Origin of the sequence: uncultured Anaerococcus sp., assembly GCF_963512375.1 — a bacterium.
Classification (GTDB): domain Bacteria; phylum Bacillota; class Clostridia; order Tissierellales; family Peptoniphilaceae; genus Anaerococcus.
Map to the genome: position 1 here is coordinate 1 of NZ_CAUPMI010000001.1, position 56,784 is coordinate 56,784.

At 33.2% G+C, this 56,784-nt stretch carries 65 protein-coding genes, 1 tRNA gene, 1 other RNA gene and 2 riboswitches; of the genes, 11 read left to right on the forward strand and 56 right to left on the reverse strand.

What is annotated here, in order from left to right; genetic code table 11:
* Positions 1-298 precede the first annotated feature (298 nt).
* From RRB46_RS00005 to RRB46_RS00070, 14 genes are all read right to left on the reverse strand, one after another.
* Positions 299-673, reverse strand: coding sequence for a hypothetical protein (locus tag RRB46_RS00005; RefSeq protein ID WP_311537037.1), 375 nt, complete (start codon positions 671-673; stop codon positions 299-301).
* Entirely contained in the window at positions 648-1,055 is a 408-nt protein-coding gene (locus tag RRB46_RS00010; protein ID WP_311537038.1) for a RusA family crossover junction endodeoxyribonuclease, read from the reverse strand. Before RRB46_RS00010 ends, RRB46_RS00005 begins: the two co-directional genes overlap by 26 nt.
* A complete protein-coding gene (locus RRB46_RS00015; protein ID WP_311537039.1) occupies positions 1,055-1,252 on the reverse strand; it encodes a hypothetical protein in 198 nt (65 codons plus the stop codon). Before RRB46_RS00015 ends, RRB46_RS00010 begins: the two co-directional genes overlap by 1 nt.
* On the reverse strand, positions 1,249-1,470 hold the full coding sequence (locus RRB46_RS00020; protein ID WP_311537040.1) for a hypothetical protein: 222 nt from the start codon (positions 1,468-1,470) through the stop codon (positions 1,249-1,251). The genes RRB46_RS00015 and RRB46_RS00020 overlap by 4 nt, the downstream gene beginning before the upstream one ends.
* A complete protein-coding gene (locus tag RRB46_RS00025; RefSeq protein ID WP_311537041.1) occupies positions 1,451-1,912 on the reverse strand; it encodes a single-stranded DNA-binding protein in 462 nt (153 codons plus the stop codon). Before RRB46_RS00025 ends, RRB46_RS00020 begins: the two co-directional genes overlap by 20 nt.
* Complete coding sequence (locus RRB46_RS00030; RefSeq protein WP_311537042.1) at positions 1,905-2,690, reverse strand: phage replisome organizer N-terminal domain-containing protein; 786 nt, start codon at positions 2,688-2,690, stop codon at positions 1,905-1,907. The genes RRB46_RS00025 and RRB46_RS00030 overlap by 8 nt, the downstream gene beginning before the upstream one ends.
* The gene (locus tag RRB46_RS00035) at positions 2,691-3,605 is read right to left on the reverse strand and encodes a recombinase RecT (protein ID WP_311537043.1); all 915 of its coding nucleotides are present in this window, start codon (positions 3,603-3,605) and stop codon (positions 2,691-2,693) included.
* Between the two features lie 9 nt (positions 3,606-3,614).
* The gene (locus RRB46_RS00040) at positions 3,615-3,854 is read right to left on the reverse strand and encodes a hypothetical protein (RefSeq protein ID WP_265213777.1); all 240 of its coding nucleotides are present in this window, start codon (positions 3,852-3,854) and stop codon (positions 3,615-3,617) included.
* Positions 3,847-4,782 carry a lambda-exonuclease family protein gene (locus RRB46_RS00045; RefSeq protein ID WP_311537044.1) on the reverse strand — a complete coding sequence of 312 codons (936 nt, stop codon included), beginning with the start codon at positions 4,780-4,782 and terminating at the stop codon, positions 3,847-3,849. Before RRB46_RS00045 ends, RRB46_RS00040 begins: the two co-directional genes overlap by 8 nt.
* Positions 4,779-5,042, reverse strand: coding sequence for a hypothetical protein (locus RRB46_RS00050; protein ID WP_311537045.1), 264 nt, complete (start codon positions 5,040-5,042; stop codon positions 4,779-4,781). Before RRB46_RS00050 ends, RRB46_RS00045 begins: the two co-directional genes overlap by 4 nt.
* Complete coding sequence (locus RRB46_RS00055; protein WP_311537046.1) at positions 5,039-5,224, reverse strand: hypothetical protein; 186 nt, start codon at positions 5,222-5,224, stop codon at positions 5,039-5,041. Before RRB46_RS00055 ends, RRB46_RS00050 begins: the two co-directional genes overlap by 4 nt.
* Positions 5,225-5,304: 80 nt before the next feature.
* On the reverse strand, positions 5,305-5,565 hold the full coding sequence (locus RRB46_RS00060; RefSeq protein ID WP_265213784.1) for a hypothetical protein: 261 nt from the start codon (positions 5,563-5,565) through the stop codon (positions 5,305-5,307).
* Positions 5,566-5,766 carry a DNA-binding protein gene (locus RRB46_RS00065; RefSeq protein ID WP_311537047.1) on the reverse strand — a complete coding sequence of 67 codons (201 nt, stop codon included), beginning with the start codon at positions 5,764-5,766 and terminating at the stop codon, positions 5,566-5,568.
* Positions 5,767-5,775: 9 nt separating this feature from the next.
* The gene (locus RRB46_RS00070; protein WP_311537048.1) at positions 5,776-6,555 is read right to left on the reverse strand and encodes a phage antirepressor KilAC domain-containing protein; all 780 of its coding nucleotides are present in this window, start codon (positions 6,553-6,555) and stop codon (positions 5,776-5,778) included.
* Positions 6,556-6,601: 46 nt separating this feature from the next.
* On the opposite strand from RRB46_RS00070, the gene RRB46_RS00075 reads away from it, so the two are divergent.
* Positions 6,602-7,402 carry a TIGR02391 family protein gene (locus RRB46_RS00075; RefSeq protein ID WP_311537049.1) on the forward strand — a complete coding sequence of 267 codons (801 nt, stop codon included), beginning with the start codon at positions 6,602-6,604 and terminating at the stop codon, positions 7,400-7,402.
* Here RRB46_RS00075 and RRB46_RS00080 read toward each other — a convergent pair.
* Positions 7,383-7,649, reverse strand: coding sequence for a hypothetical protein (locus tag RRB46_RS00080; RefSeq protein WP_311537050.1), 267 nt, complete (start codon positions 7,647-7,649; stop codon positions 7,383-7,385). The two genes, RRB46_RS00075 and RRB46_RS00080, sit on opposite strands and share 20 nt — an antisense overlap.
* A gap of 145 nt (positions 7,650-7,794) precedes the next feature.
* Positions 7,795-8,010, reverse strand: coding sequence for a helix-turn-helix transcriptional regulator (locus RRB46_RS00085; protein ID WP_265213790.1), 216 nt, complete (start codon positions 8,008-8,010; stop codon positions 7,795-7,797).
* A 172-nt stretch (positions 8,011-8,182) separates the two neighbouring features.
* Here RRB46_RS00085 and RRB46_RS00090 point away from each other — a divergent pair, with 172 nt between their 5' ends.
* The 3 genes from RRB46_RS00090 (at position 8,183) to RRB46_RS00100 (ending at position 10,545) form a co-directional block, all read left to right on the forward strand.
* On the forward strand, positions 8,183-8,788 hold the full coding sequence (locus RRB46_RS00090; RefSeq protein WP_311537051.1) for an XRE family transcriptional regulator: 606 nt from the start codon (positions 8,183-8,185) through the stop codon (positions 8,786-8,788).
* 42 nt (positions 8,789-8,830) lie between these two features.
* Complete coding sequence (locus tag RRB46_RS00095; RefSeq protein ID WP_311537052.1) at positions 8,831-9,358, forward strand: hypothetical protein; 528 nt, start codon at positions 8,831-8,833, stop codon at positions 9,356-9,358.
* Between the two features lie 95 nt (positions 9,359-9,453).
* Entirely contained in the window at positions 9,454-10,545 is a 1,092-nt protein-coding gene (locus tag RRB46_RS00100; protein WP_311537053.1) for a tyrosine-type recombinase/integrase, read from the forward strand.
* A gap of 203 nt (positions 10,546-10,748) precedes the next feature.
* Here the strand turns inward: RRB46_RS00100 and RRB46_RS00105 are convergent, their stop codons facing one another.
* From RRB46_RS00105 to dnaX, 4 genes are read right to left on the reverse strand one after another with little or no spacing between them, the layout of a single operon-like run.
* Positions 10,749-11,735, reverse strand: a complete 987-nt coding sequence (locus tag RRB46_RS00105) for a hypothetical protein (protein WP_311537054.1) — start codon at positions 11,733-11,735, stop codon at positions 10,749-10,751.
* Positions 11,728-12,333 (reverse strand): recombination mediator RecR, encoded by a 606-nt coding sequence (gene recR / locus RRB46_RS00110; protein ID WP_311537055.1) that lies wholly within the window; start codon positions 12,331-12,333, stop codon positions 11,728-11,730. Before recR ends, RRB46_RS00105 begins: the two co-directional genes overlap by 8 nt.
* The gene (locus RRB46_RS00115; RefSeq protein WP_311537056.1) at positions 12,333-12,668 is read right to left on the reverse strand and encodes a YbaB/EbfC family nucleoid-associated protein; all 336 of its coding nucleotides are present in this window, start codon (positions 12,666-12,668) and stop codon (positions 12,333-12,335) included. Before RRB46_RS00115 ends, recR begins: the two co-directional genes overlap by 1 nt.
* Positions 12,669-12,678: 10 nt before the next feature.
* Positions 12,679-14,316, reverse strand: coding sequence for a DNA polymerase III subunit gamma/tau (gene dnaX, locus RRB46_RS00120; protein ID WP_311537057.1), 1,638 nt, complete (start codon positions 14,314-14,316; stop codon positions 12,679-12,681).
* Between the two features lie 105 nt (positions 14,317-14,421).
* Between dnaX and RRB46_RS00125 the strand changes: the two genes are divergently transcribed.
* The 3 genes from RRB46_RS00125 to cbpB all read left to right on the forward strand — a co-directional run bounded on the left by RRB46_RS00125 (position 14,422) and on the right by cbpB (position 15,368).
* A tRNA-Ser gene (locus RRB46_RS00125) sits at positions 14,422-14,512 on the forward strand.
* Positions 14,512-14,778, forward strand: an RNA gene (gene ffs, locus RRB46_RS00130) — signal recognition particle sRNA large type. The genes RRB46_RS00125 and ffs overlap by 1 nt, the downstream gene beginning before the upstream one ends.
* 122 nt (positions 14,779-14,900) lie before the next feature.
* Complete coding sequence (gene cbpB / locus RRB46_RS00135) at positions 14,901-15,368, forward strand: cyclic-di-AMP-binding protein CbpB (protein WP_296126344.1); 468 nt, start codon at positions 14,901-14,903, stop codon at positions 15,366-15,368.
* Between the two features lie 52 nt (positions 15,369-15,420).
* Here cbpB and RRB46_RS00140 read toward each other — a convergent pair whose 3' ends face one another.
* The 24 genes from RRB46_RS00140 to RRB46_RS00255 form a co-directional block, all read right to left on the reverse strand.
* A complete protein-coding gene (locus tag RRB46_RS00140) occupies positions 15,421-17,082 on the reverse strand; it encodes a GlgB N-terminal domain-containing protein (RefSeq protein ID WP_311537058.1) in 1,662 nt (553 codons plus the stop codon).
* Between the two features lie 20 nt (positions 17,083-17,102).
* On the reverse strand, positions 17,103-17,813 hold the full coding sequence (locus tag RRB46_RS00145) for a glucosaminidase domain-containing protein (protein ID WP_297689558.1): 711 nt from the start codon (positions 17,811-17,813) through the stop codon (positions 17,103-17,105).
* Between the two features lie 60 nt (positions 17,814-17,873).
* Positions 17,874-18,446 (reverse strand): orotate phosphoribosyltransferase, encoded by a 573-nt coding sequence (gene pyrE, locus RRB46_RS00150; protein ID WP_311537059.1) that lies wholly within the window; start codon positions 18,444-18,446, stop codon positions 17,874-17,876.
* A 9-nt stretch (positions 18,447-18,455) separates the two neighbouring features.
* Positions 18,456-19,355 (reverse strand): dihydroorotate dehydrogenase, encoded by a 900-nt coding sequence (locus RRB46_RS00155; protein WP_296126118.1) that lies wholly within the window; start codon positions 19,353-19,355, stop codon positions 18,456-18,458.
* The gene (locus tag RRB46_RS00160; RefSeq protein ID WP_311537060.1) at positions 19,352-20,071 is read right to left on the reverse strand and encodes a dihydroorotate dehydrogenase electron transfer subunit; all 720 of its coding nucleotides are present in this window, start codon (positions 20,069-20,071) and stop codon (positions 19,352-19,354) included. The genes RRB46_RS00155 and RRB46_RS00160 overlap by 4 nt, the downstream gene beginning before the upstream one ends.
* Positions 20,058-20,921 carry an orotidine-5'-phosphate decarboxylase gene (gene pyrF, locus RRB46_RS00165; RefSeq protein WP_311537061.1) on the reverse strand — a complete coding sequence of 288 codons (864 nt, stop codon included), beginning with the start codon at positions 20,919-20,921 and terminating at the stop codon, positions 20,058-20,060. The genes RRB46_RS00160 and pyrF overlap by 14 nt, the downstream gene beginning before the upstream one ends.
* Positions 20,908-22,098, reverse strand: coding sequence for a dihydroorotase (locus RRB46_RS00170; protein ID WP_311537062.1), 1,191 nt, complete (start codon positions 22,096-22,098; stop codon positions 20,908-20,910). Before RRB46_RS00170 ends, pyrF begins: the two co-directional genes overlap by 14 nt.
* Position 22,099: 1 nt before the next feature.
* A complete protein-coding gene (locus tag RRB46_RS00175) occupies positions 22,100-22,528 on the reverse strand; it encodes an aspartate carbamoyltransferase regulatory subunit (RefSeq protein ID WP_106460110.1) in 429 nt (142 codons plus the stop codon).
* A complete protein-coding gene (gene pyrB, locus RRB46_RS00180) occupies positions 22,521-23,447 on the reverse strand; it encodes an aspartate carbamoyltransferase (RefSeq protein ID WP_311537063.1) in 927 nt (308 codons plus the stop codon). The genes RRB46_RS00175 and pyrB overlap by 8 nt, the downstream gene beginning before the upstream one ends.
* A 54-nt stretch (positions 23,448-23,501) precedes the next feature.
* The gene (locus tag RRB46_RS00185; RefSeq protein WP_297689567.1) at positions 23,502-24,029 is read right to left on the reverse strand and encodes a class IV adenylate cyclase; all 528 of its coding nucleotides are present in this window, start codon (positions 24,027-24,029) and stop codon (positions 23,502-23,504) included.
* Positions 24,029-24,709, reverse strand: coding sequence for a metallophosphoesterase (locus tag RRB46_RS00190; protein ID WP_297689569.1), 681 nt, complete (start codon positions 24,707-24,709; stop codon positions 24,029-24,031). The genes RRB46_RS00185 and RRB46_RS00190 overlap by 1 nt, the downstream gene beginning before the upstream one ends.
* Positions 24,706-26,562: an AAA family ATPase gene (locus tag RRB46_RS00195; RefSeq protein ID WP_311537064.1), complete on the reverse strand. Its 1,857-nt coding sequence runs from the start codon at positions 26,560-26,562 to the stop codon at positions 24,706-24,708. The genes RRB46_RS00190 and RRB46_RS00195 overlap by 4 nt, the downstream gene beginning before the upstream one ends.
* A complete protein-coding gene (locus RRB46_RS00200; RefSeq protein WP_311537065.1) occupies positions 26,555-27,565 on the reverse strand; it encodes a DNA repair exonuclease in 1,011 nt (336 codons plus the stop codon). Before RRB46_RS00200 ends, RRB46_RS00195 begins: the two co-directional genes overlap by 8 nt.
* Positions 27,562-28,131 carry a histidine phosphatase family protein gene (locus RRB46_RS00205; protein ID WP_297689575.1) on the reverse strand — a complete coding sequence of 190 codons (570 nt, stop codon included), beginning with the start codon at positions 28,129-28,131 and terminating at the stop codon, positions 27,562-27,564. Before RRB46_RS00205 ends, RRB46_RS00200 begins: the two co-directional genes overlap by 4 nt.
* Before the next feature lie 75 nt (positions 28,132-28,206).
* A complete protein-coding gene (locus tag RRB46_RS00210; protein ID WP_311537066.1) occupies positions 28,207-31,509 on the reverse strand; it encodes an FtsX-like permease family protein in 3,303 nt (1,100 codons plus the stop codon).
* A 1-nt stretch (position 31,510) separates the two neighbouring features.
* Positions 31,511-32,212: an ABC transporter ATP-binding protein gene (locus tag RRB46_RS00215; RefSeq protein ID WP_311537067.1), complete on the reverse strand. Its 702-nt coding sequence runs from the start codon at positions 32,210-32,212 to the stop codon at positions 31,511-31,513.
* Positions 32,213-32,285: 73 nt separating this feature from the next.
* A complete protein-coding gene (gene thyX, locus RRB46_RS00220) occupies positions 32,286-33,059 on the reverse strand; it encodes an FAD-dependent thymidylate synthase (RefSeq protein ID WP_311537068.1) in 774 nt (257 codons plus the stop codon).
* A 56-nt stretch (positions 33,060-33,115) separates the two neighbouring features.
* Positions 33,116-34,312: a cation:proton antiporter gene (locus RRB46_RS00225; protein WP_311537069.1), complete on the reverse strand. Its 1,197-nt coding sequence runs from the start codon at positions 34,310-34,312 to the stop codon at positions 33,116-33,118.
* Between the two features lie 43 nt (positions 34,313-34,355).
* Positions 34,356-34,435: riboswitch (Fluoride riboswitch) on the reverse strand.
* A 32-nt stretch (positions 34,436-34,467) separates the two neighbouring features.
* Entirely contained in the window at positions 34,468-35,100 is a 633-nt protein-coding gene (locus RRB46_RS00230) for a hypothetical protein (RefSeq protein WP_311537070.1), read from the reverse strand.
* Between the two features lie 243 nt (positions 35,101-35,343).
* Positions 35,344-35,985 (reverse strand): hypothetical protein, encoded by a 642-nt coding sequence (locus tag RRB46_RS00235; RefSeq protein WP_311537071.1) that lies wholly within the window; start codon positions 35,983-35,985, stop codon positions 35,344-35,346.
* Positions 35,986-36,040: 55 nt separating this feature from the next.
* Complete coding sequence (locus RRB46_RS00240; RefSeq protein ID WP_311537072.1) at positions 36,041-36,937, reverse strand: NERD domain-containing protein; 897 nt, start codon at positions 36,935-36,937, stop codon at positions 36,041-36,043.
* Between the two features lie 18 nt (positions 36,938-36,955).
* Positions 36,956-37,216 carry a DUF2700 domain-containing protein gene (locus RRB46_RS00245; RefSeq protein WP_311537073.1) on the reverse strand — a complete coding sequence of 87 codons (261 nt, stop codon included), beginning with the start codon at positions 37,214-37,216 and terminating at the stop codon, positions 36,956-36,958.
* Positions 37,217-37,218: 2 nt separating this feature from the next.
* Positions 37,219-38,589 carry a 23S rRNA (uracil(1939)-C(5))-methyltransferase RlmD gene (gene rlmD / locus RRB46_RS00250; protein WP_311537074.1) on the reverse strand — a complete coding sequence of 457 codons (1,371 nt, stop codon included), beginning with the start codon at positions 38,587-38,589 and terminating at the stop codon, positions 37,219-37,221.
* Positions 38,570-40,912, reverse strand: a complete 2,343-nt coding sequence (locus RRB46_RS00255; protein WP_311537075.1) for an ATP-dependent DNA helicase — start codon at positions 40,910-40,912, stop codon at positions 38,570-38,572. Before RRB46_RS00255 ends, rlmD begins: the two co-directional genes overlap by 20 nt.
* Before the next feature lie 56 nt (positions 40,913-40,968).
* Between RRB46_RS00255 and RRB46_RS00260 the strand changes: the two genes are divergently transcribed.
* Complete coding sequence (locus tag RRB46_RS00260; protein ID WP_311537076.1) at positions 40,969-41,724, forward strand: nitroreductase family protein; 756 nt, start codon at positions 40,969-40,971, stop codon at positions 41,722-41,724.
* A 34-nt stretch (positions 41,725-41,758) separates the two neighbouring features.
* Positions 41,759-41,848, forward strand: a riboswitch (THF riboswitch).
* Positions 41,849-41,869: 21 nt separating this feature from the next.
* Positions 41,870-42,385, forward strand: coding sequence for a folate family ECF transporter S component (locus RRB46_RS00265; RefSeq protein WP_297689596.1), 516 nt, complete (start codon positions 41,870-41,872; stop codon positions 42,383-42,385).
* Positions 42,386-42,441: 56 nt separating this feature from the next.
* On the opposite strand, the gene RRB46_RS00270 is transcribed toward RRB46_RS00265, so the two are convergent.
* The 12 genes from RRB46_RS00270 to RRB46_RS00325 form a co-directional block, all read right to left on the reverse strand.
* The gene (locus RRB46_RS00270; protein WP_311537077.1) at positions 42,442-42,867 is read right to left on the reverse strand and encodes a MaoC family dehydratase; all 426 of its coding nucleotides are present in this window, start codon (positions 42,865-42,867) and stop codon (positions 42,442-42,444) included.
* Between the two features lie 8 nt (positions 42,868-42,875).
* The gene (gene phaC / locus RRB46_RS00275) at positions 42,876-43,949 is read right to left on the reverse strand and encodes a class III poly(R)-hydroxyalkanoic acid synthase subunit PhaC (RefSeq protein WP_311537078.1); all 1,074 of its coding nucleotides are present in this window, start codon (positions 43,947-43,949) and stop codon (positions 42,876-42,878) included.
* Between the two features lie 24 nt (positions 43,950-43,973).
* On the reverse strand, positions 43,974-45,152 hold the full coding sequence (locus tag RRB46_RS00280) for a poly(R)-hydroxyalkanoic acid synthase subunit PhaE (RefSeq protein WP_311537079.1): 1,179 nt from the start codon (positions 45,150-45,152) through the stop codon (positions 43,974-43,976).
* Between the two features lie 151 nt (positions 45,153-45,303).
* Positions 45,304-45,810 carry a nucleoside 2-deoxyribosyltransferase gene (locus RRB46_RS00285; RefSeq protein WP_311537080.1) on the reverse strand — a complete coding sequence of 169 codons (507 nt, stop codon included), beginning with the start codon at positions 45,808-45,810 and terminating at the stop codon, positions 45,304-45,306.
* A 9-nt stretch (positions 45,811-45,819) separates the two neighbouring features.
* Complete coding sequence (locus tag RRB46_RS00290; protein ID WP_311537081.1) at positions 45,820-46,644, reverse strand: TPM domain-containing protein; 825 nt, start codon at positions 46,642-46,644, stop codon at positions 45,820-45,822.
* A 9-nt stretch (positions 46,645-46,653) separates the two neighbouring features.
* Positions 46,654-47,241 carry a LemA family protein gene (locus tag RRB46_RS00295; protein ID WP_297689608.1) on the reverse strand — a complete coding sequence of 196 codons (588 nt, stop codon included), beginning with the start codon at positions 47,239-47,241 and terminating at the stop codon, positions 46,654-46,656.
* Between the two features lie 24 nt (positions 47,242-47,265).
* A complete protein-coding gene (gene nrdG / locus RRB46_RS00300) occupies positions 47,266-47,766 on the reverse strand; it encodes an anaerobic ribonucleoside-triphosphate reductase activating protein (RefSeq protein WP_297689610.1) in 501 nt (166 codons plus the stop codon).
* Positions 47,763-49,883, reverse strand: a complete 2,121-nt coding sequence (nrdD, locus tag RRB46_RS00305) for an anaerobic ribonucleoside-triphosphate reductase (protein ID WP_311537082.1) — start codon at positions 49,881-49,883, stop codon at positions 47,763-47,765. The genes nrdG and nrdD overlap by 4 nt, the downstream gene beginning before the upstream one ends.
* Positions 49,884-50,072: 189 nt before the next feature.
* Positions 50,073-52,658, reverse strand: a complete 2,586-nt coding sequence (gene clpB, locus RRB46_RS00310) for an ATP-dependent chaperone ClpB (protein ID WP_311537083.1) — start codon at positions 52,656-52,658, stop codon at positions 50,073-50,075.
* Position 52,659: 1 nt separating this feature from the next.
* Positions 52,660-53,583, reverse strand: coding sequence for a J domain-containing protein (locus RRB46_RS00315; RefSeq protein WP_311537084.1), 924 nt, complete (start codon positions 53,581-53,583; stop codon positions 52,660-52,662).
* Between the two features lie 152 nt (positions 53,584-53,735).
* Positions 53,736-54,254 (reverse strand): adenine phosphoribosyltransferase, encoded by a 519-nt coding sequence (locus RRB46_RS00320; protein WP_106460545.1) that lies wholly within the window; start codon positions 54,252-54,254, stop codon positions 53,736-53,738.
* A 39-nt stretch (positions 54,255-54,293) separates the two neighbouring features.
* Complete coding sequence (locus RRB46_RS00325) at positions 54,294-55,163, reverse strand: LCP family protein (protein WP_311537085.1); 870 nt, start codon at positions 55,161-55,163, stop codon at positions 54,294-54,296.
* 87 nt (positions 55,164-55,250) lie between these two features.
* Here RRB46_RS00325 and RRB46_RS00330 point away from each other — a divergent pair, with 87 nt between their 5' ends.
* Positions 55,251-56,591, forward strand: coding sequence for an aminotransferase class I/II-fold pyridoxal phosphate-dependent enzyme (locus RRB46_RS00330; RefSeq protein WP_311537086.1), 1,341 nt, complete (start codon positions 55,251-55,253; stop codon positions 56,589-56,591).
* A 43-nt stretch (positions 56,592-56,634) separates the two neighbouring features.
* On the forward strand, positions 56,635-56,784 hold the full coding sequence (gene scfA / locus RRB46_RS00335) for a six-cysteine ranthipeptide SCIFF (protein ID WP_106460548.1): 150 nt from the start codon (positions 56,635-56,637) through the stop codon (positions 56,782-56,784).

Here is a 56,784-nt window from a genome sequence, read left to right on the forward strand (position 1 = left end):
TTGGGATAATGTCCCCCTCAACCATATTTATCTGGCACTCATACTCAATATCCTTGCCCTTGTCATAAGCGAAAACATCTAGCTCATCATCAGGATCAAAATATTCTAATTCTTTAAGTAAATCTTTAATCTTCATCTACTCAACTCCTACTCCGTTCTACTCAACTCTTACTCAACTTTTAAGTTGGTTACTCAACTCTTACAAAATCCCTATATTTCAACATTTCAGTTAAAACCTTATAAGTCTACTCAACTTTTCTTCGTTTTTCTCAATTTTTCTCGGTTTTACTCAACTCTTTCATCCTATATTTCCTTTCCAATCCCTTTTGTTAATCTCAATAAGCTGGTCCACAAGTCTTTTACACTCACTCAGGGTATACTCCTCATCCTCCACATCTGGACTATCTCCATAATGATTACAATCAAAACCTAATAAAAATCCGTCAATTCCGTCAAGTTCACCTGAAAAAGTCAATCCGCCATGCACATCAATATCATTTTCTACATCATCATAATCCGCACCATAAAAAGGATGGTCTTCAGGTATAACCGCATATCCGCAATACCAAGTATTGCTCCCACTTGTATCTGGAAAAAATGGATAAATGCTATATTCATACAATTTCTTTACAACAATTGTATATCCCCTATAATCTTCTTTTTTTACAATCATTTGTTTCATCTCCAATCCTTTCAATCTCAATCTCAACCCTAGGCCTATCCTTGTCAAATAGCACCCTAGACCCATCATGAGAAACCACAATCTTATAATTATCATCAGCAATCACCCCATAGTCCGTGAGAATATCACAAGTCGCTGCAAGCAGGTTCGTGAGATCCACACGGTGCTTAGTTTTACGATAATAAACGCATTTTAAATTTATAGGGTAATCAATAGCCTTTTTATACTTCCCAGTAATTTGTCTTCCGCAATCTTTCGCATAATCCTTGTATCTCTTGGACTGAGTCAAAAAAGGTTGCCCAGTCCTAGAGTTTTTAAAAATCTGCATATTGTTCTTTTTCGTCGCAGGGTTTCCATATAAGACTAACTTCATCAATCCTCCACCAACCTATAACCCAACTTGGTAAGACTAATAGAAAGACCATCAAGGCTTATAGTAGTCCCCCTGCTATCCTGTGTAATCTGCACATAAACATCACAATACTTAAAATTGCCATTTGTAAAATCTACATCTTTTTCATCCAAACCCTTAACAACCTTTTTAAATTTTATATATTTTCTATTTTTCAAACCATCCTCACTTTCCAAGTCTTCCTATAATTCTTCCTCTTCTCGCAAACCTTATAAGCTCCCTTGTCAAAGATAATTAAATTATCAGTAACTCCAGCAAATTTAGCCTTATACTTTCTATTCTTGTCACGTTTATCACTATCAAGCCTGGTTACTTCATACCTAGTCCCTTTTCTAAAACTTAAATGCCCCTTAGGCTCAAAATGGAATCCTGCCATCGTCCTGTATCTCCTTAAAATCGTCCTCAAAAAAGCCGTCAGATTGATTATTGTTGCCTTGATAGGTATTAGTACCCCTAGAGTCTTTTCTCTCGTTCTGAGTTGAATTAGATAGGTATTCGACACTATCAGCGACTATGTCTGTAGTGTAAATTGTCTTCCCCGTCTCCATATCTTGGTAGCTTCCCGTTTGAATTCTTCCGTCAACGGCACATTGACTGCCCTTAAATAAGTACCTAGAAGCATTCTCACCCATCTTGCCCCAGACAATAACCCTAGGGAAGTCAGCGGTAGGCCTATTATTAGCCTCCGCTTCCTCTCTCTTGTCCCTGCTCATCTTCCTGTCAAGAGCTAAGGTAAAAGTGCAAACCGCTTGATTAGATTGTGTGTATCTAAGCTCAGGATCTCTGACTAAATAACCAATTAGAATCACTTTATTCATTTGATAATTTCCTCAATTCTTTAATTTCTCTATTAGTTACAAAACTTACTGTAAAATCTTCATAATTATCTACGTCCCTAAGCATCTCAAGTACATATTTAAAGCTAGATACCTTCACTTTTCTTTCATCCCTAATCACTACTAGGGTATACAAGACATTTCTCCAACCATATTGCTCGATAGCCCTATCAAATAAAGCCCTATCATCCACACTTGAGTTGTTCTTAACCGACTGGCAGTAGCAGCGATAAGTTAATTCTTCCTCTATGCTGCTGCTCTTACTCTTCTCTTTTATCTCTTGCTCTATATCTTGCTCTTGCTCTTGCTCTGTGTTGCATTTTGTTGCATCGGTGTTGCATTGCAACGCTTGACCGTTTCTTTGCAACGATTTTTCGTTACTTTGTAACTCCTTTTGTTTTCTCCTATGCTTCCTAGAACGTCTTGTTGAAGCCGTTTCAGACCCAATCAAGGCTGGTACTTCATTTAGAAACACATCATCATTTACATATTCAATAAGATCATTAGCACTACAAAAAGCCAAAGTCATTTTTATATCGTCAATTTCTTCATCGATATCAAGGGCTAACTGGTGATAAATATCTTCGTCAGTCCCTTCAAACTCGATAACACCTTCATTATTTATGCTTAAAAGCTGGAGCTTAAGGTAGATGATGGTGTAAGTATCACCACCAGCCACCTTTCTAAGCTTCTTCATCTTTCGGCTATCAAAAAAATCATCCTTTAATTTTAGCCAATAATACCTCTTATTATCACCCAATTAGACCTCCTCAACAGGCTTAAAATCATCATCAAAGAGTCCAGACTGCTTATCTACCTCGATAATCTCGCGCGTCTCCTTGTTTACATTAGCTGGAGCTTCCTTTTCATCCTCTACTACTTCAGGCTCAATCTCATAATCGACTTGGTATACTCTTTCGCCGCTTTCAGCTTTGCTAGTCTTCTCAAAGTTAGCATTATCAAAGTTTGTAGCTTGGACTAGTGCCTGACTCTCTATAGCTTTTGGTGCATACTTCAAAACTTGGATCAGTGCAGATTTTTTCGCCATAGAATCAAAATTAGTCTGCCATGGGCTATCACTATAATTAAAAGATTTTGAAAACTTTATCCCATAATTTCTTGCATCAGCCTTTGACATATAAAAGACATCCTGACCCCCGTCCTTGGTTTGATAGATAGCATAGTAGCCTATGACATCCCCACTATCACCAGTTAGACAAGGTTTGTGAGATATCTCTCCAGTCCCATAATCAAAATCGAAGTCTTCATTTGCTCTTACTTCCCTAGCGGTTATCCTCTTAAATTGCCCAGTATTGTAGGCTAATTTAAGTAAACCTTGATAACCAATTTGAAAATTAACTGTAGTAATCCCCTTTTTCTTATTTTCATAAGGGATCAGATAAGCCTCACCTAATGGAGTGTTAAATTCTAGCCCCAATTGAGCAGAATTCATAATTGCAGCAAGCAAGCTTTCTTGTGTACAATTAGCAAGCTTAGGATTAGAATTAATAGCAGTAAGAGCAGTCCTAATAAACTTCTCAACAGGTAGGTAAGAAGGTAAAGCGTTTTGAATCTCCCCCTTCATTGCCATCAATAACCCTCTAACGGTATTGTTTTGCTTCTTTGCTGGTGCTTTGTTTTGTGTGTTCTTTAGTGCTTGTTTTGCGTTAGTCATGTAATCCTCCTAAAAAGCTTCGTCTGGTTTTTCTAATACTGATATTTTTTTCTCAAGTTTATCTGTCATTTGATAGTATTTATCCCTTTGTTCTCTAGCTAAATCTAACTGCCCTAAAATCTCATGTTGTTTATTTATAAGCTGAGCCTTTTCAACTCTCAGCCTAGTGATTTCATTTTTTAAAGTCTCTATATAATCTTTTGTTATGTCACTTAAAACATCAGCGTAATTTTTGTTTCTTTTATTCACTCATAATCTCCTTTAAATTAAATCTCCTGTACTCACTATCCTTTAAGTACTCTTTATAAAGCTCAGGCTTATCAGCTTTTAATCTCTTAGTGTCAATCCTACTAGTAACAACAGGCCTATAAGTAACCTGTAAAAATTCGCTTCTGCCATAGTCATGGTCTCCTAACTGTAGCTTGATTCTTTGTTCAAATTCCTTATTATCAGCATCAAGGGTCTTGATAAGGTCTTTTCTATCCTTGTAGGCCTCATAGTCTTGTTTATTTATTTCAAGGTCCAGCCCCTCTTCAAGACCACCCTTAAACCTATCTTTTAAAGCTTGGTCATACTCATCCGACCCATCAGGAGCTGGCATTTCTCCCTTTTCTACATAGTTAGTCCAAAAATCAATCTCCTGGGCTTCTAACATCTGAATCACTTCCTCATCCCTTTCAATCTCCCTGATAACAAAATCAGTAGAAAAGATAAGACAAGCGATGTAGCATTTTTCAGCCCCCGTAACCATCATGTAGTGGTGACATTGTAGCTCATAATTTATAGGGATTTTCCCATCATCCCACTTATCTTTGGCATAAGGGCTAGTAGTCTTACACTCAAGAATGGCATTTTCCCCTACCACTTCCCTGTCAATATCAGCAAACATGAAAGGATAATTCTTCCTGGCCATCATGAAATTATTTCTTCTTACCTTCTTACCTGTAGCCTCTGTAAATCTCTTAGCCACATAATCCTCCAGGTCTCGCCCTTGCCTAAGGATCTCATTATCAAAATCTTTTACAACCTGACCAGTCTTTTCTAGATAAAGGCTAGCCTTACTTTTCCAAGGATTAAGACCACATGCAGCCGCCGCATCCGACCCGCCTATACCCTTAGTCCTCATCTTAAGCCAATCCTCCCTGGTCAGTTCAGTTAAATTAGCAATCTTTTTCATATCAAATCCCTCAAATATAGGCTTTCTTGAAGGGCCATATCCCTCCTATACTCATCATCAAGTTCTTCTTCGTAAGCTTCATCTTCAGATGATAAATAAGTATCTAAAATCTCAATATCATCTACATAAGAATCGACTTCTTCAGCCTGGCTTAACATAGCTTTAACCGCTCTATCGACACTTCCATCATAAAGTCTGTCAAGCTCGACCTTATCTATAAAAACTTCGTACTCTTTAGTAAGTGCAAAACTAATCCTCATAATTTATCCATATACCTCCTATGTCTTTCCCTGCTCTCAATAGCTATATCTACATGCTTAAGCTTGGCCATATTGTCATCTGTCATATCCTTGCTTAATAGTATCTCTCTAACCTTTTCTAAATCTTCATCAGCTAATGTGTGAATAGCCTCGCTAAATTCTACTTGATCTTTTGCTTTCAAAACTTGTCCTTTTTTCTCAAAAATTGTATAATTTTCATGAGTATTTTTATATTTTGCCTAGTTCCAGCTAGGCAATTTTTTTATATCATCCATAAACCAATCACTAAACTTATAATTGCAAAAGGTATGCCCCAAATCTGACAGTAAGGAGTCTTGCCATACATAGCAATCATCAACCATATAAAAGCTATTAGGGTTGTAATCATTTTTTCTGTGATTCTATTTGTTACGAAGCCCTCAATTTCTTTAAGTGCTAAAGATTCCTCAAGGTCCTTAGCTCCACACTTAATAAGCTCAATTCTCTTCTTTCTACTCCTAGGGATTCTTCCTCTTTCTTGCATCTAATCCTCCTCGTTTACAAGCATGTAATTTTTCTTAAAAAATTCTTTTACATCATCTTTTAAAAAATAAACTTTCCTTGACCACCTATAAAGCGGCAGACCCTCCTCAACCATCTTATCTAAAGTGTTAACACTCATATCAAGCCAAGCAGCCATTTCTTTTTTGTTAAGAAATTCTCTCTCAGCTATAGAAACTTTCATAATTCCTCCTTATCCTAAAAACTTGTTTATAAAATATATCTGTCCTTTTCCTGTTACTTTAGTGGTTGTAGTGATCACATTAGCACCCTTACTGTCTACATATGAACCTTTTTTCATCTCAAACAACCCTTGCTCTACATATTGCTGTAAAGGTTGATTTTTTCTTTCTCCAGACTTACATAAGTAGCCGTTGTTTCTCATCCATGCAAAAAGTTTATTTTGCCCTATCTTTTCATCAATTCTGCCCTGTCTTATAGCCTCTTGACTAATCATCTTAGCAAGTTCACCCATCAAACAAGATCTAGAAGAAGCAGATACAGTATCAGCAAATAGTACCTTAGGTTTGTTTTTCTCATTTTGTGCCTCAGCTAAAGCTCTCTTGGCCTTTTCTTCCTTGAGGTTAGTAGCAAGCATAATCAAATAATCAGGATCTGTAAGAGTTCTTTCTATAACCCCGTCAGTCATATATGCCCCATGCTTTCTAATCGCTGGTAATACTTCTGAGGTAACCCAATCTGCAAATCTTTCCGCCTCTGGTTTTCTGCTCTGGAAAACTAGTTTATATAAGTTAGCTTCGCTTATCATTGTTACATCTGTTCTTCTACCTAGAGAATCGACACCGTCCATACTATGGACGCCATCTCCATTCAACCTCGCCTTAACATTTCTTGGATTCGCAATCTCTAAAATTCTGCAAACATCATTCAAACTAAAATAAGGTTCATCATCAATAATCGATGTTCTCACTTCTCCAAACTCATTATTATTAAAAATCTTTAAATCTTTCATATATATCCTTTCTTTTATTTGTTATAATTAGTGTTAGGAGGCTCATATGCTATATTTTGAAAATTCACAATCTTTAGAAAACCTTTCAAAGGTGCTAGCTCAATATACAACTGGTACTAAAATCACTAATATGTTAGAAAACCTTGGTTTAAATAATTACATCCATGGTGTGAATAGCACTAAGTGGAAAAGACTCCATGAAGCATTCTGTAATCACCACAATCAATATAATTCTGATGATAAGATAATATCTTGCATAGAATGGATTATGTCTCCACAAAACTACATCAATAAGTCGCATGAGTGGACAGACGCCAAAAATGAAATAAACAAAATATTACAATTTGATGGTCTAGTAGTTAACAATTCAGGAAAAGTAGAAAATTACTCAAAGCCAAAAGATTTTTCACAAGCCTATTCCAGATACTCATCTTTAAAAGATAAGCTAAAACCATTCAATATTCATCCAGCATTATTAAATATTTGCAGTAAAGAAATATTAAATAAAGACTATTTTGATCTTATCTTTGAAAGTGCAAAACTTATCGAAAATAAAATACAAAATATATCAGGTATTGATTTATTTGGTACAAGATTAATAAATAAATGTTTTGATACAAAAAGACCAATCATTGTTTTAAACTCTCTTCAAACAAATGAAGAAAAAAGTCAATATTTCGCCCTCAAAGCTCTTTTAAATTTTATAAACTATAACTACAGAAATCCTAGAGCACATAAAGTTAAATATTTTAATCCTTCTAGCGAAGTAGAAGCTATCGAAGCTATGATTATGATTTCAAAAGCATATTACCTACTAGAAAAATGTTCTAAATCATATTTAAATTAAAAGCTTCTTCTAAATTCACTTTCTCTACATTGCAGGTACAGATATAATCTGAGTTTTCCTCTATGGACTTCTCAATCTTGCCTGCAATATTTTCTGCTACGCTATCATTTGAAAATAAAATAGCATCTTCAATTGATTTAGACATACTTCCCTGTAAATCTAATAAATACATTTTCTTTTCGTTTTTTGTAAATCTTTGTTCATATTCTTTGATTTTTATGGTTATAATGTAATATTGCTTATTCATTTCTCTTCCTTTCTCTCATTTAGAATCTTTAAAACTTAATCTCAGAAACAATCTGATTAAGGCTTATTAATTCATTCATTAATCCTCCTAAGACACTTTAAGTTGTTTATTATTATCAAAAAGCAACTATTAGTGTTATTTTTAGTTAAAAAAATAATTCATCTATGCTTTTATCAAATAACATAGAATATTTGATCTTTATATCATCACTAGGTGTTCTTCTACCTTGCTCATACATACCAACCGCAGATACGGTCAATCCAAACATATCTGCAAGTTGTTTTCTGCTCATTCCTGCATTTATTCTTAATTTCCTCAATTTATTGCCTAATTTTCTATTGATAGCTTCAATATCTACCACCCCCTCAATATCTTATCTTGATACTATTATAACACTTTTAGTGTTAATGTCAAGAGTTTTTTAATATTTTCTCTAAAATTAACACTAAATGTTGGCTTTAACCTCTTTTATTTAACACAATTTGTGTTATAATAAAATAAAAGAACACTTAGTGTTTCAGAAAGGAGAAATCATGAGTGTAGGAAGTAGACTAAAACATTTAAGAAGCCTATCAGGCAAAACCCAAGGTGAATTATCCAAACAATTATATGTTACAGCCTCAAGCATAGGTATGTATGAAAGAGATGAACGAACACCAAGCACAGATGTTTTAAAAAAATATTCTCAACTATTCGATGTATCCTTAGATTATATCCTAGGCAACGACCGCCCAGTAGAAGGCCAAGACTACATAACAATCAATGTTTATGGAAGCATACCAGCAGGAATCCCAATAGAAGCCATCGAAGATATCTCCGACACAGAAGACCTATCATTTAAAGAATACGACAAAAACAAAACCTATCTAGGCCTTAAAGTCGATGGAGATTCTATGTACCCAAAATACTTGGACGGCGACACAGTTATTATTGAAAAAACCCCAGATTGTGAAAGCGGCACAGACGCTGCGGTTTATGTAAATGGCTACGAAGCCACCCTAAAAACAGTAATAAAAAATGAAAATGGCACAGTAACTCTACGCCCTATCAATCCCAACTACTCCCCACAAACCTACGGCCCAGGAGACGAACCCGTCAGGATCCTAGGAATAGTAAAAGAAATCAGGAGAAAAATATAGGTATTTAGCCGCAAGGCTTAATATAAATTCAAGGAGGAAAATATGAAAAAAACAATTCTATTATTAGCCCTAGCAACACTATTAACAGCTTGTGGAGAAGATACAGAACAAGCTGATACAAAAGAAGAGGTTGTTGTTGAAGAGCCTGCAGAACAATCTGAGGTAGTAGAAGAAATTAAAGATGAACCTGAAGAAGTTGCAGAAGAAAAAAATGAAAATATTAGCAATGAAGATGCCAAAACTCTCGTAACTGCATATATTAAAGGGCAATTTGAAAATATGTGCGATGTGTCAACAGAAACAATCGAAGGTACATTTGTAATCCATATGTATCCAAAAGATACTGAATTAAAAACAGAAATTGCAGGACTGATGTTAGATAAATCAAATCCACATCTTCTAGAAGGATGGAATCAAATGAGTAAGGGATTAGCAAAACTTTCTAAAGATGTAAATGAGCAAATTGGCGATAATGTATCTATAATGCTTCATAACCCAGTAAACACAGAAAATGTTTTACTTGTAACAATAAATGATGTAGTATTTTCAGACTTTACAAAAGAACAATAAGTCTATCACACCAACAAAGCCCTATGTATTAGCATAGGGCTACAAAAACACCTAATGATAGACACTTAACGACCTGTAAAAAGAAAGGAGGGACAATGAAAATCAAAAAATACCAAAAAGGTGGAAAAACTTACTATAAATTTAACGTCTACTTAGGCAAAGACCCCCTAACAGGCAAAGAAATCAGAACCAATCGCCAAGGTTTTAAATCCCCAAAACAAGCAGAAAACGCCTACCTAAAATTAAGAACCCAAATATCAAGCAAGACAAGACACCCAGAAATCAAAACCTATAAAGACGCATACGAAATATGGTACGAAGCTTGGCAAGGCACAGTTAAAGAAAGCACCATCCTAAAAATAACAGGCATATTTAAAAATCATATCCTCCCCCTAATTGGAGACATAAAACTAAAAGAATTTAACCAGCTCCAAGCCCAAACCTTTATAAACGAAGTATCCAAAAACTATAAAGACATCAAAGGGTTAAGAATATATGCAAAAACAGTTTTAAATTATGTAAAAGAACTAGGAATCATAAGTACAAATCCACTAGACAAGGTAAAGTTACCAAATAGAAATAAAAAGGAGATCAAAGTGAAAAAAAGAAATTATTACACACCAGAAGAATTAAAAAATTTCCTAGACATAGCAAAAGAAGATTGCTCCCTCCAAGATTACACCTTCTTTAGGCTATTATCCCATACAGGTATGAGACTAGGCGAAGCATTGGCCCTAAAATGGACTGATGTAAACTTCGATACAAACTATATCACAATCAATAAGTCCTTATCCAAATCCAAAACAGGAAAGGCAATAATTTCAACCACTAAAAATGGACACGAAAGAAAAATAAAACTAGATCAAGACACTATAGAATACCTAAAAGAGCTAAAAGAAATAAATAAAATTTACGTCTTTGAAAGAAATGGTAAAGTGGTATCAAGTTCATACCCACTAAAAAAACTAAATCAAATTATAGAAAAGCACGGCCTATATAAAATAAACGTCCATGGATTAAGACACACTCACGCCACAATCCTACTAAGAATGGGCAAGTCTATAAAATATATCCAAGATAGGCTAGGACACCTGGATTCAAGTATAACATTAAACACCTACTCACATACCCTACTAGATGAAAAAGAAGAAACTCCAGATGAATTTTCTTCATTTTTAGAGGCCTAACGTAACAATTATCGTAACACTAAAATACTAAAACCCATAAAATCAATGTTTATAGCTTATAAACTTTTATTCTCGTCATCTCCACCAAAGATTTTAAACCTTGAATCCTCAAGGTTTATTTTTATGAGAAAATATTATCAACATTAATTTGTGATTTTTGCAATGAAAAAACTGCTGGGGATGATCAATCATCCCCAGCAGTCTTAATTTAAGTAATAAATATCATCTGATGGCCTATTTTCAGAAAATATATTTTTATCAAGGCCTTCTAACCTATCTATATATAATTGGAATACACCTTTCATTGTGTCAGAAGTGATAAATACATTTTCCATTTTCTTATAAATATCAATAGCATCAGAATTTGTTATATCATAATTGTCTATTATATTTTTTGATATAACTGTTGACTGGTTGATATTTTCTTGACTTTCCTTAAATTGTTTAAGAAAATTATCAAAGTTTTCTTTATTATCTTTTAGAAAATTATTGTTTACAACAATGACCTCAGATAGGTAATCTCCGCTTGATTCAATATTTGAATTAGGTAAGAAAGATAAAATCTGTCTTAAATCGTAAAGATAATAATTTTTCTCTTCTATAGCCTTAGAATAATATGGTTCAGATAAAAATGCAAATGCCTTGTCCATTTGTTTTAGATTATTAAGTACTTCTTTCTGACTTGGGTAGGTTTCTACATTTACCTTTAAAAATGTCTTCGCTAGACCAAGTTTTGACTCAATCATCTTATTCATGGACTCATTCATATTTGGCATCATTATTGTAGAATTTTTAAGATCAGCAGGACCATTTACCTGCCTGTCACCAATAATATACAAATCATTTAACAAAGTAATTGCTGCAAGTTTTATTGAATGGTCTGTCTTGTTGTATAAGTTTACAAGTTCATAAGCTGGTATAACTGCTACATCAAAATCGAGTGACTCTATTGACGAATAATCTTTGACTATATCAACAGTATAGTCATTAGTATCTTTTTTTGCTAAATCATCCAAAATAATTGATGCTGCAAAGCTTGATGTTTTTACGTCAATCTTGCTTGATACAGGCTTTTTTTCAACATTTATTATTTCTTTTTGTGCTTGATCGTCTATCTTATCTTTTTTAAAACACGATGTTAATATTAGAAGAGGAATTATTAGTGTTATTATTTTTTTAAATCTATTCACTTATATTTCTCCTGTCTTCTAGAGCTCTTTCAAGGGTTAGTTGGTCAAAATATTCTAATTGCGAACCGACTGGTATTCCTTGGGCTATCTTACTTATCTTGATGTTCCTATCTTTAAGTAAGTTAGTAATAAAAAGTATTGTTGTCTCACCTTCTATGGTTGAAGAAATTGCTAGGATTATCTCTCTTATATCCTCATTATCAAGCCTTTCTAGGAGCTTGTCTATGTTTAGTTTATCAGGACCTATATCATCAGACGGCGATATAAGTCCTCCTAATACATGGTATTTCCCTCTATAGGCTCCAGATTTTTCAATTGCTATGAGGTTCCTTACATCTTCTACTATACATAAGTATTCTTCATCTCTTGTAAAATCCTTGCAGATAGAACACACATCATCTTCTGTTAAATTTCCGCAAATCTTGCAATTATGAATCCTATTTTTAACTTCTATAAGGCTGTCTGAGAAGTCTTTTACACTTTTTATATCTTCATCGACTATGCTCATGGCAAGTCTTTCCGCGCTTTTTCTACCAATTGTGGGTAATTTTTGAAATTGCTCTATTAAATTATTTAATGATTCAGGTAGTATGGCCATTACATTAAACCAGGTATATTAATGCCACCTGTTAATCTGCCCATGTTTTCTTCGTTAAATTTATCAGCTTGGTTGTTTGCATCATTTATAGCAACCATGATTAAATCTTGAAGCATATCCACATCATCAGGATCTACTACATCTGGATCAATTTTTATAGATGTAACAACTTTTTTGCCAGTTACTGTTGCTTCTACAACCCCGCCCCCTGCACTTGCAGTAAATTCTTTTTCTTCTAATTCTTGTTGGGCTTTTTCCATTTCCTCTTGCATCTTCTTAACTTGTTTCATCATGTTGTTCATGTTTGGCATTCCGCCTCTAAAATTTCTTGCCATAATAATCCTCCTATTTTATTATTAATTCATTATTAAATATGTTTTGCAATTTTTCTATTTTCTTATCTTGATTATCAGCCTGACTTATTTTATCTTCATGATTACTTACCACATCAAGCTTAAAGCTAATATCTTTTTCTAATAAATCCTTTAGTTTTTCTTCTATTTCTTCTTTTTTACTGTCAATGAAAATATAGTAAAACTCATCTTTTATATTTAATATTAGCTCATCGCCAGTATATAAATAATTTAGACCTTCTTGGTTAAATAAAGTTTTAAGCATAGTGCCTGAGCTTGCTACAATTATATCGACTAAGGCTTCTTCTTGATCACTTCTAAGCTTAAGATAGGTCTTGTCATTAGATTTTTCTTCTATATTTTCCTTAGTTTGTGGAAGATTTTCTTCCTTTTTAGGCTCTTTACTGATTTTTTCACCTTTTTGCTCTATAACGCTTACGGTTTGCTTAACATTCTTTAATTTATTGTCGATTATATTATTTACCAAATCTATTATATTTGATTCTTTATTTCTTTCTAGTTTTGCGATCCTGCTTTCTAGATTATTAGTATCTACAGTATCGATTAGCCTTAAGATAAGCACATCCAAAACTATGTCAGTATTAGATGAAAATTTAAGCTTATTAGCATATTCATTTAAGATGTCTAAACTTGTTAATATTCTTGATAGGTCAATTTTTACAAGCTTTTCTTTAAGAAGGTCGAGTCTTTCCTTATTTTCAAATAGAGACTCATCCTCTGTTGTTTTAAGAATCATCATATCCCTATAAAAGTTTATAAGGGCTTCTAAGATATCTAGGTTTGATTTACCATCTTCTCTTATAAGGGTTATGGATTTTAAACTAGATTTCTGGTCTTTTGAAATGATATCTTCTATAAGCTTATCAATCTTTTCAAAATCGACTGCACCTAAGATAAATTCTACATCTTTAAGTTTAAAAGTTTTCTTATCAAAGGATAAGACCTGATCTAAGATACTTAGGGCATCTCTCATTGCCCCCTTGGCTTTTCTTATTATTAGATCAATGGCTTCATTTTCCATTTCAACATTTTTATCTTTTAAGATTATATTTATCTGTTCTTTTATCTTTAGAGAATCAATCTTATTAAATTCAAACTTTTGAACCCTAGATAAGATTGTCTTTGGTATCTTGTCAATTTCCGTTGTTGCTAATATAAAGACCAAATGTTTTGGTGGCTCTTCCATAATTTTAAGTAGGGCATTAAAGGCCTCTCTTGTTATCATATGGGCTTCGTCAATGATGTAGACCTTATACTTAAGTTTTGATGGTGGGTAAATGACATTATCTTTTAGGTTTCTAATATCATCTATCCTTCTATTGCTAGCTGCATCCATCTCAACTACATCAAGGGTTGATTCTTCCTCTATTGCCTTACAATTTTCACACTCAAGACAAGGTGATCCATCCTTTGGGTTTAGGCAATTTATTGCCTTTGCAAAAATTTTGGCTGCAGAAGTCTTTCCACACCCTCTTTCTCCTGCAAAAAGATAAGCATGAGAAAAGTTATTATTTATCAACTGATTTTTTAATACATTTACGACCTTATCTTGGCCAAGAACTTCATCAAAGGTCTTGGGCCTATACTGTCTATATAAAGCTTTTGCCATACCTTTCCTTTCTATTTTAATATTATACCATAGATTAGGATAATTAGGATAATATTTTCTTTTTGCAAATACAAGTTTATAGGGTATAGTAAGTTATTGTAGTATGGAGAGCTGTCCGAGTGGTTGAAGGAGCACGATTGGAAATCGTGTATACAGTTTTTTTGTATCATGGGTTCAAATCCCATGCTCTCCGCCATGCACTAGACGGGGAACTAGCGGTGCCTTGTAACCTGCAATCCGCTACAGCAGGGTTTAATTCCTAGTGGAGGGCTTTTAGCAGTTTAAAAGACTTATATATGCGGTGTTGATTGATAGATCTTACGCAACAGGAGACTGTGAACCATGTCAGGAGGGGAACCTAGCAGCATTAAGCAGCCACTTCTGTGTGCCGTAAGGCAACCTATCATGAGTCGTATATATTTGACACTATATTATGTTAATTGTTCGATACTAGGTGTGCTTACATATATACTTCAGGCTTATTTTTTTCTTTAGCCTGAAGTTTTTTTATTTGTACAAAAGTGATATAATAAATTAATAAGAATCTTGATATAATTATTTAATAAGAATATAAGGAGGGAAAATTGATAGGAAAAAATTTTGAAAAACTTTTTAATAGACCTACGCCTAACTTAATGATAGATTCATCCCTTGTTGCAGTTGTTAACCAAGAAGATAGTTTGCTGCACGCTGTACTTGTCCTTTCAAACTCAGGCTATCAAATTATACCTGTTGTTGATGACAATAATTGTGTAAGGGGGCTCATATCCATTTCTATCATAGTAACCAGTTTTGATAACTTATCTCTTTTTGATGAAGATAAGCTAAGCAAACTTAAAGTAAGTCAAGTTATGAATCAGAAAGTACCAATTGTTTTCGATAATTATATGCTTGAAGATGTAATATCGCTTTTAATAGATAATAACTTTGTATGTGTGACCCACAAAAATGGATATTTCTTAGGAATCATATCAAGAAAAACTGTCCTTGAAAGATTTACCCAGGTAGCTCACAATATAGAAAGAGAATTTGAATTAATCCCAAAAAAATAATAAAATAAACTCCAAATCTCAAAAAAATGTAGAAGATTTGGAGTTTTTTAAATTATTTAATTTTAAAAATAGCAGAGTTATATGGAGCCAATCTTATATCTTCTCCACTTTTTACAAGACCATTGGTATTGCCATCTCCCATATATTTTAAATCATCAGTGTTAATCAATTCTTCTAAATCATATGGAGCGTTTATCTTATAATCAATATCTGTAAAATTTGTCACAACTAATAGCTTTTCATTCTTATAAGATCTCTCATAGGCATACAAACTATACCCTTCAATATCAAGTACCCTAATAGCTGAATCAACATGGCTTAAGGCCTTATTTTCCATATATAACTTTGTTAAATCCCTATAGAAATCATTAAATTTTACTTGATTTGAATCAAATTTTTCGTAGGTGAATTCATCATAGATTGAAAAAGTATCAAAATCAGCTAATTCATCACCCATAAAAATTGTCTTAGTTGATTTCAAACTATATAAGAAGGTCATAAGGGTCTTAAGCTGTTCAAATTTCTTATCATTTGAATACATCTTCATGGCAAGACTTGCTTCATTTACAAAGCTATCTACATATGAAAAACCATGAATAAGATGGCCATTGTCATTTCCTATCAAATCTCTAACATAGGCTTGGAAATTTGCCCTTTGTATAGGTTCTGTCTTAAATAGTTCAATCATATTTTTAAATCTGCTATCGAAAATATAATCAAATGGCAAATCTAAACCATCTGCACTCCCATTAATTCCACCAATTGAAAAAGACCTATTTGCTCTTATTAAATCATTTACTTCTTTAATGAGGTCTAACCAATTATTATTTATTCCCCTATTCCTATCCCCTTGCCAAAATATCATATTTTCAGCTGATGGGAAGAAAATTCCATCTATATTTAGGACTTTTGTATAATATTCAACTACGGATAAAAGATAAGACCTTACTAATTCTTTTGTTGGATCAAAGTTTATAGATCCAAAATAATTATATTTGATATTGTCATAGTCATAGTTATATACATTTGTACCATCAAACCTATCTAAATAAAGAAAATCTGGATCAAATTCAGCTATATCAAGTTCGACAATTAGGCCGATTTTTTCTTTGTGTAGCTTATCTACAAATTCTTTAAAGTCTTTCAAATCTCCATATCTGGAGGAAAATGCAAAATGTCCTATAGAAGAATATCCCATTTGCTTATAATTTTTATATTCACTAATTGGCATAAGTTGGACGTGGGAAAAATTATTTTCCTTGACATGTTTTACAATTTGATCATAGATTGAAGTTTTATCCTTGTTAGATCTAAACATGGATCCTAAATGAATCTGATATATGTTTTTAGCTTCACTTTTAGATTTCTTATATTTAAATTTATAATCATCATCAATTATGACTGATGTGCCTTCATCTAGGTTTATTCTTTTGGCATATGGATCTAGTTTTTTGTAGGAATTTCCATCCTTATCAACAATTTCATATTCATACTCGTCTAGATTTTTAGCCTTTTCAATTGTTACAGAAAAGACTCCTGTGCTATATTTACGCATAGGAGTCTTCTCCCAATTGTTAAAATCTCCTGCTATATAAGCCTCTTTAGCATTTGGTGCTAGAAGTCTAAAAATATAATCATTTGATTTTCTCTTATGAGCTCCAAAAAATTCATAGCCATCCGTAGATGTACCATTTAAATAATCTCTAGTATTCATTATTATTCCTTTCTTAATAATCAGTCATAAACTTCATAAGCTTTGATCATAGCCTGGGCTACTTCTATCATCATCCAATCTACCTTTTTAGACCAATCTTTGTCAGTTGCATAAAGCTTGCCAATTCCAGCGGTAGATATACCATTATAAAACTTACCTTCTTTATTTAGGTATTCGTTTTTTAAATGTTTTGCTACTGTATCAATAGATGATCTCTCATTCTCAAAGTCTGTAGCTTGATTGTATGGATCATAATCATAGGCATTGAATCCAAAAAGATTCTTCTTATGCTTGTAAAGGTCACTTGTACCATTTCCTGTTTCATGCTTGGCCATGGCCATCAGTAATATTGGATTTATTTCTACATCTTCACTTACTTCTTTAAAATCCTTGCCTAAAGAATTAAGATTTGTACCTGCAAGGCCCCACTCTAATTCTTCGGCTGTAAAATTAGTAGGATTTAAGAGATAGAAATAATTTTTTTCTGATATTTTTGCTGAGCCCTTGTCTTTAAATTCCTCAAGGTCTTTTTTTAATTTATTAAATCTTATATCTCTCATATCTTTTAGATTGTAAGTTTCTGCTGAAATTTGTCTAAGACCATCAAGCAGAGAATCTTTAGTAGGCTTTTTATCCTTATCAGCATAAGAAATTTTTGCAAAATTTATAAAGGATATGACTATTGCCATTAAAAATATAAGACTACTAAATATATTCTTTTTATATATCATAAGTCTCCTTTAATATATCATTATAATAAAATTATATCCTTAATGACCTAATTATCAAGATTAGAACTTTCTTGAGCCTGGTTTTATCGCTGGTATCTCTTTTAAACTTTCTGGAATATTATCAGGATCCCATGCATTTACCTCTATCTTTGTAGCTGATATTAGAGGGAGCCCATTTATCTCATACTTATTTGACCTATTTACGATGGATGTTAGAGCTACTACCTCTCCCCCGCACTTGTTTATTACATCTACGGTTTCAAAAGAAGACTTACCTGTAGTTATTACATCCTCTACAATTATAACCTTTTGGCCTTCCTTAATTTCAAAACCACGTCTAAGAGTCATCACGTTGTTTTCTCTTTCAGTAAAGATTGCATCTACCCCTAGTGCTCTTGCTAGTTCATAGGCTATTATTATTCCTCCCATAGCTGGACCTACACATAAGTCTACCTTAATTCCAGCTTCTTTTATTTTTCCTGCAATTATTTCAGCCACTTCTTGGCAATAAACAGGGTTTTGTATAAGTTTAGCACATTGAACATATTTATCAGAGTGCTTACCACTTGATAAAATAAAATGTCCTTCTAAAAGTGCATCAGATTTTTTTAATAATTCTACTGTTCTATCCATAATTTCCTCCTATAATATTCCTATAATCTCATTTATATCAGATATTTTGTTATCTGCTAGATATTTTTCTAATCCATCTACTATATCAATCATTGTTTCAAGTCTTTTAAAATTAGCTGTTCCCACTTGGATGGCCTTGGCTCCAACCATCAAAAATTCGAGAGCATCTTCTACATTCATTATTCCGCCCATGGCTATAACTGGAATCTTTACAGCATTTACCGCTTCATATGTCATCCTCAGAGCTATTGGTTTAATTGCAGGGCCTGATAGGCCTGCTGTTTTGTTATTAAAAACGAATTTTTTCCTCTTAATATCTACAGCCATAGCATTAAAGGTATTTACTAAGGATATACTATCTGCTCCCTCACCTTCAGCTATTTTTGCAAATTCAGCTATGCTTGTTACATTTGGTGATAATTTTACTATTAGGGGTTTATTTGTAGCCTTTCTTACTTGTTTTATAACTTCTCTTGCCTTATGAGGATCAGTTCCAAAGGCCATACCACCTTCTTTTAGGTTAGGGCATGAGATATTAAGCTCAACCATATCAACATCGCTATCTTCTAATTTGCTTGCTCCAATTCTATAATCATCATAAGAATGGCCTCCAAGATTAGCAATTACAACAGGTTGATATTTTCTCATAAAAATAAGTTCATTTTCTATAAAATGATCTACACCTGGATTTTGAAGGCCTATGGAATTCATAATTCCTGCAGCTGTCTCATAAATTCTTATACCGGGATTGCCTGGATTTTTCTTAAGAGTTAGGCCTTTAGAAGAAATACCGCCAAGCTTGTTTATATCTATGTAATTAGAAAATTCTTCTCCAAAACCGAAGGTACCACTTGCTGCTATTACAGGATTTTTAAAGTCTACTCCAGCTATATTTACTTTTAAACTCATCCATATATCCTTTCTGCATCAAATACTGGTCCATCCTTACATACTCTTACAAATTCTCCCTCACTATTTTCAACAGTACAACCTAAGCAGGCCCCGATTCCGCAGGCCATGTGGGCTTCCATTGATATTTCGACCTTAGCCTTAGTATTTTGATTCCAAAGAGCCTTAAGCATTGGATTTGGACCGCAGGCATAGATCATATCATAGGAATCAAAATCTATCTTTTCTAAGATAAACTTATTTTCATCCCTTTCAGAACTTGTTACTATTTTATTTACAAAGGGCTTAAAATTTTCTACAAAATATGGGTCATCTGCAAAACCTGCATAAAAATCTGCCTTTGTCCCTAAATTTTTAGCAAGTTCCAATAATGGAGCAATACCAATTCCACCAGCTACTATGGCGATTTTCTTTTCATCACTTAAAGAAAATCCCTTACCAAGTGGACCTAGAACTGATACATCATCTCCCTCTTTAAGTCCACCTATCAGCCTTGTAGCCTTACCAACGACTTGGCATAGGAAAACCAGCCTATCTTCCCTTTGGTCGCATATACCAAATGGTCTAGCAAGAATAGGGTCATCTCTAAAAGAATCTGCCCTTAACATAAAAAATTGGCCAGGCTTGCCCTTGAGATTTACATCTAGGCTAATTTGTAAAATACCTGGTGCAATCTCAATATTTTCAATAACTTTGCATGGTCTATATGTTTGCATTTTTAGATATTTCCTTATAAGTTTCTATTGTTTTTTCTCTTGCGTACTTGCCAATATTAGCTTCACCATCATCGTAATTCATCCAATTTTTAAGGATGGCACGTGATGAATTTACTACTCCTGCATTTAAATCATTTAAAAGCTTATACACATTCATAGAATCAGCAGCTTGGGCTCCAAAACCAGGGATTAAAAAGAACATATTTTTGTATCTTTCTCTGATTTTTTCTACCTCTTGGCTGTGAGTAGCACCTACCACAAGCCCTACAGGTCCGTAGCCATTTTCTCCGATGTACTTATCATTTATTTCTTTTAATCTATCGCCAATTGTGTAAAATAATTCCTCACCATTTACATCTAGGACTTCAAAGTCATTTGCACCTGGATTTGACGTTCTAAGTAGGACAAAAGCTCCCTTTTTGCCAGATTCTAAATATTTTTCGTAAGGCTCAATTGAATCCATACCCATATATGGATTTAAGGTTATAAAGTCAACCTCAAAATCTCCTTCAAAATGAGCTTTAGCATACATTGTTGCAGAGGCTGCTATGTCAGATCTCTTTACATCCCCTATGCTAAGCAAATCATTATCCCTTAGGTAATCAAGGGTATTTTTATAAGCTAGCATGCCTTCTAAGCCATATGATTCATAATAAGCAATTTGAAGCTTATAGATAGCACACACATCTTTTGTTGCATCTATAATTTCCTTATTATAGGCAAACAAGGCATCAGATGTTGATTTTCCTTCCTTAATCACATCAGGTATATAATCAAGAGATGTGTCAAGTCCTACGCAAACAAAGCCTAATTTGTCGATTCTGTCATATAGTTTATCAATTATGTTCATATTTTAAAACACCCTTTCTGTAGACTTTTTGAATTTGTCCATATAATTTTTTGCCAATCATAAGAGAATTTTTAGATTTTGACCTAATTTCTTCTTCCCTATAGATATAGGATTTATCAAGATCTACCAGGTTAAAATCAGCTAGATATCCAGGAGCTAATTTTCCTTTTTTAATACCCAAAATTTCTGATGGCCTGGTGGACATAATTTTTATCAGTTGGTTTAGAGAAATAAGACCAGATTTAACCAAAACTTCATAGCAAGTTGAAAAGGATGTTTCTATTCCTATAAAGCCTGGAGCACCTTTTTCCTTTTCTTCTTTAGAATGAGGGGCATGGTCTGTCGCAATTGCATCTACATAACCTTCTTTTATCATTTTTAATAAATATAGCCTATCCTCTTCCCTTCTGATAGGAGGATTTACCTTCATCTCTTCCCTAGTTTTTTCACTAAAGTATAAGTGGTGTGGTGTTACTTCGCAGGTTATTTTAGCCCCCAGGTCCTTAAAATACTTTATTGCTGTCATTGCTCCCTTGGTTGAAACGTGTGAAAAATGAACTGGCATATCAAGCTTATAGGCATAATAGCAATCCCTAAGGGTCATGGCATCTTCTGCCACTTCATAATCTATAGCTGAAACACCTGCCACTTCTTCATGAAGGGTCATATTTACACCAAGGCCTTTTGCCTTAAGCATGGCCTTGTACATAGTTTCTCCATCATCTACCCCGTGGCCATCATCAGAGATAAATTTAACTGATTTAGGCAGGCTATCAAGATGATCTAAAGTTTTACCGTCAAAATTCTTGGTGATGGTATAAACTTGGTCAATCCCAATAAGGTCAAGTTCTTCCCCTCTTTTTATAATATCTTCATAGACTTCTATTGATGATACAGTTGGCTTGGTGTTGCCCATAAGGAGGACGTTTGTCACTCCTCCTTTTAGGGCAGCAAGAGAGCCTGTTTTTAGGTCTTCTTTGTAGGTAAAACCTGGGTCTCTAAAGTGTACGTGAAGGTCTGTAAAAGATGGCATGAGGACTAGGTTTTGGCAATCAATTATCTCATCTGCCTCATCTCTTTCAAATTCTTCTACTATTATCCCATCTTCTACAAAGATATCTTCACGTGTAATCTTTACATCATCAAATCCATAAAAATTTGTAAAAATTTGCTTCATCTTATTCTTCCACATCGTAAATGTGTCCACAGAAGGCACATTTATATGTTTTTTCTTCTCTATTTATCAAAATAAATTCACTAGACACTTCTCTTTCGCTAGTTGATACGCATTTTGGATTTTGGCATGTTAAAATATCAACAGCCTTTTCAGGAAGTTTTAATTCAAGTTTTTCAACTACTTTTTCATCTTTTATGATATTAACTGTAGCTGTTGGATCTATTATTGACACAGCATCTAGGTTTATTTTGATATTATTTGCAATCTTTAATATATCCTTTTTGCCAAATCTGGTTGAGCTTGCATTTAATATTATTGCTATCTCACTATCTAGGTCTTCTAAATCCAAAAGTTCATAGATTTTCATACCTAGACCTGCTCTTATATGGTCTATTACGATTCCGTCTTTTATACTAGTAATCTCAAGCATTGTTTACCTCCAAAAGTTTTATAATTAGTGCCATTCTTACATACATACCAAATTTAACCTGTTGAAAATATACTGCCCTTGGGTCGCTATCTACTTCTTTTGCAATTTCATTAACCCTTGGTAGTGGGTGGAGAACTATCATGTCTTCTCTTGCTTGGCTCATTTTTTCCTTATTTAAAAGGTATGAATCCTTAAGCCTTGTATATTGGGCATCTGAATAGAATCTTTCCTTTTGGATTCTTGTCATGTACAATATATCAATCTTATCAATTACTGCATCAAGAGATCTTACTTCTTCATATTCATTGTTTTCATCAAAAACTTCTTCTTTTACATATTGAGGAAGTTTTAATTCTTCTGGTGATATTAAGATAAATTTATTATTTGAAAATAAGTTTAAGACCTTAATAAGTGAGTGAACAGTCCTGCCATATTTAAGGTCACCGCATATACCTATTACATGGTTATCAAGGCTTTCCTTATAATTTGAAATTGTTAGGATATCTGTAAGGGTTTGAGTTGGATGTTGGTGGCCCCCATCACCAGCATTTATTATTGGACAATCAGCAGCAAGACTAGCAAGATATGCTGCACCTTCTTGAGGGTGGCGCATGGCTATTATATCTGCATATTGGCTTACAGTTCTAACTGTATCTTGCAAGCTTTCTCCCTTGGTTGTTGAAGAATTGCTTGAATCAGAAAACCCTACTACAGAACCACCCAATCTTAACATAGCTGATTCAAATGATAGTCTTGTCCTTGTTGAAGGCTCAAAAAAAAGAGTCCCCAATATCTTCCCATCTGCATAATGAGAAAAATCGGTAGGACTCTTATAAATATCATTTCCTAGTTCTATAATTTCAAGTAAATCTTCTTTTGACAAATCGTGCGAATTTAATAAATTTTTTATAGAAATCATATTCATCTCCTTGGATTTTTTAAGACTATACCAGGAAATTTTTATCTGTCAAAATTATAACTCGCTTATTAAATCAGAAATTGATTTTGTAGTGACCTTATCCCTATCAATGCCTAAATCATCGAGTATTTCATCAATTTTTGATTGATTAGTAAATTCAATTTCTAGATATGGATGAGGATAGGTTGCCTTATCCCAAGTGTCTATATCAAATCTTTGACCCTTATATCTATAAGATATTCTTTGCTTTTCGCCCTTATATTTTATCTTTACACCAATCCTATCTAGGATTTGAGTCATCATTGTTACAGAATCAATTTTTGTTGTAAATTCGTTATTAATCCTTACATCTTCAGAATTTTTCATCTCTTTGAAGGTAAGTTCAATCGATTCTCTCTTTCCTTCGATATAGGTTTCCCTTATCCTAAGATAGCCTGTGTCAAAGTCTTCAGCATTTTTTGGAGCAAAAGTATAGTTTACTTGTTTTTCTTCAACAATTTTTTCCGCCCCTAATTCAATAAGTTCTTGTTCAAGTTCTTCTGGTACTATATCTAATACCTTTATTTCTATTTCTCTTTGCATTATTTAATCCTCACTGGCTTAAAATCTATGTAATCACCTGAAGCACATACAAGATTTATGCCATCTATATTCCCTTCTCTTATAAGTCTATGACCACTTCCGTGGAGGTGTCCATAGATAATTGTATCAGTATTGTAAGTTTTTGCCAAATCAAAAAATTCATTTAGGCTGCCATCGCTATTGATTGGTGGATAATGAAAATTTATGATTAGCTTTTTATCTTGTCTAGAAGATTCTATCGAATTTTGAAGCCTTAGTAATTCTCTAGCAAATATCTTTTCATCGTGGTCATCAAAATCTTTAGCATCTCTAGAAATCCAACCCCTAGTCCCGCAAATTATATAATCTTCTATTTCAAAAGAATTATTTTGCAAAAATTCAATGGAAGAAAAACCCAACTGGCTAAGCTTATTTAAAGACGACCACCAATAATCGTGGTTGCCCTTCATTAAAATTTTCCTGCCAGGAAGCTTTTCTAATTTTTCAAGGTCTATTTTTGCATGGTCAATATCCATTGCCCAAGATATATCGCCAGGAATTAAGACTGTATCCTCTTCTTTTACCAGCTTATTCCAATTATTAAAAATTTTCTCTTGATAATCTTTCCAAGCATCACCAAAGACTTCCATAGATTTTTCTTCAGTATAGTCTAGATGCAAGTCTGCGATAGCATATATCATCTATCCTCCAAATGTATTACTTTTACTTCTATATTTTCACTTAAGAAAATTTCTTCCTCTCGCCTATGGCAGGTAAAATACAGGATTTGCTTATCCCTTGCCATGTCAAGAAGAATAAATAAAAATTTGATCAATCTTTCAATATCATAATTGATAAAGGCATCATCAAATATCATAAAAACTTGGCCAAAGCTCTCGTTAACTAGGTTTAGCTTTAGGGCAAGATTTAATTGGTCAAAAAAGCCCTGAGATAATTGATTTAGGTCAAAAGAATGAAGATTTTCATCTCTAATATCAATATTTAGGTCAGGATCATAGGAAATTTTAAAATTATTTCTGCCAAGGCTTGCGATTAAAGAATTAATCTTTCTATTTAATTTTGCCATATCATTTTTGTTTTCATCAGCTATGGCTAAAATAGTATCTTTAGCAAGAGAGATTGCTTCTTTTTCTCTTATAATTTCTTGAAATTTTCCCTCTAAATATTTAAGCTCATCCTTATAATCAACTTCTTTTTTTAACTTAGCATCAATTAATAAAAGTTCTTTCTCCCTAGCATTTATAAATGATTTTAAGTTTTTTATCTCTTCCTCTAAGCTATTAATATCTTCTCTAGCTTTAACATTGTCATAAGATTCAAAATCAAAATTATATTCTAAATTAGGGTCTAGAGCTGTCAGGTCTTGTTTTTTAATTATAGTTATGACTTCCTCAATCTTTTCCTTTTCTTCTAATAAGGACTTATATTTTAAAAATCTCATCCTTAGCCTATTATACTCAGCTAAGTTATTTACTCCAAGTCGTATAAAATCAGGCTCGACCTTTTCTTTTCTATCCTTAAATAAGAAAAATAAAGTAGGAATTATAAACAAAAGCAAATAGAAGTTTTTGGTAAAAATACTAAGACCGATTATTATTAATAGTAAAATATAAAATACATATATATACTTAAGAGAACTTTGGTCTTTATGATTAAATTCTATATCTTCAAAATCTTCGCTCCTGTAGGCCTTAAGATCTTCAAACTTTATTAGATCCTGGTCAAGTTCATAAAGTTTATCTGTCCATTTTTTATAATCCTTGTAGTTTTGGTCAGACCTAAGTGAATTGAATATTTCATTCTCATCCTTTAATTTTTTATATTTTTCTTCAAGCTTTTGAAGTTTTTCCCTATTTATGTCTAAACTTTGAAATTCTTTCCTAAATTTTGCCTTAAGACTTCCTATTTCATTTAAGATATCTTTAATATCTGTGATTTTTTCTCTAATTTTGTAATAAGGCTTGGTGTAGGCTCTTTCTGTACCAAGGTCAGCTTGCTTTTTATCTAGGATTTCTATGGCGCTTTTAATAGAAAAATTATAGTCAATATCCTTGCTTGCTAGCTTTTCTATAACTTTTTTCTTGCTATCAACAGATGTAACTTGCATCTGGTAGGAAGATATAAAATTTTGATAGAGATCATAATCCAAATTTAAGAAATATTTGCCAGGATAAGCTAGGTCACTGGCTTTAGTATCAAGCTCTAATCCTTTGCTAAGATTATAAATCTTGTAGGCACCACTATCAAAATCCCTATCAAGTCTAAAATTATCTCCATCCTTATAGATAATTAAGCTACCAGCATAAATATAGGCGTCTTTTGGCCTATATATTTCTCTTTTTGATGAAAAGCTAACCCTCTGTTTGCCCTCATCAAAACCATAAAACATCCCCTCAATGAAATTTTTAAGAGTTGACTTACCCGACTCATTTAGGCCGTAAATAAGATTAAATTCCTTATCTAATATAATTTTCTTATTTACAAATTTACCAAAGGCCTTTATATTTAATTCTTTTATATATAAGTCAGTCATTTTGGCTCCTAAATAAGGCTTCTAGGCCTAGGTCTAAGGCTCTAGTAGATATTTCATCATCTCTGTCTTCAAATTTTTCTAAAAATTTTGAAAGAATCGAATTAGGATAAAGGCTTGAAAGTTTTTTATAGTCGATTTGCTCATTTATTTTTAAATCTATATTGTAAGCATTTAGATTTTTTCTTAGGTCATTTAGGGAGATTTTCTGATTTGCCCTTAGTCTTACAAAATTTATCTTATCTTCTAACTTAGAATTAATATAGTCAAACAAGTCATTCTGACTATTAAAATCACCTGGCTTTATATTTAAATCATAAAATTTCATTAGTGATGAATCAAGATAAGAAATCTTTCCTTCATCATATTTTATATAACCATAGTCATAAAGGTCGCTATAATCCAAGGGCTCGATTGCTCCAGCATAATAAATATTATCATAAAGCTTATCTCTTTTATGAATGTGTCCTAGTGCTATATAGTCGAAGTCAAGATTTTTAAGCTTTCCTATATCTAAATTTAGGTATGATGAATTTTTATTATAAGTATCCCCATGGACAAGTAAAATATTAAAATATGAATCATCTAAGCCTATATCATAAGGAAAATCCTTATTATAAATCCTATCCACATATGAAAGTCCATAAACTCTTATATTATCGACCTCAAAATAAGAAAGTTCATCGTCCCAGAAAATGTGTAAATTATCTGGTTTATTTTTTAGGTATATATAATTATCCCTTCCTATAAAATCATGATTGCCTGCCACATAAAATACATCTTTTTTAAAAGCACCAATCTTTTCAAACAGGTCCTTATAATCATTTAGGGTAAAATAATCCCTCTCATAAAGATCCCCTGCAATTAAAATAAAATCCACATCTTGATTTTCTTCTAAGATTCTATAAAAAGATTCCTTATTTTTCATCCTAATTAGAGAAGATAAGTCTGATTTGAAATTTAAATTATCTGCCAGATGGACATCTGCTAGATGGATAAATTTCATATTAGGTTGACGCTTTCTATAAGCCTTTTGCCATCTTCAATCTTATAAACTGTTAGCGACCCATTATCTATCCAAAATGATGGCCAATTATCAAGATCTTTTAATATCCAAAATAGTGATGACCTTATGGCAATACCATGACTAATTGCTAAAATTGTCTTATCTTCCTTGGATTTTTCTTCAAGAAAATCTCCTACTCTTTTTATTACATCAAGCCTTGATTCTCCATTTGGATATTTTAGACCAAAGTAGTCTGACTTTTCTTTTATAAAAAATTCCTTTTCATTTTCTCTTACATCAACTAAGGACCTACCTTTAAAATCCCCAAAATTCATCTCATTTAAGCGACCATCGCTCTTATAATCCTTATATCCTAGGTAGTCCGCAGTTTCTTTTGCCCTGTAGAGGTTTGATGTATAAACTTCATCTATCTCATAATTTTTAAGTAATTCTTTTGTCCTATCTAATATGTATAGGCCACTTTCTTCTAATTTCGTTTCATCAACTGAATAGACCATTTTCATATTAGCTTCTGTTAATCCGTGTCTTACTAAAATAATTTTCATAATTCACCTCCCTATAATTATAACAAAGATTTAAATTTTATCTAGGAATAAAAAGAAAAAGACGGAATCTCCGCCTTATTCTCCACTGCTCATGGCCTCAGCCATGTCGATGTTTTTAAGTTTATTGTGTACGTATATAAGCATAATCATTGATAGGATGAGGGTTATAGCTGCACTTACTATAAAACTTAAAGGATGAAGCTTATAGGAAAGCATGATATCTCTTGGGGCAACTAGGTCAATTATATACCTAAACATTAGATAACCTAGTAAATATCCACCTCCTATACCTATAAGGCTTAATATAAATATTTCCCTGTAGATATAGGCTGTTACTTCCTTTGGATAAAATCCTAGAACTTTTATGGTTGCAAGCTCTCTTTTCCTCTCGCTTACATTTATATCAGTTATATTATATAAAACTACACTTGCAAGTACAGATGAAACCAGGGTTATTACAACTATTACTAAGTTTAAATTAGCAAGCAAGGCATCCATTGATTCATAGGCTCCGCTTGTATTTATTACTGCAAGAATATCGTCGATATCTTCTAATTTCTGGGTAGTTTTATCAGGATCACCCTTTATATAATCAGCGTTTACACTTAGTTTATTAGAAGTCAAATCTTCATAATAGTCCTTGGAAATATATAGGTAATCTCCTACATAATTTTCTGTAATTTCTCCTATCTCAATTTCTATTAATCTCTTATCTACTTCTACCTTTATCTTGTCATTTTCCTTCAATTTAAGCTTTTTGCTAGCATTTTTTGTAATTACAGCCTTAGCTTCTTTTAGATTTATAGGATTATTTTTATTTTTTCTTAAAGATACGAAATCATTAAACCTAGCCATATCCTTAGGTATTATAATTGATAGGTCAAGGTCTGTGCCATTTCTATTTAGACTTGCACTTTCATTTCTAATCTCAAGCCTCTTATCCTTTGCTATCAAATCATCAAAAGCTTTTCTATCTGACTTTTGATCTAGGATGGATATTGATTGGTAGTGGAAGAGTTCATTTTGCTGGATGGCTGATGTATCCTTTAGTGAATCAATCATTGCAAAGCCGAAAAATATGAGGGCTGTGCAGCCTGCTACTCCAAAGAGGGTCATAAACATCCTTGACTTATACCTAAATAGGTTCCTAGCCGTTATTTTTTGCATGAAAGAAAGTCTCTTCCAAATCGGCCTTATCTTTTCTAAAAGAATTTGAGATCCCTTTTCTGGAGCCTTTGCCTGAAGTAGCCTTGCCGGTGACTCGTTTACTGTTTCCTTAGAGGTGAAAAATACTGTTAAGGCTACTAAACTTGCTGAAAGAATTACAGACCCTATAATCAAAAGAAGCGATGATGTGAAGCTCATATTTATTATAGAAAAACCTGTTGAATAGGCCTTAAATATTATCCCCGCTATTAGAAATCTAGCTAATATCCCACCGATTATTGACCCTATCAAGGTAGGTATCAGACCATAAATATAAAATCTCCTGGCTATTAATTTATTTGAATAGCCCAAGGACTTTAGACTACCATTTATGAGCCTCTGCTCTTCTATATATCTTTTCATGGTTGTAAGGGTAACAAGCATGGCTACCATGTAGAAAAATACAGGAAATACTAGGGATAATTTGTCCATATTTAGGGAGTTTTGATAATAGGTATCTAAGCCCTCGTTATCAAAGATTGTACTCACCTTATATTCTGGATCTGTAAGCTTTAGAAGGGCTTCCTTTTGGTCTTTTATCTCTTCTTCCCCTTCTTCTATATCATCTAGGGATTCTGCTTTTTTATCTTCAAATTCCTTTAGACCCTTTTCATAATCAGCTTTTGACTTTATAAGGTCCCTGTAGGCTTTTTCTAAGTCATTTGCCCCCTTTACCCTATTTTTTTCAAGCTCATCTGAACCTTGATAATAAGATGTCCAGCCTCTGTTGATTTCTGTTTGCTTGCTATTTACAGTTTTTAAGCCCTGGTCAAGCTTTGCTGCACCTGATTTTTTTTCTTCCTCAAACTTGGCTTTTCCTTGATTGTAAGAAGCAAGGGCTTTGTTTAATTCAGCTTCCTTTTTCTTAATTTCTTCAAGGCCCGCTAGTAGGGGTGCCTTTTGCTTGGCTATTTCTTCTTCTAAATTAACAGAAGATGACTGTGGCTGATCTAAAGTTTCAAGTCCTAAATCCGCCTGATTTTCATTAGAGTCTGGTAATTGATCATTAACTTGTAAAGATTCATTAATAGAAGCATCTATCTGACTTAGAGCATTTTCTATTTCTTGTTTTTTGCTTGAAATTTCATCTTGGCCTGCCTTAATCTGTCGATAAGAATCATTTAACTTTTCTTCATTTATTCTAATCTCTTCATTATATTTATTTCTTGAATTTTCTAAATCAATCTTAGCCTTATCCAGCTCTGCCTGACCTCTAATCAAGTCATTTCTTGCCTTACTAAGCTTAGCCTTGGCATTTTCAATTTCTCTATGGTACTTTGCTTTTTCTGTCCCGTATTTACTAAATCCATCATCAATTTTTATCTTAGCATCTTTTAATTCTTTTTCAGTTTCAGATATTTTTTCTCTAGCATCAGATAAGTCGCCCTCGGCCTTATTTATCTTATCATTTGCCTCAGTTTTTATCTTCTCTAATACCTCCTTTGGTCTAGAGAGGATGGCCTTGTCTATAGCATCCTTCTTATCTTTTACAATTTTTTTGTATTCATTACTTGTTTTATTTAATTCTTCAGTAGTTTTATAAGAAATATTTACTTCATCAAATTTTTCTTTTTCAAAATTTTCTTCTGAAATAAAGGCAAGGCCAGCTATCTCTTTTTTGCCTACTGGAGATATTTCTTTCATATCTTCAAGAAATCTTTGGCTGGTATTAAAAAATCCAACTACTTTATACTTGGTATTTTTAAGCTTATTTGTATCCTTCTGCTTATCATTTATATAGGAAAAATCTACATAATCACCAATTTTATAAGTAGACATTAGGGCCTTATCTAAAATTATTTCATCCTTTGCTTTTAATTTTTGGCCTTCAACCATGTCTATTTTTTCAAAATTATTATCAAAGGACTTTATTCTTATAATATTATCTTGATTTTCTAAATCTATAATTTTTATAAAGGAAATATCCTTGATATCATCGTCATTTTCTAAGAGAATCTTATCTTCATAATCCATTGGATAGGTTGATCTGACTATTATATCAGGATGCTTATAGATTTTTAGGGACTCGTCAAGGCTTTTTCTCATTGATGGGCCTGTTAGGTTTAGTCCTACAATTATCATCGTTGCAAGTCCTACCATGACCCCAATCGAAAATACCTTGCCAAGGGTTGTTTTCATATCCCTAATTATATTTTTGTAAAAAGTATTCATCTTACCACTCCAGCTCTCCAACTGGTCTTGGATTTTCATTGCTATATGCTTTTAGGATTTTCCCATCTTTAAGCTCTATTACCTCATCAGCCATAGGCTTTATAAGGGAGTTGTGGGTTATTATTATAACTGTTGCTCCAAGCCTTCTTGAAGCATCTTGTAATAGTTTTAAGATATTTTTTCCTGTTTTATAATCTAGGGCACCTGTGGGCTCATCGCATAATAAAAGCTTAGGATTTTTAGCTAATGCTCTTGCAATTGCAACTCTCTGCTGCTCTCCCCCAGATAATTGTGATGGGAAATTTTCATATCTTGAATTAAGGCCTACCTCATCTAAGACCTCTTCTGCCACTAGAGAATCTTTTGATAATTCGCTAGCTAATTCAACATTTTCAAGGGCTGTTAGATTTGGTATAAGGTTATAATGCTGAAATACAAAACCAACATCATCACGCCTATAGGTGGTAAGGTCCTTATCATTTAATTTTGATAGATTCTTACCATCAATTAATATATCTCCGGAACTTGCTTGCTCCATTCCGCCTATTATATTTAGTAAAGTAGTTTTCCCAGCACCTGATGCTCCGACAATTATAAGAAGTTTTCCCTCATCAAGGTCAAAATTTATATTATAATTAGCAACTATCTCAGTACTTCCTGACTTATATTTTTTGCTCACATTTTTTAAACTTATATAAGACATAATTCTTCCTTCCTGTCTATATCATATATGTATATATACCCATTTTTAGCAAATATAAAAGAGCCCAAAGGCCCTATATATTTTTATATTTTTCCCTAACTTCATTGATTTTTCCGCAAGTCATTTTCCCCTCTGGACAAGGACCTCCAAGGCATGATGGACCTGCTTTAGCAAAGATATTTGGATAAATCCCCTTTACAAGCCTAATCATCTGATCAGAAAGTTCTCTTATCTCCCACTGGGCTCTGTTACATGACCTTAGAGAGAAAAAATGAAGTAGGGTTCTAGCATTCATTGTAAAGACAATTTTAGTCTCACAGGCATTTGGAAATACGTATCTTGCATCTTCTATGGCCTTCTTGCTGGCTTGTCTTTTTGCTGTTTTTTCATCCATCCCTTCAGCTATAAAGTCTTTAAAATGCTTATCAAATAAGATATCTGTAAGCTTATCATAGGATTTTTGGTCTTCTTCCATAGCTTTTATAAAAATTTCGGCCGCTTCAGGGTTTTCCTTTATGTGAGGTGGGATTATGTATTCAAAACCTTCTAATTTTACATATCTTTGAGATTGTTGAGAATAGGATGCGAGCCTATGGCGAACTAGTTGATGGGTCAAAGTCCTTGAGACTCCTTCTACTGCAAAAGTAAAAGAAATATGCTCAATCGGAGACATATGACCCATGCTTGCAAGCATCTTTACATATTTGGCGATAGATTCTTCATCTTGCTTTTTAGAAATCTCATCCACCCCCACAGGTGAATAACAAAGCTTGCCGGCCTGAGCTATTGTCTCTTCTCCATTTGGTGTATAATTTAATAATTTAACTTTTAACTTAGCTTCTGTCATAAAATACCTTTCTTTCTAATCTTAATTCTATTATACCATTTTAAAAACTCAGTATTTTATCCTCTAAGTAAAAGTTTTTTATAAGTCTTATCTATCAAGATAGCCCCAAGGGGTGCTGTAATTAAAATTCCAAGCACGGCTACAGATAAAATAGCAAGACCTGATGACAAACCATTAGCAAGAGCAACCGATCCAATTGCAGCTTGGACAGTAGCCTTTGGCATATAAGAAAAAATGGTAAATAATTTTTCTTTTTTATTAAGGTCAGAAAATCCTACAGCAATAAATACACCAACAGCCCTTATCATAAGTCCTAAAAATATTAAGATTATCCCATAAAACCCTACTTCAGTCATATATTTTATATCAACTTCAGCTCCAACTAGGACAAATAAAAGCACTTCTGCAAATATCCACAACTTAGCAAATTTATCTGAAAGTCTACTAACTAGGTCATCCTTAGCCTTTATTTTATAGGAGCTAGCCATAGCAATAACTGCAAGTAATCCAGAAATTGGAACAAGATTTTTTAATAAGCCTTCCATACTTACGAGCAAAAATGAAATACCTAAAATAATAATAACCTTGCTAGAGTTTCTAATGTAGGATCCTTTTTTAAATTTCATCTCAAAGAAATAATAAAGCAAAAAACCAATTAAAATTCCGACTCCTATGCCAAGTATTATTGAAATAGGCACTTTTATAAGAGATCCAGCTGAAAAACTTCCGCCCTTAGCCATAGATAAAAATGATGAAAAAAGAACAAGGACAAAGACATCATCACAAGATGCTCCAGCAAGGATCATCTGAGGAATAGACTTTTTCTTACCATAGCCCTCATCAATTAGCTTAACCATTCTTGGCACAACTATAGCAGGAGAAACAGCCCCCATCACAGCCCCCATAAGGAGTCCATCAATGAGATTTAAGCCTAAAACCATAGGTGCAAATATTGCGTAGGCCAATATTTCAAAAGATGCTGGCAAGAAGGACAAAAGAACTGCAGATGTACCAACCCTCTTAAGGTCAGATATATCAAGCGACAAGCCCGCCTTAAGCAAGATTACAATAAGGGCGATAGTCCTTAAGTCTGATGAGATAGCCAGTGTGTTCTTATCGATTAAGTTTAAAAGCTCTGGCCCAAGGATAATCCCTGTTAAAAGCATGCCAATAATTGCAGGCAAGCCTATTTTCTTAAAAATACTAGCAAGACCCATTCCCACTAGCAAGATAAGTCCTAAAGATAAAATCATAATACCTCCTTAATTTTCTAACAAAAAAAGCTGACACTCCTACAATAAAGTAGAAGTCATCAGCTTTCGCGTTTTAGATTCTTTAGATTATAATCACGGGAGAACTTCATTCCCTAAAATAATTATATGCAAATTTAACTTAAAATCAAATATTTTTAATCAGTAGGCTTAAAAGTTTGACCTAGGTCTTCTGACTTATAAAAATCTATATTTCCATTAACGTCTTTACACCTAAGTAAAATAAGACCATCATCAGAAATTTCCCCGCTAATATCAGGGCTAGTATCAGGGATTTCTGAAATGAAATTTAATTTATTATCTATAACCTCAACGAAAAACCACCTAGACCTCGCTCCAGCCCTATCGGCTTCAACAAGACCATAAGGTGAATTCGCTATTAATTTTACATCTCTTAGACTAAAATCTTTTAAAATTTCTTTTTCACTAAGATAAGATTCGGACTTTTCATCTGCTGTTGTTTTTTGGCTTCTGATAATTTGCTTATCTTTATCAAAATAAAGACTAAGCTTATCCTTTACATCTTCATTTGTAAGATTGCTAATATTTTTAAAAGTTTTTTTAGCTTCATCAAAATTAAGCTTATCCATTGTAATTATTTTTTTCCTATAAATTTCATAATCATCATCAAGCCAGCCTTCATTTAGGATATAATATTTTTCCCCTTTATAGGTAAAAGGCTCATTGTCCTTAAAAGCAAAAATGCTCATTATTAGTATAAAGTATGCCGACAAAAACATTATGCCAATCAAAACTAGACTTATAAACATCTTCACATAAAAGTTTATTTTAATATTAGTGAATTTGTATATAAAAATAATCTGATAAGCAAAAAATCCAAGCTCAGATAAAATAAGAAGTAAATTATTAAATATAGGTATAAATTCAAGCTTAGCACATAATATAAAGATACAAAATATAAGAGGAAATGACAATGCATAGAAAATTATTTCTAGTAATATTTTTTTATTGATTATTTTCTTCATCATTTTTATATACTCACTATCAATTCACTAAGAACTCAATCTTTTATTGATGCTGAATACAACTGTAGAAACAAATAAATAAAAGATTCCTGCAACAATAGTTAAGTTCATTCTGTATATAAAAATCAAGACAAGTAAGATTATATTTAAAAGCAAAGAAGGTATCATAGCTTTTAAATTATTTATTCCAACTTCTATATCTTTATTAGTATTTCTTATTTTTCCTGATTTATAATTGGGTACCATCCTATGACTAAAGATTAAAATAATATTTTCACTCGCAAGTATATATATAATAAAATAAAAAACTAACTTAAAGTTAAAATTACTATAACTTATAAAATCAAATCTTGATCCCACATTAACTAAAAAATATAGTAGCAAAACAAAACCCGAAAGGAACAAAAGGGTAAAAATATTTTTACTAAGTATGTAATCAAATCTTTTATTTCTATTGTCTAAATTTTTAAATTCTTTATAAAAAAGACCATCTGTTGTAATATATCTAAAAATTGAACTTGTAAGAACTCCAATTCCCAGACAGAATATCCATTTAGGCATCATAAAAAATGTAAAAATAAATAAAAATACCAAGCCAAATATAAACCAAAAAAGGTCATGACTACCATCTTCTATAAAAAATTTCTTTACTGTGTTTTTAAAAAACATATTATCCTTTCTAATTTTATAGCTTATCTAATGTTAGAGGCAAGCTTATAAAAAACTACTCCTTCATACTTTCCACATAAGTGCAAGCTGGATAATTTGTGCATCCCAAAAAAGACCCATACCTACCGCTTCTTATTTCAAGAGGACTTCCGCATTTTGGGCAAAGCTTGATATTGTCATCCTTTTCTTTTTTTATATCTAGCTTAGCTTCCTTTTCTTTAACTTTTTCCTTTATTATTTTAGGATCTATTTCTTCCACTTTTTCAATCTTTTTTTCTGGAGATTTTTTTATATTGATTGCTTGATTCTCTTTTGATTTATCCTTATTTTTCTTAGCTTCTTTAATATTTTTAACATGGTCTCTGTTGCTTATATTTAGCCTATTTCCCTGGATTATTTCTAAAATCCTTTCTAATTCACCTTTATCGATTATCTCTTCATTAGATAATTTTGCTATTTCTTTTGAAACCTGTGCCATCTTGCAAACTACAGATTCCTTAAGTTTTACCTTAATTTCCGCTTCTGGAGAAAAGGCTATAATAGAAAAGTATTTCATATTAGGATACGAATCTTTTAAAATATTTTCTACAGCCTTTATATGGGCGTAATTTTGTAAAATTGGATTCATAAAAGTTTTCTTGTTACCATAAATGTTTTGAGTCCAATTTTTACCAAATTCAGACCCAAATATCCAGCCCTTATAGTTTTTAGTTTCTATAGAAAAAATCCCATAAGTTGACACTACAAGGTGGTCAATTTGAGTTGATTTTGTAGTACCTCCTGCATTTTCTAAGACTAAATTATTTATAACTTTATACTTATCTTTATCAAGACTTTTCAACTTGATTTTAACTATTGATTCACCCATGTGTCCTTTTATTTTTGGCAAAAATATTTTAAGGACAAAGACAAAGGCCAAAAATATAGCTAATTGAATATAAACATCATACATAAACTCTCCTTATTAATCTTATTTCTTAATATTCATTCCTATAACCATGCCTAGCATCATACCAATAGATAAGCCTATTACCATATTATCTTCATCTATAAGCATTGAGATAGCCATTCCCAAGCACATTCCTATAGCCATACCTTCAGACATGTAATTATTATCTTCAGCCCTATCTTCTATAAGATCTTGGTTTTTATTTTTCCTGGCTATTAGAATAATATAAACAGCCACAACAAGAATTATTAAGGCAAAAAATAATATTTTATATATATCCATTCCTATCTCCTTTCAAGTAAGGCAATTGCCTCTAAATGTCTTGAATTAGGGAATTGGTCGAAGATTTCGTAATCTTTTATCTCATAGCCCTTTTCCAAAAATACCTTGAGATTATCCATTTGACTTTTTGGATTGCAGGAAATGTATACAAATTTTTTGCAGTCTATATTTAGGATTTTGTCTAGAGATGCTGGACTAATTCCTGCCCTTGGTGGGTCAAGGATTACAACATCGTATTTGTCTCCTACTTTTTCAATCTCTTCTAGGACATCTCCGCAAAGGAAATTTACATTATTTAAATCATTTAATTTTGCATTTTCCCTAGCCTTGTCAACTGCTTCTTCGACTATTTCTATACCTGTTGCTGTATTTGCTACAGTAGCCATTAATTGAGTTATGGTTCCTGTTCCTGAATACAAATCGAGAACATTCATAGATGAATCAATTTCTGCTAGGTCAAAGGCTTTTTGGTAGAGTTTTTCTGCTGTAAAGACATTTGGTTGGAAAAATGAAAATGGCGAAATCTTAAATGATAGGCCTAGCATTTCTTCTGTTATATATTCCTTGCCATAGATTAGCTTTATCTTTTCAGGAATTACTGCATCTGCTAGAGAATCATTTAAGACGTGATAGATTGAAAATATCCTTCCATCCAAATCTAAATCAAGTAGCATGTGCATAAATAGCCTTAGTCTAATATCATCAAAGCTGTCATCTGAACTTGTCACAAGGATTACCATGATTTGGCCTGTGTGATGGGCCTTTCTTACTACAAGATGTCTTAAAAGACCTTCTTTAGTGGTTTTGTGGTAAAAATCAGTATTTTTCTCCCTAAAATATTTTTGAACTCCAGCCCTTATTTTATTAAAATCATCATCTACTATGTTGCAATCATAGCAATCCACGATTTCATAAAACCTCCTCTGCCTGTGAAGACCGAGTATAAGCGGTCCACCCTTTACAGCATCTCCAAAGGTGTATTCCATCTTATTCCTGTAGCCCTTTGTCACGGCAGACCTATTTATTTTTATATTTCCATCATAGGTGATTCCGCTGTCTTTAAAGAGGGTCTTGATCATGTCATGTTTTAACATTAGCTCTGTTTCATAAGGAATTTTTTGGTAGGCACATCCCCCGCACACTCCTGCATGTGGGCAATACTCCCTAGCATTTTCTAGCTTTGATTCCTCTATAAGATTTATGTACTTGGCCCTTATTCTTTCCTTATTTTTCTTTCCGGTCTTTACATTTATAGTTTGACCTAAGATTCCTCCCTTAAACTCAACCCTTCTCCCATTTTCATCATATCCTATGGAAAGGTTTGGATATTTCATTTCACTTATTTTTATTTCTTTAGTTGGTCTTTTTTTCATTTTCACTCCAAAAATTATTTATTGCTCTTTGTAAGCTTTGGCTATTATTGGCCAAGGCTTGGTTTCTCCAGTGTTTTGGAAAAAGTCTCATATATTTTTGCCAGAAATACCTATCATCAACTAGATAAATTATTCCCTTATCTTCTTCACTCCTAATAACCCTGCCTGCGGCTTGAAATACTTTATTTAAGCCTGGATAGGTGTAAGAATAATCAAAACCATCGTATTGATTTTTGTCAAAATGATATTTGATAAGGTTTCTTTCGTTTGACAAGCCTGGCATGCCTACAGAAATTATCATAGACCCTATGAGCCTATCGCCTCTTAGGTCAACTCCTTCAGAAAAAATGCCACCTAGGACTAAAAATCCTACCCTAGCAGAATCTTCTGTAAATTCCTCAAGAAATTCGATACGCTTAGCCTCATCCATGATACGTTCTTGAACTATTATACTATCATCAAACTTATCCCTATAATATTCTGCCACATCTTCCATATAAGAATAAGATGGGAAGAAAATAAAATAATTGCCTTTTTTTGATTTTACAAATTCATTTATAGCCTCAGCAAGAATTGCCAAGTTATTGTTTCTATCCCTATACCTAGTTGATATAGGACTTTTAAGAATCATTAGGTGATTAGGATTAAAGGGCATATCTAATCTTAACTTTAAGGCATCCTCACCTGCTAGCATCTTTATAAAATAAGGCATTGGCGAAAGGGTGGCTGAGAAAAATATAGAGCTTCTTGCTAGCTTATATTTATTCTTTAGAACTTCTCTTGGGTCAACACACTTTATCTCAAAAGATCTCTCCATTGATTCTGGGTCATAAGATATTATATTATAAAATCCATCTGTAAAATAATCTGAGACCTTTAAGTACTTATTTATATCAAAATATAAGTCTAGGACCTGATCATAAGATTCGTGGTCCTTTTCTTCTACTAAAAATTTCTCCATGGTTTTTGATAAAGAAATCAAATCCTTATCTAAGATGTCTATATAATCACTTGTAAAATAATAGGTCTTCCCCTTTGCCATTTGACCTAGCTTATAAAAATTTTCTGTAATATTAGAAAGTTTAGAAACTAGCTTTTTTTCCTCTTTATCATCCAAATTTTTAACTAGGGATGTAAAGTCTGACTCTAAAAAGCTAAAAGAATACATATCCCTTGACCTTTCTAAGAGATTATGGGCTTCATCAATTAAAAATACATAAGAATCTATAACTTCATCAAAAAATCTTCTCAAAAATACATTTGGGTCAAAAACATAATTATAATCGCAAATAATAACATCTGCATATAAACTTATATCAAGCTCAAATTCCAAGGGACAGACAGAATGTTTTTTTGAATATTCAATAATAGTATCATAATCCATTATCTCTTCATTAGAAAGGATATCCTTTAAGGCTTCATTTACCCTATCGAAATGGCCAAGGGCATAAGGACAATCTATAGGATTGCAAGATACTTCATCATTGATACAGACCTTCTCCTTGCTGGTAAGCTGAAGGGCTTTTATAAACATTCCCTTAGACTTTAGTAAATTTAAGCTCTTTAAGGCTTCTTTAGCGATTGTATTTTTACTGGTAAGGTAAAAAATTTTATCTGCCAGATTATTTGGCATAGCTTTTAAAGAAGGATAGAGAGTTGAAATTGTTTTACCAATTCCAGTAGGTGCATCTACAAAGAGATTTTTCTTATCTAGGATTGCGGTATAAACCCCAACCGCCATCTTTCTTTGACCTTTCCTGTAGGAGCTAAAAGGAAAAGCCAAATCTTTTAGGCTTTCATCTCTAGCCTCTCTATTTTTAGCCAATATTTTAGAAAATACAAGGTAATCATCTAATAGGGCAAAATAAAAATCTTTTAGGGCATCAAAGGAGAATTCTTTTTCAAAGGTCTTTGACTTATAATCTTCTGTGGAAACATAAGTTAGGGTGATAAGCATCTTATCTAAATTATTATCAAGTGAATAAAAATATGCATAGCACTTGGCTTGGGCCCAATGGAGTTTATTCTTATCTGTCATTTCTCCAAGGTCTCTAGATGTTGATTTGATTTCATCAATTAAATAGAGATCATCTTTCTTGCCGACACCATCGGCCCTACCTTCAACTACAAATTCTACATCCTTGTAGGTGGTGGTATTTGTGAGTTTGTATTCTTTTTTATAATTTTTACCATATTGGGCTTGGATTTTTTGATGGGCTCTTATACCTTCTATCATCCTAGTATTATCACGGAATCTATTGTCTATATCGCCAGATCTCATGACAAATTCAATAAGGTTTCTAACAGATGTTTTAATTTTCATAGTCTCTCCTAGGTATATTATAACACATTGGGTATAGGTATGGTAAGGAGGCTTATATGAACGAAACCATAAAAAACCTATTAAATCACAGGACAATTAGAGAATTTACTGATGAAAAAATTAATCAAGATACAATAAAAACCTTGCTAGATGTAGTAAATATGTCTGCATCAAGTAATGGCATGCAAAATATGTCTGTAATCAGGGTTACAGACCAAAAGATAAAAGATGAGCTTGCAGATAATGGCAACCAAGCCTATATGTCAAGGGCTACTGAGCTATGGATTTTCATAGTTGACCTAAAGAGAAATTATGAAATCGCCAAGGAAATGGGCCTTGAAAATGATAATATCATAAGCTTTGATAAATTTATCCAAGGCTTTACTGATGGAGTAATAGCTGCCCAAAACCTGACAGTTGCAGTCGAATCTTTAGGGCTAGGTGCAAATTATTTTGGAAATATCCACAATGACACAGCTAGGGTTATAGAGCTTTTAAAAATGCCAAAATTGACCTATCCAGTAGTGGGCGTTGGCTTTGGAATCCCTAAGCAAAATCCTCAAATCAAACCAAGAATGGATATAAAGCTCAAAACTTTTGAAAATTCTTACAAGACTTATGACTCATATCTAGATATGATTTCAGACTATGATAAGGAAATGACCACCTATTACGACCTTAGGGAAAATGGTAAGAAGAGCGCATCATTTTCTTCACAAATTCCGAAAAAACAAGGTACTATTATTAAAAATAGAAATAAGATGTTTGAAACCCTCAAAAACCAAGGCTTTGTCCTAGACCCAAAAGAATAATTGCAAATATAAGATAAAAGTCTATAATATTTCTATCAGAGTAGGTAAAGAGCATTAAGTGCTGGAAAATGGGTTGTTGTTTCCAGACGAAGAGGATTCGTGATTCTTTATCGCAACCGCTGCCCTCTGATAGAAAGGGGAAAAAATGAATAAAAAAATTAGTGTAGATTCATTAGCAAAGGCAGGTGCACTCGCCGCCTTATCAATTGTTTTATCGAGATATTTTGGATTTTTTATAACACCTACTATGAAGTTTTCATTTGGAACACTTCCACTTATGATTTCAGGTATGATGTTAGGTCCTGTCGTAGGAGGCCTTACAGGTATTGTTTCAGATTTAATTGGTGTAATGATAAATGCAGGTGGCACACCTCATCTAGGTTTTACCTTTGGGGCCATGCTTACAGGAGCTATGCCTGGGCTTATCAGTCTTTATTGCAAGAAGAAGAAAATCAACCTTAAGATTGAGGTACTTCTTATAATAATTTTTGTATATGCAATAAGCCACGCCTTGCTAACACCAGTTTGGCTAAGTCAATTAACTGGCAATCCTTATACAGTTCTTATCCTTAGCAGGATGCCAAAAGTAATAATTGATGCCATTATAAATTATATTTTGCTTTATTTATTTGCGTCAAAAATATTGCCAAAAATTAAGTAAAATAAAAAGCGGCCGCTTAGATAATTTTCTATCTAAGCCAGCCGCTTTTTTAATTTTTATTTAGGTGCTAAAACAGTCGCTTTTCCTTCTATAACCGTATCACCATTTTGATTAGTACATATAGTTGTTAATATTACCCTATTTTTTTCTTTTATGATTTCTTCAACAGTACATGTTGCTGTAATTGTATCACCAAAATAAACAGGTTTTGTAAATCTTAATTCTTGACCCATATATATAGTTCCTGGTCCTGGTAATTTTGTACCGAGCACTGCAGAAATAAAACCTGCACTTAACATACCGTGAGCAATCCTTTTCTTAAAGAAGGTTTTTTCTGCATAGGATTCATTAATATGAGCTGGATTGTAGTCTCCAGAAACACCTGCATAATTATAGCAATCGCCTTCTGTAACTGTTTTTGTAAAGGAAGCACTTTGGCCTAATTCTAACTGATCAATTGTATATCCCTTTAGTGTATCCATACTTACTCCTATTTAGAATGTGCTTTCACCCAATCAACTACGGTTGGTGCTACTTCTTTTTGACTTCTACCGCTTACAAACATTCCTATATGGCCTGTTGGAAAGCCCTTAGCTGTGTAATCTTTGGATCCTACCAAGTCTTTTAATGGAATACTTGCTGCATTTGGAACTTGATTATCCCTTTCGGCATAAAGGTTTAAAACTGGTTGAGTAATCTTTTTAAGGTCAACCTTCTTGCCACCTATTTCCATTTCCCCCTTAGCAAGTTTATTTTCCCTATACATAGAATTTAAGAAATCCTTATAGGCCATACCTGCTTGACCTGGGCTATCAAAAATCCATTTTTCCATGGTCATAAAGTTAGAAAGGTTGTCTGGTTCATCTAAGTCGTTAATTAGGTCTACATATTTATTTACCATTAGAGATATTGGTTTTAAGGTTAAAAATCCAGTATTCATGAATTCTCCTGGAACAACCCCATAAGCTTCTACCATCCTATCAGAGTTTAAATACTTACCCCATTTAAATAGCAAGCCATCATCTGTAGAAAAATCAACTGGAGTAACCATTGTAACTACGTTTTTGATTTTTTCTGGGTGAAGAGCTGTATACATTAAGCTGAAAGTACCACCTTGGCAAACTCCTAGAATGTTTATTTTATCAGCACCGCTTTCTTTTCTTATATGGTCTACACAATCGTCTATATAAATATTAATATAGTCATCAAGTGTCAAATATTTATCTTCTTGAGTTGGAAATCCCCACTCTATCAAATATAGGTCTAAACCACTATCTACAAGTTTTTTGATAAATGATTTATCCTCACCAATATCCATCATAGCTGGAGTATTAACCAAGGCATAAACTATTAAAGTTGGAACCTTACTTACAGTCCTAGTAGATTTTTTATAATGGTAAAGTTTTAACTTATCTTCTTCAAATACAACTTCTCTAGGTGTTTGGTTAGATAGATTGCCTTTTACGTCCATCATTGACTCAAAGCTCTTTAAGAATTTTTCCTGAGCCTTGATGCTGTCTTGCATACTTGATTTTAAATCGAAAAAATTGAAATTATTAAACATAAATCATTGCCTCCAAAAGTAAACTTATTTATCTGTTTCTTGTTTAGCTTCTGTAGATTTCTTCAAATCTTCCAACTCATTCTTCAAATCCCTAAGCTCACGTCTTAGTTCATAAACTTTTTTATAAACGTTATCTACTTGAGAAATTGTAACTATTGGAAAATCTGCTAAAGATTTTTCAATTAATTTGTTATACTCAATCTTAAATATCATAGCTGAATCAGCTGTTTTAGCAATTAATTTAGAAAATTCATCAGTATAGAAATATGTTTCTATAGCATTTTCAACATGTCTAGACCACATATTGTAAAATTCTTTAAAGGTTTTTGCACCCTCACCTTTTTCTAGGGATTCTACATAATCATTAAAGGCTTCTTTAGAATACTTGTATCCTACTGATGATGACTTAGTCATAAATTCAGAAACAGATACTAACATTTCAATCATAGCATCTATAGCCTTATTATTTTGCTCAAGCAGCTCCCTAGAAGATCCTACTACTGGAGATTTTACTAAAATTCCAAAAGTTTGATCATAGGCTTTTTTCCATTGTCTAAGTGTATCTGATAATTTCATTGGATCATCATAGATACTATCCATTGTTATGTCAGCAATATTTTGATATGCCTTTGCCCATGGACCTAAAACGTTTTCAAGTGATTTGAAATATGTGTTTATATAGGATTGAGAGTCAGTCATTAGACCTTGGATTTCCTTTGGCATTAGTGGAATTAAATTATTAGTAAATATCTTGTTAAATTGGTCCACCATTTGATCCATATTTTCTTTATAAATTTCATTTCCAGGTTTAATAACGTTTTCATTAAAGTTCTTCCAGGATTCGTAGGCACCCAAGTATAGCTTTTGAGAATTCATCATTTTTTCAAAAACTTCCAAATTAAATTTAGGCATATATTTACTTGCATCAAAAGGACTATACATATTCATCATGCTTACCCATGTATCATATGGATTTTGTTGAGCATAATTTTGTGGGTTCATATATCCAAACATTTTCTGCCAATCTTCAAACATTTTTTGTTGGACGGACATTATATCTTGGAAATTTGAAAAATCAAAACTTTTGTTTTCTTCTTCACTCTTTTTATCTTCAGCTGGTTTTGTGAATGCTTCTACCCAATCACTCATCAATTTCTGACTAGAGTTGAACATATCTTTCCACGCTTTGAAACTATCTGTCATATGGTCCTCCTTTTTATTTATAAGCACTTAAATACTGTACTTATTAACCCTATACCCTTTTTTTTAATTTAAAAACATAATTTTTTAATTAATTAAAATATTTTACATAAAAAAAGAACTTAACCTTAAGATTAAGCTCTTTAAATTGATATTATCTATTTTCATCTATAAATTTATTTATAAGGTCAACTACTTCCTTTTTAAAAGAGTCATCTCCTGCATAGCCAATAACTAAGTGGCCATGCTCTTTGACCTTACCTACAACCATGAGGTTTCTATATAGTTTGTTTTCACCTGTACCTATATATCTCATGTCTGTAATTATACCTATTATTAGCCTTGGAAAGTCGATGTTGTGATCTTTTTCAAACTCAGCAATTACTCCATGAGCCATAATTTCTGCACTTACACCATCATCTATCGTTAGACCATCAAGATTTGCTATCAAAATATTAGCTTCTTTTAATCTTTGTGTATCTGCCTGAGATATTTTTATATCTGTAATTATGGCATCATTGGTCTTTTTATCATTTATATCTGCATTTCTTTGTGGCACATAAAGATCGAGGCTTGTATTTTTTTCTATATATTGGGCCAAATCTTCTGTCCATCTAAACATAGCATCATTAAAAAAATGACTTGCTAAATATCCTCTCATTTAATCTCCTTAAAAACTTCTGCCAGCTCCTCCGCCACCAGATGATCCTCCTCCACCGGAAAATCCTCCGCCAGAGCCGCCACCAAAGCTTGATCCTCCCCAGGATGAGCCTCCAAAGCCTCCACCTCTTGGGTAGAATCCTCCAAAGCCTCTTGGGCCTCTTCTAAAGCCACCGCCGCCTCTGCCATTGCTATTATTTAATAGCCTTGAGACTATAATAAATATTACAAGTATGACTATTAGTGTAGAAAGAGAAAACCCATCTTCATCATAGTTAGACTCTAGTTCTCTTTGATAAGGCGTATAGTCTTTTTCAAGCTCAATATTATATTCAGCAGCTATTTCTCCAACTACTGCATTAAATCCTTCGTTTATAGCTTCTGAATAATTACCTTCTTTAAGTTTTTCGAGCATGAAGTTATCAATTATTCTACCTACCTTACCATCATTAAGTCTTCCTTCTATTCCATAGCCTGTAATTATATTTACTTGTCTTTTACCATTTGGACCAGGGCCTAAAAATAGGATTAAGACTCCATTTTCCTTATCCTTATCGCCAATTTTCCAAGCATTAAAGATGTCAGTTCCGTAAGAATAACCATCTAATCCATCTGGGTTTTCTAGGCTTATAACAACCACCTGGGAGCCAGTTTTATCTTCTAGCTGTCTATTGGTCTTATTTATATTTTCTTTTGTGGCTTTATCTAGTATTCCAAGTTCATCTAGGTAGTAATCCGTGCTTGGACTTGGTATGCTAGCATAAGATTTAATTTGAAAAAGGCAGAAAAGAACCGCTATTAGTATTCCTAGCCTTTTAAATCTTGCCTTTCTCATAATATTCTCCTAGTTACCAAAGTCTACTTTTGGTGCATCTTGCGCACCAGCATCAGCCTTGAAATATTCTGCTGGGTCATAGCCTGTAAATTTAGCTATGATATTTGTTGGAAATCTTCTAATATCTTTGTTATATTCTCCAACTGCTTCGTTATAGTTCTTTCTTTCTGTTGATATCCTATTTTCTGTTCCTGCAAGCTCATCCATAAGCTGAACAAATTGTGTATCTGCCTTAAGTTCTGGATAGGCTTCTACTACTACATTGATATCACCTATAGCTTTTGTTAACTGATCATTTGCTTCTGCTAATTCTTCTGGTCCCTTAGCATTTTGTATACCTGCCCTAGCATTTGTTACTGCTGTTAGGGTTTCATTTTCATGATCTGTATAGCCTTTTACGGTACTTACTAAGTTTGGTATAAGGTCAGCCCTTCTTTGAACAACATTTTGTACTTGAGCGTAGGCTTGATTTACATTTTCACGACTTCCTGCAAGTCTGTTATAGGTTGGAACTATCATAAATAATCCAAGGGCAATAATCACAATTATGCCTATAATTATTCCTTTACTTCCTGAACCTTTTCTTCTTTCCATCATATTTCCTCCTAAATTAATCTTTTTCTATTTATACCCATCTAGAAGAATAATTTCGTTTTTTTCTAAAGTTTTCCTAACATCTATAATTCTTTGATTTGAAGAACCTCTAAATTTAAGTTTTAAATCCTTGAGCTCTTCTATAAATTCACCATCTACCAGGACATCAATCTCCTCTAAAATCTCTCTAGCTAATTTTATATTCATCAGATCTTCTATCTTAAAACCTGTGTATACCCATATGGATTTATCTACTTCTTTTCTTATGTTTATTAAAGCTTCTTTAAGGCCTAAGGGATTTTCAAAAGGCTCTCCTCCTAAGACTGTAAGCCCTTCTACCTGCTTAAGTTTAAGATAAGAAATAACCTCTTCTTCAGCTGCCCTATCCCATTTTTTCCCAAAAGAAAAATCCATATAGTCCCTATTAAAACAATTTGGACAATTCCTATCACAACCTGTTAGGAAAAAAGTGGTCCTGATACCAGGACCATTTGCTACATCGTATTTTCTTATTTGACCGTAATTCATATGTGGAGCACTCTCGCTTTTATTTCTTTGGTTCTTCCTTCATTCCAGAAATTTTCTCCAAGATATCCGCAAGTTCTCCTTACTACTGTAAGTTTTGCCCTATCGTGGTTACCACAATTTGGACAATACCATTGGTTATCATCATCAAGAAGAATTTCCCCATCATAGCCACAGTTGCCACAATAATCGCTCTTTGTGTTAAACTCAGCATATTGGATGTGGTCATATATATATTCTATCATAGTAAGAACCGCTTCAATGTTATTGGTCATATTTGGTATTTCTGCATAAGATATACAACCACCAGTTGATAATTTTTGGAAATTACTTTCAAAATCAAACTTATCAAAAACTGTTATATGCTCTCTAACATCCACATGGAAGGAATTTGTATAATAGCCCTTATCTGTGACATCAGCTATATCTCCAAATCTCTCTTTATCAATTGATGCAAACCTGTGGGTTAAGCTTTCTGCTGGTGTTCCATAAACTGCAAAGGCTATATGGTATTTATCTGTCCATTCTTCCTTCTTGGCATTTAGAAGTTTCATGATTTTCATGGCAAATTCATAGCCTTCTTTTGTGGTATGGGATACTCCCTTGGTAAGCTTGGTTGCTTCATAAACTCCTATATAACCAATTGTTACAGTTGCATAACCATTTTCTAGAAGTGGCTTTATTGATTCATGTTTTTTAAGTCTTGCTATTGCACCATGTTGGAAGTGGATTGGTGATGAATCGCTTGTAACCTTTGAAAGATGTTCATACCTTAAAAGTCCTACTCTTTTTACTAAATCTAGTCTTTTTTCTAATATTTCAAAAAAGAGTTTCTCATCACCATCTGCAAGGATTGCTATTTGAGGTAGGTTAATTGTACAAACTCCCATGTTAAACCTGCCATCAAATTTATAATCTCCATACTTATCCTTGTAAGGAGGTAGGAAGGCCCTACATCCCATTGGCGAAAATACATTTCCTTCGTAGTTTTCACGCATTTTTTTAGCTGAAATATAATCTGGATACATTCTTTTTGCAGTACACTTAGCTGCTAGCCTTGTTAGGTCAAAATATTTTGAATCTATGTGGATGTTATTTTCATCTAAAACATAAATTAACTTAGGGAAGGCAGGAGTTACATAAACTCCTTGCTCATTTTTAATTCCTTTTATTCTTTGCTTTAGGATTTCTCTTATTATTTGGACTGTCTCATCTAAGTAAGGATCATTTTCATCTGTATGCATAAATAAGGTTACAAATGGTGATTGACCATTGCTTGTCATGAGAGTATTTATCTGATATTGGATTGTTTGTATACCGCTTTCCAAATCTCTTTGGGTAAGAGCCTTGGCCATTTTTTGGATATCTTCTTCATTTGCCAGAATTTCTTTTGATAATTTAAGGTTCTTAGCATATGATTTTTTAAGATATGGGCTTAGGCATGATATGTTTATTGATTGGCCCCCATATTGGTTTGATGCTATTTGAGCTATGATTTGAGTCATAACATTGCATGCTACCTGGAATGATTTTGGACTTTCTATCATCTTTTCATTGACAACTGTCCCATTGTCTAACATATCTTTCATGTCTACTAGGCAGCAGTTAAATATTGGCTGGATTAGATAATCAAGATCGTGGATATGTATAGCTCCTGATTCATGAGCTTCTACAAGATCAGCTGGGATTAGTTTTCTCTTTGCTATGTCTTTTGCAACTTCTCCAGCTATTAGGTCCCTTTGGGTTGAGGCAATTATTGGATTTTTGTTTGAGTTTTCATCCATTACATCTATATTTGTCTGATTTAATAGACCGATTATTTCATCGTCAGATGTATTTTGCTCACGCTTGTAAGCTTGAACTGCCTTGTAGGACTCGTAGGCCTTGGCTGTTGCAGGATTTTTCCTATCTATTAACTTATAATAGACTAAGTCTTCAATTTCATAAATGGAGATTTCTCTTTTATTTTTAGATCTCTCCTCAATTTCACTAGCTATCTCAGCTGCTTGGCCTTCCACATAAATACCACTTGGGGAATGCATGGCTTTTTCAATAGCTAGAGTAATTTTATCTTTATAAAAATCGACTTTAGTCCCGTCTCTTTTTATTACTTGTAACATTTTTACCTCCGAAATCTTATGTATATATGATACCACAAATAAGATTTCCTGTAAAATAATTAGTACTATATATAGTATTCAAATCGCAATTAAATACTATATATAGTAGTTTTGGCTTAAAATAGCCAAAAAATAGACAGAGCAATTCATTAAATCACTCTGTCTATTTTTCTACTTGTCTTAACTAAGCTATTTAACTTCAAAGGTCAAATTATTATTCTCATCTAGGACTAAAATAGCTGTATCTTTTTCTGCTACCTTTCCTTCTATGATTAATTTACCTAGCATTGTTTCAACATTTCTTTGTAGGAATCTCTTAACTGGCCTTGCACCATATTCTACATCATAAGAATTTTCTAGGATATATTCTTTTGCTGCTGGGCTTATTTCAAGTTTGATATCCCTATCAGCTAGTCTCTTTCTAATGTTATCGATTTGTAGGTCTATTATTTCATAAACTTGATCGCTTGTTAGTGGTGTAAACATAACTATGTCGTCAATCCTGTTTAAAAATTCTGGCTTAAAGGAGTGTCTTAGGGTTTCTTCTACTTGATATTTGTTTTCTTCCTTGATTGTGCCATCTTCTTTTAGACCATCAATTAGGTACTGGCTACCGATGTTTGAAGTCATTATTATGATTGTATTTTTAAAGTCCACAGTCCTACCTTGACTATCTGTAAGCCTTCCATCATCTAATACTTGTAAAAGTATATTAAAGACATCTGGATGGGCCTTTTCTATCTCATCAAATAAAATTACTGAGTAAGGTTTACGTCTTACAGCCTCTGTTAATTGGCCACCTTCTTCATAGCCAACATAGCCAGGAGCTGCACCTATAAGTCTTGATACAGAATATTTTTCCATATATTCTGACATATCTATCCTTATCATATTGTGCTCATCATCAAACATAGCCTCTGTTAGGCTCTTTGCAAGCTCTGTTTTACCAACACCTGTAGGACCTAGGAAGATAAATGATCCTATTGGCCTACTTTCATCTTTAAGACCAGATCTTGCCCTAATTATAGCATCTGCTACTGCCTTGATAGCTTCATCTTGGCCGATTACCCTTTCATGTAGGGTCTCATCTAGGTGGAGGATCTTAGTTCTTTCGCTTTCTACAAGTTTTGATACTGGTATATTAGTCCAAGAACTTACTACATCAGCTACATCTTCATCTGTAACTTCCTCTTTTATAGCTTCTTTGTTTTCATTTTCTGACTTACCACTTGCTTCTTTTAATTTATTTTCAAGAGCAACTAGCTTGCCATATTTAAGCTCTGATAATTTTTCAAAATCGTAAGATCTCTCAGCTTGGTCAATTTCTATCTTGACCCTGTCGATTTCTTCTTTTATATCCTTAACTTCATCTATAGCAGATTTTTGTTCTTTCCATTTGAGGAAATCTTCATTATATTTTTCAGAAAGGTCTGCCAATTCTTTTTCTAACTCTTCAAGTCTTTTCTTAGAATACTCATCTTCTTCTTTTTTAAGAGCTGTTATTTCAATTTGTAATTGTAAAAGCTTTCTCTTTTGCTCATCTAGGTAGCTAGGCATGGTATCAATTTCAGTCCTAACTGTAGCACATGCTTCATCCATAAGGTCAATTGCCTTATCTGGCAAAAACCTATCAGATATATACCTGTCAGATAATTCAGCTGCTGCAATTACAGCACTATCTTGGATTCTAATTCCGTGGTAGACTTCGTATTTTTCTTTGATTCCCCTTAGGATTGAAATAGTATCTTCTACAGATGGTTCATCTACCATTACCTTTTGGAATCTTCTTTCTAGGGCCCCATCTTTTTCGATGTATTCCCTATATTCGTTTAGGGTTGTAGCACCTATCACCTTGATTTCTCCACGAGCAAGCATTGGTTTCATGATATTTGATGCATCCATTGCGCCCTCGCTCTTACCAGCGCCAACTATGGTGTGGATTTCATCGATGAACATTATAATCTGTCCTTCAGACTTTTTGACTTCTTCAATTACCGCCTTTAGCCTTTCCTCAAATTGACCCCTATATTTAGCACCAGCTACTAGGGCACCCATGTCAAGTGAGAAAATCCTCCTTCCTTGTAATGGCTCTGGAACATCGTTATTTACAATTCTTTGGGCAAGACCTTCAACAATTGCAGTCTTACCAACACCTGGTTGACCAATTAGGACAGGGTTGTTTTTCTTACGCCTACTTAGGATTCTAAGAGCATTTCTAATCTCACTATCCCTACCAATAACTGGGTCAATCTTACCTTCCCTAGCTTCTGCTGTTAGATCTCTACCGAATTTTTCTAGAGGATTTGAAGTTTCTTCTGGATTATCACTAGTAACTTTTTGACCATTCCTGACTTTTAGGACAGTATCTTTGAAAGCTTTGTAGGTAATGTTATATCTCTTGTTAAGGTCTGTGATTTCACTTTTTTCCTTAAGAAGTGATAGGTAGATGTGCTCTACTGATATAAAGGAATCCCCCATTGCTTCTGCTTCATCTTCTGCCTTTAAAAATATCCTTTGAAATACTTGTGATGGATAGGTTTTGGCATTGCCTGATTGTTTTGGTAAGGACTCTATCTTTTTCTCTAAGTCGTTTTTATAAGAATTTACATCTACTCCCATGTCTTTTAAAACCATTGATACATAGGAATCTGAACTTTCTACTAGGGCTAGGCCAAGATGAAACTCAGTTACTTCTGGGTTTGCATCTTTTATAGCCATTGAATTTGCATTGTTTATTGCTTCTATTGATTTTTGTGTTAATTTATTGTTATCCATATTATCCCTCGATTTCTTTTAACTTTTTATATAATTCGATTTGTTCTTCATTAAGAACTGGGTTATCTATTTGGATTTCAAGGATTAAATCACCCTTGTTATTTTTCCTATCTACATAGCCCCTATCTTTTAGTCTAATTTTTTTGCCTGTGGTTATTTTTTCTGGAATATTTACCAGCAAGGCCCCTGACTTAGTATCTACCTTTACCTTTTTTCCAAAGTAGGCATCCCATGGGCTAAGCTTAATTTTTTTGATTAAATCTATCCCATCAAGAGCAAGGTCTTCATCATCTTTTATGTTAACTTTTACATATATATCTGCTGCAAGACCGTATTTTGAGCCATCAATCCTAATTTTATTTTTGTTTTTAAGACCCTTTGGTATTTTAACATCTATATCGGTAAGCCTTCCTTGTGAGTTAACAGATATCTTTCTAGATGTGCCTTCCATGGCTTCATCTATTGATATAGTAACTTCGGTATTTAGCTTAGATTTTTCTCTTTTTGAAAACCCGTTGCCAAAGCCTCCAAACCTTGAACTGTGGCCTGTGCTTTGACTTTTAGATCCAAAACCTCCAAAGAGGGTATCAAAAAAGTCTGAAAAACCTGAATCATTCGAACTTGTATATGTGTATGAGCCGTTACCGAAGTTTCCAAAATCAAAACCAAAATCTCTTGGGTCAAAATTCTGACCGCCTGTGAAATTGGCTCCTGAACCAAAGGTATCATACTTTTGTCTCTTATCAGGATCTGATAAAACCTCGTAGGCTTCGTTTATTTCTGTAAATTTTTTGTGTGCACTTTCATCATCTGGATGAAGGTCTGGGTGGTATTTTTTAGCTAATTTTCTATAAGCTTTTTTGATCTCATCAGCGCTAGCTTTCTTGTCCACCCCTAGCACTTCATAGTAATCTTTATATTGCATATTTACCTCCATCTTTTTTATTTGACCATCTCTGACCTTAATTTAATTATACTGACTTAAATATGCATTTCAAGTATATTTATAAGATTTTGACCAATAATTTCTAAATAAATTAACAACAAAAAAGAGCTTTACTAAGAAAGCTCCAATTTTTAGTGGTCATATTCTACTATTGATATTACATCGTAATCTTTTAGATATTCTCTACCCTTTAGACCTGTAAGTTCGATTAAAAATTCAAAACATACAACTTCTGCTCCAAGGCTTTCAACTAGTTTTGCACTTGCCTTAGCAGATCCACCTGTAGCTATAAGATCATCTACTATTACAATCTTATCTCCTGGTTTTAGGGCATCCTTGTGGATTTCAAGTTCATTTGAACCATATTCTAACTCATAGGATACTCTTTCAATTTCTCCAGGTAATTTGCCTGGTTTTCTAATTGGAATAAAGCCCTTATTTAGCCTATCAGCAAGGGGTGCACCAAAGATAAGTCCTCTTGATTCTACACCTGCTATATAGTCAAATTCGTAATCTTTTAATGCTTCTTCTAACCTATCTAGGGTTTCTTTAAAGCCTTCCCTATTTTTAAGTAGGGTTGTGATATCTTTGAAAGATATGCCTTTTTCTGGATAGTCTTCAATTACTCTGATTAATGATTTTATGTCCATGTCTCCTCCATCTTAGTACATTTGTATTATACCCTATTATTAATTTCTTAAATAAGATTTTAAATAATTTTGCCTAATTTCTTCTATAGAATTAGGATAAACCTTAAAATAAGATATACCACCTGCATTAAATGGCTCACCTTCAAGGCGAATAGAATTAATATTTGAAGGGTCTACACTCTTAAAATCTAAAGCTAAGGACGAAAGATTTTTAAGCCCTATATTTGTCTTAATATATGGTTTCATGGCCTTGTAGACTGATGGAAGCTTGCTGATATTTTCTACCTTTGTCGCCTCCTTTATAAACTGCTTCATAAAATCTTGTTGAGTATTTATCCTACCAAGGTCTGCATTTTGATAGCCCTTTCTAAAGCGAACATAGGCTAAGACCTCATCACCTCTCATTTTCCTTATTCCTGGGCTAATGCCCATGGCACTTGCTACTTCATTACTTACTTCTACATCCATACCGCCGAGAGCATTTATCCCTGCAATAACTGCATCAAAGGAAATAACAAAGTACTTGTCCAGATTTATTCCTAGAAAATCTCTCACAACTTCCATTGTAAGATCAATTCCACCATAAGAGTGGGCTGCATTAATCTTATCCATTGATCCCCTGATAGAAACGTAGGAATCTCTTGGGATTGATATCATATCTATTGTGTTTTTATCCTTATTCACATTGACAAGCATAAGTGTATCTGTCCTTGTTCCTGTATCTTCTCCAGTTGAGTCAACACCTGCAAGCAAGAACATAAACTCCTTGTCCTTTGAAATATCAAAAATTTCACCACCAGTTCCATCATTTTTAAAAAAGTTTAGCAAGAGAAAACCTGCAGCAAAAATAACTACAAACATCAAAAATACAAGCACTGATTTTATTATTTTTATCATATTATTTTTCATTTCATCACCTATCACTATTTTACACCCATTTTCTAAGATTTTCTTAAAATATTTGTAAGTTAGGCTATAATATAGGAAGGAGGAAGCATGTTAATAAAAAAAATCGATGAATATCTAAATGAAAATACCTATCCCTTCCATATGCCAGGCCACAAAAGATCAGAGCTTTTAAGAAATGACCTAGCTTATAGAAGAGATTTTACAGAAATAGAAGGTCTTGATAACCTTAATGACCCCAAAGAAATCTTTGTTGAAATGGAAAAAGCTATCGCCAAAAATTATCAGGTGAAAGATGCTATAATTTCTACAAATGGATCAACAAATGGCATCCTTGCAGCAATAAGAAGCCTCAGCAAAAACAATAACAATCTCCTTATACAGAGATCTTCCCATAAGGCTGTTTATAATGCAGCTTTAATAAATAAGTGTAAGGTCGAATATATTGATATAATAACAGATGAAGTAAGCGCTGTAGCAGGTATCGATTATAATATTTTAGAAAATAAGTTAAAAAGCAAATCCCATGGGGCTGTTGTGGTGACAAGTCCTTCCTATGAAGGCTATATACTCGATCTAGAAAAAATTTATGGCATATGCCAAAAATATGAGACCAAACTTTTTGTAGACCTAGCCCATGGCAGCCACTTATACCTTAACGACCTATATAAAAATTGCTTTGACCTAGCTGTCACATCCTTTCATAAAAATCTCTCAGCCCTTACCCCATCTGCCGCACTTTTGGTAAATGATGAGTCTTTGATAGGAAGCCTTAGGGAGAATATGGCAATATTTCAAAGCTCTTCCCCATCCTACCTAATTTTACAATCAATAGATGAAATGATAGAAAATTTCGACAAGTTTTATGGGATGATGGATAACTTAAATAAAAATTTAGATGAACTTTATGACCTTGACCTTAAAAATTTAAAGCTTATTAACCACAAGGATAAGGACAGGTCTAAAATTTTGATTTCGTGTAAAAACACAAATATAAGCGGTGTTGAACTTCAAGAAATCCTTAGGAAAAATAAGATTGAAATAGAAATGGCCTATCCATCCTATGCCCTTTTAATAGCAAGTATTTTTGATAGAAAGGAAGCTTTTGTATATTTAAAAGAAGTCTTAATGAAAATTGATAAGGCACTTTTAAAAGCTGACAATTCTTATAAGTTTACCTATCCAAAGCCTATCAAAAAATATGAGCTATTTGAGGCTTATGAAAAAGAAAAATCCAAAGTGAAATTAAATAGGGCTCTCAATCACATTTCCGGGGAATTTGTCTATGCCTATCCACCTGGAATACCTATCATCACGCCAGGGGAGATTCTTGATAAAAATATCTTGGCTAGCCTAAATTTTATGAAATCAAAGGGCCTTACTATAAATATAGAAGATGATATTTCTTGTCTTATTGACAAAATTGAATAAAAATGCTAAAATTATATACAAGATGAATTATAAGGAGTGTATTATGAAAAGAATTCTTACATTAAATACAAGAAACTTACACAAGAGCAAAAAAGATGGTGGTTGTGGTGAATGCCAAACTTCTTGCCAATCTGCTTGCAAAACATCTTGCGGAGTTGCAAACCAAGAATGTGTTAGCAAAAAAAATAAATAA

What these genes read in the sequence shown, in the direction of transcription:
- RRB46_RS00005 (WP_311537037.1), bottom strand. Translation starts at nt 673, where the DNA reads ATGATTGTAAAAAAAGAAGATTATAGGGGATATACAATTGTTGTAAAG.
- RRB46_RS00010 (WP_311537038.1), bottom strand. Translation starts at nt 1,055, where the DNA reads ATGAAGTTAGTCTTATATGGAAACCCTGCGACGAAAAAGAACAATATG.
- RRB46_RS00020 (WP_311537040.1), bottom strand. Translation starts at nt 1,470, where the DNA reads ATGGCAGGATTCCATTTTGAGCCTAAGGGGCATTTAAGTTTTAGAAAA.
- RRB46_RS00025 (WP_311537041.1), bottom strand. Translation starts at nt 1,912, where the DNA reads ATGAATAAAGTGATTCTAATTGGTTATTTAGTCAGAGATCCTGAGCTT.
- RRB46_RS00035 (WP_311537043.1), bottom strand. Translation starts at nt 3,605, where the DNA reads ATGACTAACGCAAAACAAGCACTAAAGAACACACAAAACAAAGCACCA.
- RRB46_RS00045 (WP_311537044.1), bottom strand. Translation starts at nt 4,782, where the DNA reads ATGAAAAAGATTGCTAATTTAACTGAACTGACCAGGGAGGATTGGCTT.
- RRB46_RS00050 (WP_311537045.1), bottom strand. Translation starts at nt 5,042, where the DNA reads ATGAGGATTAGTTTTGCACTTACTAAAGAGTACGAAGTTTTTATAGAT.
- RRB46_RS00060 (WP_265213784.1), bottom strand. Translation starts at nt 5,565, where the DNA reads ATGCAAGAAAGAGGAAGAATCCCTAGGAGTAGAAAGAAGAGAATTGAG.
- RRB46_RS00065 (WP_311537047.1), bottom strand. Translation starts at nt 5,766, where the DNA reads ATGAAAGTTTCTATAGCTGAGAGAGAATTTCTTAACAAAAAAGAAATG.
- RRB46_RS00070 (WP_311537048.1), bottom strand. Translation starts at nt 6,555, where the DNA reads ATGAAAGATTTAAAGATTTTTAATAATAATGAGTTTGGAGAAGTGAGA.
- RRB46_RS00075 (WP_311537049.1), top strand. Translation starts at nt 6,602, where the DNA reads ATGCTATATTTTGAAAATTCACAATCTTTAGAAAACCTTTCAAAGGTG.
- RRB46_RS00080 (WP_311537050.1), bottom strand. Translation starts at nt 7,649, where the DNA reads ATGAATAAGCAATATTACATTATAACCATAAAAATCAAAGAATATGAA.
- RRB46_RS00090 (WP_311537051.1), top strand. Translation starts at nt 8,183, where the DNA reads ATGAGTGTAGGAAGTAGACTAAAACATTTAAGAAGCCTATCAGGCAAA.
- RRB46_RS00095 (WP_311537052.1), top strand. Translation starts at nt 8,831, where the DNA reads ATGAAAAAAACAATTCTATTATTAGCCCTAGCAACACTATTAACAGCT.
- RRB46_RS00100 (WP_311537053.1), top strand. Translation starts at nt 9,454, where the DNA reads ATGAAAATCAAAAAATACCAAAAAGGTGGAAAAACTTACTATAAATTT.
- recR (WP_311537055.1), bottom strand. Translation starts at nt 12,333, where the DNA reads ATGGCCATACTACCTGAATCATTAAATAATTTAATAGAGCAATTTCAA.
- RRB46_RS00115 (WP_311537056.1), bottom strand. Translation starts at nt 12,668, where the DNA reads ATGGCAAGAAATTTTAGAGGCGGAATGCCAAACATGAACAACATGATG.
- dnaX (WP_311537057.1), bottom strand. Translation starts at nt 14,316, where the DNA reads ATGGCAAAAGCTTTATATAGACAGTATAGGCCCAAGACCTTTGATGAA.
- RRB46_RS00140 (WP_311537058.1), bottom strand. Translation starts at nt 17,082, where the DNA reads ATGAATACTAGAGATTATTTAAATGGTACATCTACGGATGGCTATGAA.
- RRB46_RS00145 (WP_297689558.1), bottom strand. Translation starts at nt 17,813, where the DNA reads ATGATATATAAAAAGAATATATTTAGTAGTCTTATATTTTTAATGGCA.
- pyrE (WP_311537059.1), bottom strand. Translation starts at nt 18,446, where the DNA reads ATGGATAGAACAGTAGAATTATTAAAAAAATCTGATGCACTTTTAGAA.
- RRB46_RS00155 (WP_296126118.1), bottom strand. Translation starts at nt 19,355, where the DNA reads ATGAGTTTAAAAGTAAATATAGCTGGAGTAGACTTTAAAAATCCTGTA.
- RRB46_RS00160 (WP_311537060.1), bottom strand. Translation starts at nt 20,071, where the DNA reads ATGCAAACATATAGACCATGCAAAGTTATTGAAAATATTGAGATTGCA.
- pyrF (WP_311537061.1), bottom strand. Translation starts at nt 20,921, where the DNA reads ATGAACATAATTGATAAACTATATGACAGAATCGACAAATTAGGCTTT.
- RRB46_RS00170 (WP_311537062.1), bottom strand. Translation starts at nt 22,098, where the DNA reads ATGAAGCAAATTTTTACAAATTTTTATGGATTTGATGATGTAAAGATT.
- RRB46_RS00175 (WP_106460110.1), bottom strand. Translation starts at nt 22,528, where the DNA reads ATGCTTGAGATTACTAGTATAAAAGACGGAATCGTAATAGACCATATA.
- pyrB (WP_311537063.1), bottom strand. Translation starts at nt 23,447, where the DNA reads ATGATTTCTATAAAAAATTTATTAAATTCGCACGATTTGTCAAAAGAA.
- RRB46_RS00185 (WP_297689567.1), bottom strand. Translation starts at nt 24,029, where the DNA reads ATGCAAAGAGAAATAGAAATAAAGGTATTAGATATAGTACCAGAAGAA.
- RRB46_RS00190 (WP_297689569.1), bottom strand. Translation starts at nt 24,709, where the DNA reads ATGATATATGCTATCGCAGACTTGCATCTAGACTATACTGAAGAAAAA.
- RRB46_RS00195 (WP_311537064.1), bottom strand. Translation starts at nt 26,562, where the DNA reads ATGACTGACTTATATATAAAAGAATTAAATATAAAGGCCTTTGGTAAA.
- RRB46_RS00200 (WP_311537065.1), bottom strand. Translation starts at nt 27,565, where the DNA reads ATGAAATTTATCCATCTAGCAGATGTCCATCTGGCAGATAATTTAAAT.
- RRB46_RS00205 (WP_297689575.1), bottom strand. Translation starts at nt 28,131, where the DNA reads ATGAAAATTATTTTAGTAAGACACGGATTAACAGAAGCTAATATGAAA.
- RRB46_RS00210 (WP_311537066.1), bottom strand. Translation starts at nt 31,509, where the DNA reads ATGAATACTTTTTACAAAAATATAATTAGGGATATGAAAACAACCCTT.
- RRB46_RS00215 (WP_311537067.1), bottom strand. Translation starts at nt 32,212, where the DNA reads ATGTCTTATATAAGTTTAAAAAATGTGAGCAAAAAATATAAGTCAGGA.
- thyX (WP_311537068.1), bottom strand. Translation starts at nt 33,059, where the DNA reads ATGACAGAAGCTAAGTTAAAAGTTAAATTATTAAATTATACACCAAAT.
- RRB46_RS00225 (WP_311537069.1), bottom strand. Translation starts at nt 34,312, where the DNA reads ATGATTTTATCTTTAGGACTTATCTTGCTAGTGGGAATGGGTCTTGCT.
- RRB46_RS00230 (WP_311537070.1), bottom strand. Translation starts at nt 35,100, where the DNA reads ATGTTTATAAGTCTAGTTTTGATTGGCATAATGTTTTTGTCGGCATAC.
- RRB46_RS00235 (WP_311537071.1), bottom strand. Translation starts at nt 35,985, where the DNA reads ATGTTTTTTAAAAACACAGTAAAGAAATTTTTTATAGAAGATGGTAGT.
- RRB46_RS00240 (WP_311537072.1), bottom strand. Translation starts at nt 36,937, where the DNA reads ATGTATGATGTTTATATTCAATTAGCTATATTTTTGGCCTTTGTCTTT.
- RRB46_RS00245 (WP_311537073.1), bottom strand. Translation starts at nt 37,216, where the DNA reads ATGGATATATATAAAATATTATTTTTTGCCTTAATAATTCTTGTTGTG.
- rlmD (WP_311537074.1), bottom strand. Translation starts at nt 38,589, where the DNA reads ATGAAAAAAAGACCAACTAAAGAAATAAAAATAAGTGAAATGAAATAT.
- RRB46_RS00255 (WP_311537075.1), bottom strand. Translation starts at nt 40,912, where the DNA reads ATGAAAATTAAAACATCTGTTAGAAACCTTATTGAATTTGTCATGAGA.
- RRB46_RS00260 (WP_311537076.1), top strand. Translation starts at nt 40,969, where the DNA reads ATGAACGAAACCATAAAAAACCTATTAAATCACAGGACAATTAGAGAA.
- RRB46_RS00265 (WP_297689596.1), top strand. Translation starts at nt 41,870, where the DNA reads ATGAATAAAAAAATTAGTGTAGATTCATTAGCAAAGGCAGGTGCACTC.
- RRB46_RS00270 (WP_311537077.1), bottom strand. Translation starts at nt 42,867, where the DNA reads ATGGATACACTAAAGGGATATACAATTGATCAGTTAGAATTAGGCCAA.
- phaC (WP_311537078.1), bottom strand. Translation starts at nt 43,949, where the DNA reads ATGTTTAATAATTTCAATTTTTTCGATTTAAAATCAAGTATGCAAGAC.
- RRB46_RS00280 (WP_311537079.1), bottom strand. Translation starts at nt 45,152, where the DNA reads ATGACAGATAGTTTCAAAGCGTGGAAAGATATGTTCAACTCTAGTCAG.
- RRB46_RS00285 (WP_311537080.1), bottom strand. Translation starts at nt 45,810, where the DNA reads ATGAGAGGATATTTAGCAAGTCATTTTTTTAATGATGCTATGTTTAGA.
- RRB46_RS00290 (WP_311537081.1), bottom strand. Translation starts at nt 46,644, where the DNA reads ATGAGAAAGGCAAGATTTAAAAGGCTAGGAATACTAATAGCGGTTCTT.
- RRB46_RS00295 (WP_297689608.1), bottom strand. Translation starts at nt 47,241, where the DNA reads ATGATGGAAAGAAGAAAAGGTTCAGGAAGTAAAGGAATAATTATAGGC.
- nrdG (WP_297689610.1), bottom strand. Translation starts at nt 47,766, where the DNA reads ATGAATTACGGTCAAATAAGAAAATACGATGTAGCAAATGGTCCTGGT.
- nrdD (WP_311537082.1), bottom strand. Translation starts at nt 49,883, where the DNA reads ATGTTACAAGTAATAAAAAGAGACGGGACTAAAGTCGATTTTTATAAA.
- clpB (WP_311537083.1), bottom strand. Translation starts at nt 52,658, where the DNA reads ATGGATAACAATAAATTAACACAAAAATCAATAGAAGCAATAAACAAT.
- RRB46_RS00315 (WP_311537084.1), bottom strand. Translation starts at nt 53,583, where the DNA reads ATGCAATATAAAGATTACTATGAAGTGCTAGGGGTGGACAAGAAAGCT.
- RRB46_RS00320 (WP_106460545.1), bottom strand. Translation starts at nt 54,254, where the DNA reads ATGGACATAAAATCATTAATCAGAGTAATTGAAGACTATCCAGAAAAA.
- RRB46_RS00325 (WP_311537085.1), bottom strand. Translation starts at nt 55,163, where the DNA reads ATGAAAAATAATATGATAAAAATAATAAAATCAGTGCTTGTATTTTTG.
- RRB46_RS00330 (WP_311537086.1), top strand. Translation starts at nt 55,251, where the DNA reads ATGTTAATAAAAAAAATCGATGAATATCTAAATGAAAATACCTATCCC.
- scfA (WP_106460548.1), top strand. Translation starts at nt 56,635, where the DNA reads ATGAAAAGAATTCTTACATTAAATACAAGAAACTTACACAAGAGCAAA.